Origin of the sequence: Streptomyces sp. NPDC046881, from assembly GCF_040645015.1 — a bacterium.
Taxonomy (GTDB): Bacteria; Actinomycetota; Actinomycetes; order Streptomycetales; family Streptomycetaceae; genus Streptomyces.
The window spans coordinates 56234-113534 of sequence record NZ_JBEYXJ010000013.1; the positions used below are offsets into that span (position 1 = coordinate 56234).

51 protein-coding genes and 1 pseudogene (2 of these 52 cut by a window edge) are annotated in these 57301 nt (G+C 72.6%); 32 read left to right on the forward strand and 20 right to left on the reverse strand.

What is annotated here, in order from left to right; all coding sequences use genetic code 11:
- A protein-coding gene (locus ABZ923_RS09475) for an enoyl-CoA hydratase/isomerase family protein (RefSeq protein ID WP_361468927.1) crosses the window boundary here: on the forward strand, positions 1-297 show its 3' portion. The gene continues 507 nt to the left of window position 1, outside the view; only the last 297 of its 804 coding nucleotides appear in the window; its start codon lies off the left edge, out of view; the stop codon is at positions 295-297.
- A gap of 315 nt (positions 298-612) precedes the next feature.
- Here the strand turns inward: ABZ923_RS09475 and ABZ923_RS09480 are convergent, their stop codons facing one another.
- Both ABZ923_RS09480 and ABZ923_RS09485 read right to left on the reverse strand, forming a co-directional pair.
- A complete protein-coding gene (locus ABZ923_RS09480) occupies positions 613-1368 on the reverse strand; it encodes an SDR family oxidoreductase (protein WP_361468930.1) in 756 nt (251 codons plus the stop codon).
- Positions 1369-1373: 5 nt separating this feature from the next.
- Positions 1374-3158, reverse strand: coding sequence for a glycoside hydrolase family 15 protein (locus tag ABZ923_RS09485; RefSeq protein ID WP_361468933.1), 1785 nt, complete (start codon positions 3156-3158; stop codon positions 1374-1376).
- Positions 3159-3412: 254 nt separating this feature from the next.
- Here ABZ923_RS09485 and ABZ923_RS09490 point away from each other — a divergent pair, with 254 nt between their 5' ends.
- A complete protein-coding gene (locus ABZ923_RS09490) occupies positions 3413-3850 on the forward strand; it encodes a hypothetical protein (RefSeq protein WP_361468935.1) in 438 nt (145 codons plus the stop codon).
- A 131-nt stretch (positions 3851-3981) separates the two neighbouring features.
- Here ABZ923_RS09490 and ABZ923_RS09495 read toward each other — a convergent pair whose 3' ends face one another.
- From ABZ923_RS09495 to ABZ923_RS09510, 4 genes are all read right to left on the reverse strand, one after another.
- Positions 3982-4779 carry an SURF1 family protein gene (locus ABZ923_RS09495; RefSeq protein ID WP_361468937.1) on the reverse strand — a complete coding sequence of 266 codons (798 nt, stop codon included), beginning with the start codon at positions 4777-4779 and terminating at the stop codon, positions 3982-3984.
- 49 nt (positions 4780-4828) lie between these two features.
- Entirely contained in the window at positions 4829-5062 is a 234-nt protein-coding gene (locus ABZ923_RS09500) for a hypothetical protein (protein WP_078894583.1), read from the reverse strand.
- 99 nt (positions 5063-5161) lie between these two features.
- A complete protein-coding gene (locus ABZ923_RS09505; protein WP_361468939.1) occupies positions 5162-6145 on the reverse strand; it encodes a DEDDh family exonuclease in 984 nt (327 codons plus the stop codon).
- A 61-nt stretch (positions 6146-6206) separates the two neighbouring features.
- Positions 6207-6473, reverse strand: a complete 267-nt coding sequence (locus ABZ923_RS09510; protein WP_361468941.1) for a hypothetical protein — start codon at positions 6471-6473, stop codon at positions 6207-6209.
- A gap of 53 nt (positions 6474-6526) precedes the next feature.
- Between ABZ923_RS09510 and ABZ923_RS09515 the strand changes: the two genes are divergently transcribed.
- The gene (locus ABZ923_RS09515) at positions 6527-7237 is read left to right on the forward strand and encodes a VIT family protein (protein ID WP_361468942.1); all 711 of its coding nucleotides are present in this window, start codon (positions 6527-6529) and stop codon (positions 7235-7237) included.
- A 7-nt stretch (positions 7238-7244) separates the two neighbouring features.
- On the opposite strand, the gene ABZ923_RS09520 is transcribed toward ABZ923_RS09515, so the two are convergent.
- On the reverse strand, positions 7245-10313 hold the full coding sequence (locus ABZ923_RS09520) for an NACHT domain-containing protein (protein WP_361468945.1): 3069 nt from the start codon (positions 10311-10313) through the stop codon (positions 7245-7247).
- Positions 10314-10502: 189 nt separating this feature from the next.
- Between ABZ923_RS09520 and ABZ923_RS09525 the strand changes: the two genes are divergently transcribed.
- Entirely contained in the window at positions 10503-11546 is a 1044-nt protein-coding gene (locus ABZ923_RS09525) for a zinc-dependent alcohol dehydrogenase family protein (RefSeq protein ID WP_361468948.1), read from the forward strand.
- An 87-nt stretch (positions 11547-11633) separates the two neighbouring features.
- On the opposite strand, the gene ABZ923_RS09530 is transcribed toward ABZ923_RS09525, so the two are convergent.
- Both ABZ923_RS09530 and ABZ923_RS09535 read right to left on the reverse strand, forming a co-directional pair.
- On the reverse strand, positions 11634-13010 hold the full coding sequence (locus ABZ923_RS09530; RefSeq protein ID WP_361468951.1) for a CoA transferase: 1377 nt from the start codon (positions 13008-13010) through the stop codon (positions 11634-11636).
- Positions 13011-13102: 92 nt separating this feature from the next.
- Positions 13103-14629 (reverse strand): S8 family serine peptidase, encoded by a 1527-nt coding sequence (locus tag ABZ923_RS09535; RefSeq protein ID WP_361468953.1) that lies wholly within the window; start codon positions 14627-14629, stop codon positions 13103-13105.
- Positions 14630-14914: 285 nt separating this feature from the next.
- On the opposite strand from ABZ923_RS09535, the gene ABZ923_RS09540 reads away from it, so the two are divergent.
- The 3 genes from ABZ923_RS09540 to moaA all read left to right on the forward strand — a co-directional run bounded on the left by ABZ923_RS09540 (position 14915) and on the right by moaA (position 18055).
- Entirely contained in the window at positions 14915-15271 is a 357-nt protein-coding gene (locus ABZ923_RS09540; protein WP_361468955.1) for a DUF485 domain-containing protein, read from the forward strand.
- The gene (locus ABZ923_RS09545) at positions 15268-16893 is read left to right on the forward strand and encodes a cation acetate symporter (RefSeq protein ID WP_361468958.1); all 1626 of its coding nucleotides are present in this window, start codon (positions 15268-15270) and stop codon (positions 16891-16893) included. The genes ABZ923_RS09540 and ABZ923_RS09545 overlap by 4 nt, the downstream gene beginning before the upstream one ends.
- A gap of 172 nt (positions 16894-17065) precedes the next feature.
- The gene (gene moaA, locus ABZ923_RS09550) at positions 17066-18055 is read left to right on the forward strand and encodes a GTP 3',8-cyclase MoaA (RefSeq protein WP_361468961.1); all 990 of its coding nucleotides are present in this window, start codon (positions 17066-17068) and stop codon (positions 18053-18055) included.
- 178 nt (positions 18056-18233) lie between these two features.
- Here moaA and ABZ923_RS09555 read toward each other — a convergent pair whose 3' ends face one another.
- Complete coding sequence (locus ABZ923_RS09555) at positions 18234-18647, reverse strand: MarR family transcriptional regulator (protein WP_361468963.1); 414 nt, start codon at positions 18645-18647, stop codon at positions 18234-18236.
- An 81-nt stretch (positions 18648-18728) separates the two neighbouring features.
- Here ABZ923_RS09555 and ABZ923_RS09560 point away from each other — a divergent pair, with 81 nt between their 5' ends.
- Genes ABZ923_RS09560 through ABZ923_RS09570 form a run of 3 tightly spaced genes read left to right on the forward strand, consistent with a single transcriptional unit; the run spans position 18729 to position 21746 of the window.
- Positions 18729-20171 (forward strand): MFS transporter, encoded by a 1443-nt coding sequence (locus ABZ923_RS09560; RefSeq protein ID WP_361468966.1) that lies wholly within the window; start codon positions 18729-18731, stop codon positions 20169-20171.
- Between the two features lie 13 nt (positions 20172-20184).
- Complete coding sequence (locus ABZ923_RS09565) at positions 20185-21543, forward strand: amidase (protein WP_361468968.1); 1359 nt, start codon at positions 20185-20187, stop codon at positions 21541-21543.
- Between the two features lie 38 nt (positions 21544-21581).
- On the forward strand, positions 21582-21746 hold the full coding sequence (locus ABZ923_RS09570) for a hypothetical protein (RefSeq protein ID WP_361468971.1): 165 nt from the start codon (positions 21582-21584) through the stop codon (positions 21744-21746).
- A gap of 90 nt (positions 21747-21836) precedes the next feature.
- Here ABZ923_RS09570 and ABZ923_RS09575 read toward each other — a convergent pair whose 3' ends face one another.
- Positions 21837-22268 (reverse strand): helix-turn-helix domain-containing protein, encoded by a 432-nt coding sequence (locus ABZ923_RS09575; RefSeq protein WP_361468972.1) that lies wholly within the window; start codon positions 22266-22268, stop codon positions 21837-21839.
- Between the two features lie 127 nt (positions 22269-22395).
- Here ABZ923_RS09575 and ABZ923_RS09580 point away from each other — a divergent pair, with 127 nt between their 5' ends.
- From ABZ923_RS09580 to ABZ923_RS09615, 8 genes are all read left to right on the forward strand, one after another.
- Positions 22396-22716, forward strand: coding sequence for a hypothetical protein (locus ABZ923_RS09580; RefSeq protein ID WP_361468975.1), 321 nt, complete (start codon positions 22396-22398; stop codon positions 22714-22716).
- 23 nt (positions 22717-22739) lie between these two features.
- On the forward strand, positions 22740-23951 hold the full coding sequence (locus ABZ923_RS09585; protein WP_361468977.1) for an acyl-CoA dehydrogenase family protein: 1212 nt from the start codon (positions 22740-22742) through the stop codon (positions 23949-23951).
- Positions 23948-24832, forward strand: coding sequence for a hypothetical protein (locus ABZ923_RS09590; protein ID WP_361468979.1), 885 nt, complete (start codon positions 23948-23950; stop codon positions 24830-24832). The genes ABZ923_RS09585 and ABZ923_RS09590 overlap by 4 nt, the downstream gene beginning before the upstream one ends.
- Positions 24829-25827, forward strand: a complete 999-nt coding sequence (locus tag ABZ923_RS09595) for a ThiF family adenylyltransferase (protein ID WP_361468982.1) — start codon at positions 24829-24831, stop codon at positions 25825-25827. The genes ABZ923_RS09590 and ABZ923_RS09595 overlap by 4 nt, the downstream gene beginning before the upstream one ends.
- Positions 25824-26867 (forward strand): TauD/TfdA family dioxygenase, encoded by a 1044-nt coding sequence (locus ABZ923_RS09600; RefSeq protein ID WP_361468984.1) that lies wholly within the window; start codon positions 25824-25826, stop codon positions 26865-26867. Before ABZ923_RS09595 ends, ABZ923_RS09600 begins: the two co-directional genes overlap by 4 nt.
- Positions 26868-26942: 75 nt before the next feature.
- Complete coding sequence (locus ABZ923_RS09605; protein ID WP_361468986.1) at positions 26943-27197, forward strand: phosphopantetheine-binding protein; 255 nt, start codon at positions 26943-26945, stop codon at positions 27195-27197.
- The gene (locus ABZ923_RS09610) at positions 27194-28411 is read left to right on the forward strand and encodes a beta-ketoacyl-[acyl-carrier-protein] synthase family protein (RefSeq protein ID WP_361468989.1); all 1218 of its coding nucleotides are present in this window, start codon (positions 27194-27196) and stop codon (positions 28409-28411) included. Before ABZ923_RS09605 ends, ABZ923_RS09610 begins: the two co-directional genes overlap by 4 nt.
- Before the next feature lie 258 nt (positions 28412-28669).
- Positions 28670-29662: a beta-ketoacyl-ACP synthase III gene (locus tag ABZ923_RS09615; protein WP_361468991.1), complete on the forward strand. Its 993-nt coding sequence runs from the start codon at positions 28670-28672 to the stop codon at positions 29660-29662.
- Positions 29663-29665: 3 nt separating this feature from the next.
- Here ABZ923_RS09615 and ABZ923_RS09620 read toward each other — a convergent pair whose 3' ends face one another.
- Positions 29666-29890, reverse strand: coding sequence for a hypothetical protein (locus ABZ923_RS09620; protein ID WP_361468993.1), 225 nt, complete (start codon positions 29888-29890; stop codon positions 29666-29668).
- Between the two features lie 228 nt (positions 29891-30118).
- Positions 30119-30571, reverse strand: coding sequence for a DUF3099 domain-containing protein (locus tag ABZ923_RS09625; protein ID WP_361468996.1), 453 nt, complete (start codon positions 30569-30571; stop codon positions 30119-30121).
- Positions 30572-30813: 242 nt separating this feature from the next.
- Here ABZ923_RS09625 and ABZ923_RS09630 point away from each other — a divergent pair, with 242 nt between their 5' ends.
- Positions 30814-31095, forward strand: a complete 282-nt coding sequence (locus ABZ923_RS09630; RefSeq protein WP_014671878.1) for a GlsB/YeaQ/YmgE family stress response membrane protein — start codon at positions 30814-30816, stop codon at positions 31093-31095.
- Positions 31096-31167: 72 nt separating this feature from the next.
- Here ABZ923_RS09630 and tyrS read toward each other — a convergent pair whose 3' ends face one another.
- The 3 genes from tyrS to ABZ923_RS09645 all read right to left on the reverse strand — a co-directional run bounded on the left by tyrS (position 31168) and on the right by ABZ923_RS09645 (position 35417).
- Positions 31168-32436 carry a tyrosine--tRNA ligase gene (tyrS, locus tag ABZ923_RS09635; RefSeq protein WP_361468999.1) on the reverse strand — a complete coding sequence of 423 codons (1269 nt, stop codon included), beginning with the start codon at positions 32434-32436 and terminating at the stop codon, positions 31168-31170.
- 66 nt (positions 32437-32502) lie between these two features.
- On the reverse strand, positions 32503-33897 hold the full coding sequence (locus ABZ923_RS09640; RefSeq protein WP_361469001.1) for a TldD/PmbA family protein: 1395 nt from the start codon (positions 33895-33897) through the stop codon (positions 32503-32505).
- Complete coding sequence (locus ABZ923_RS09645) at positions 33894-35417, reverse strand: TldD/PmbA family protein (RefSeq protein WP_361469002.1); 1524 nt, start codon at positions 35415-35417, stop codon at positions 33894-33896. Before ABZ923_RS09645 ends, ABZ923_RS09640 begins: the two co-directional genes overlap by 4 nt.
- 250 nt (positions 35418-35667) lie before the next feature.
- Between ABZ923_RS09645 and ABZ923_RS09650 the strand changes: the two genes are divergently transcribed.
- The 5 genes from ABZ923_RS09650 to ABZ923_RS09670 all read left to right on the forward strand — a co-directional run bounded on the left by ABZ923_RS09650 (position 35668) and on the right by ABZ923_RS09670 (position 45851).
- A complete protein-coding gene (locus tag ABZ923_RS09650; protein WP_361469005.1) occupies positions 35668-42186 on the forward strand; it encodes a hypothetical protein in 6519 nt (2172 codons plus the stop codon).
- Between the two features lie 5 nt (positions 42187-42191).
- A complete protein-coding gene (locus ABZ923_RS09655) occupies positions 42192-43667 on the forward strand; it encodes a hypothetical protein (protein ID WP_361469008.1) in 1476 nt (491 codons plus the stop codon).
- Positions 43668-43851: 184 nt separating this feature from the next.
- Positions 43852-44571 carry a 3-oxoacyl-[acyl-carrier-protein] reductase gene (gene fabG / locus ABZ923_RS09660; RefSeq protein ID WP_361469011.1) on the forward strand — a complete coding sequence of 240 codons (720 nt, stop codon included), beginning with the start codon at positions 43852-43854 and terminating at the stop codon, positions 44569-44571.
- 5 nt (positions 44572-44576) lie between these two features.
- A complete protein-coding gene (fabI, locus tag ABZ923_RS09665) occupies positions 44577-45344 on the forward strand; it encodes an enoyl-ACP reductase FabI (protein ID WP_361469014.1) in 768 nt (255 codons plus the stop codon).
- Positions 45345-45500: 156 nt separating this feature from the next.
- Entirely contained in the window at positions 45501-45851 is a 351-nt protein-coding gene (locus ABZ923_RS09670; protein ID WP_361469017.1) for a hypothetical protein, read from the forward strand.
- On the opposite strand, the gene ABZ923_RS09675 is transcribed toward ABZ923_RS09670, so the two are convergent.
- Positions 45829-46521 carry a FadR/GntR family transcriptional regulator gene (locus ABZ923_RS09675; RefSeq protein WP_361469019.1) on the reverse strand — a complete coding sequence of 231 codons (693 nt, stop codon included), beginning with the start codon at positions 46519-46521 and terminating at the stop codon, positions 45829-45831. The genes ABZ923_RS09670 and ABZ923_RS09675 overlap by 23 nt on opposite strands.
- Positions 46522-46591: 70 nt before the next feature.
- On the opposite strand from ABZ923_RS09675, the gene ABZ923_RS09680 reads away from it, so the two are divergent.
- The 4 genes from ABZ923_RS09680 (at position 46592) to ABZ923_RS09695 (ending at position 49158) form a co-directional block, all read left to right on the forward strand.
- A complete protein-coding gene (locus tag ABZ923_RS09680) occupies positions 46592-48004 on the forward strand; it encodes an MFS transporter (RefSeq protein ID WP_361469022.1) in 1413 nt (470 codons plus the stop codon).
- A 57-nt stretch (positions 48005-48061) separates the two neighbouring features.
- Positions 48062-48181 carry an SGM_5486 family transporter-associated protein gene (locus ABZ923_RS09685; RefSeq protein ID WP_279577607.1) on the forward strand — a complete coding sequence of 40 codons (120 nt, stop codon included), beginning with the start codon at positions 48062-48064 and terminating at the stop codon, positions 48179-48181.
- 173 nt (positions 48182-48354) lie between these two features.
- Entirely contained in the window at positions 48355-48561 is a 207-nt protein-coding gene (locus ABZ923_RS09690; protein WP_361469025.1) for a hypothetical protein, read from the forward strand.
- A gap of 78 nt (positions 48562-48639) precedes the next feature.
- Positions 48640-49158: a histidine phosphatase family protein gene (locus ABZ923_RS09695; RefSeq protein WP_361469028.1), complete on the forward strand. Its 519-nt coding sequence runs from the start codon at positions 48640-48642 to the stop codon at positions 49156-49158.
- A 97-nt stretch (positions 49159-49255) separates the two neighbouring features.
- On the opposite strand, the gene serB is transcribed toward ABZ923_RS09695, so the two are convergent.
- Positions 49256-50479 (reverse strand): phosphoserine phosphatase SerB, encoded by a 1224-nt coding sequence (gene serB / locus ABZ923_RS09700; protein WP_361469030.1) that lies wholly within the window; start codon positions 50477-50479, stop codon positions 49256-49258.
- A 363-nt stretch (positions 50480-50842) separates the two neighbouring features.
- Here serB and ABZ923_RS09705 point away from each other — a divergent pair, with 363 nt between their 5' ends.
- Positions 50843-53365 (forward strand): FHA domain-containing protein, encoded by a 2523-nt coding sequence (locus ABZ923_RS09705; RefSeq protein WP_361469033.1) that lies wholly within the window; start codon positions 50843-50845, stop codon positions 53363-53365.
- 98 nt (positions 53366-53463) lie between these two features.
- Here ABZ923_RS09705 and ABZ923_RS09710 read toward each other — a convergent pair whose 3' ends face one another.
- Positions 53464-54240, reverse strand: a complete 777-nt coding sequence (locus ABZ923_RS09710; protein ID WP_361469036.1) for a transglycosylase SLT domain-containing protein — start codon at positions 54238-54240, stop codon at positions 53464-53466.
- 300 nt (positions 54241-54540) lie between these two features.
- Positions 54541-55137, reverse strand: a pseudogene (locus ABZ923_RS09715) (S-adenosylmethionine:tRNA ribosyltransferase-isomerase); the annotation flags it as partial.
- 201 nt (positions 55138-55338) lie between these two features.
- On the opposite strand from ABZ923_RS09715, the gene ABZ923_RS09720 reads away from it, so the two are divergent.
- The 3 genes from ABZ923_RS09720 to ABZ923_RS09730 all read left to right on the forward strand — a co-directional run.
- Entirely contained in the window at positions 55339-56484 is a 1146-nt protein-coding gene (locus tag ABZ923_RS09720) for a GAF domain-containing sensor histidine kinase (RefSeq protein WP_361469039.1), read from the forward strand.
- Positions 56477-57118, forward strand: a complete 642-nt coding sequence (locus tag ABZ923_RS09725) for a response regulator transcription factor (protein ID WP_361469040.1) — start codon at positions 56477-56479, stop codon at positions 57116-57118. The genes ABZ923_RS09720 and ABZ923_RS09725 overlap by 8 nt, the downstream gene beginning before the upstream one ends.
- 168 nt (positions 57119-57286) lie before the next feature.
- Positions 57287-57301: the 5' portion of a chaplin gene (locus ABZ923_RS09730; RefSeq protein ID WP_361469042.1), read on the forward strand. Its footprint extends 231 nt past the window's final position; only the first 15 of its 246 coding nucleotides appear in the window; it begins with the start codon at positions 57287-57289; its stop codon lies off the right edge, out of view.

Genomic DNA, 57301 nt, shown 5'->3' on the forward strand with positions numbered 1-57301 from the left:
CCGCTGGTCGGGCTCGTCGGATACGCCCGCGCGCTGGAGATCTGCGCGACCGGGCGGTTCGTCGGGGCCGAGGAGGCGGTGTCGAGCGGGCTGGCCAACCTCGCGGTGCCCGCGGCCGAACTGGACGGGGCGGTCCGGGACTTGGCGGCGGCGTTGCTGGCCGCGCCGCGGGACGCGGTAGTGGAGACCAAGGCGCTGCTGCGTGGTGCCGTGGACCGCACGTACGACGAGCAGCGCGCGGCCGAGCGCGCCGCGCAGGCCCGGCGACTGCGGGACCTGGCCGGCCTCGGCGAATAGGCCGCCGGCAGCGGTGTGACCAGGACGCCGGCGCATCCGGCACGCCCTTTCGAAGGGCCGCACGCCTTTCCCGGGCCGTGCACGGCCGGGTGGGCCGCGCCGGTCGCCGGTCCCCCCGCGGACCCGACGGCACGGCGGCGCACTCGCGCCCGGGGGCGCTCCTCGCCGTGCCGCGGGTCCGGGGACGACGAGGGCTGCCTTCCCGGACGGCGGCCTCGTCCGGCCGACGGGAGAGGCTGGGCGAGGGGCGGTCCACACCGGGCGCGCGGAACCGTGCGGCCGGCTCTCCACGCGGCCGCACACGGAAGGCGGCCGTCAGAACCCGTGCCGGGTCCCGCCGTCCACCGGCACCATGACGCCGGTCACGTAGGAAGCCGCCGGGGACAGCAGGAACGCCGCCACCCGTCCGAACTCCTCGGGCGCCCCGTACCTCCGCAGCGGGATCCGGGACTCGTTCGCGGCACGGGTGGCCTCCGGGTCCGCGGAAAGCCCGTCCAGGTCGCGCATGCGGTCCGTGTCGATCCGCCCCGGCAGCAGCCCCACCACCCGGATCCCGCGCGGCCCCAGCTCGTCGGCGAGCGACTTGGCGAACCCGGCGAGTCCGGGCCGCAGCCCGTTGGAGATGGTCAGCCCGGGGATCGGCTCGTGCACCGACCCGGACAGCACGAACCCGATGGCACCGCCCTCGTCCAGCTCGGCCGCCGCCGCGCGGGCGAGCCGTACCGCGCCGAGGAACACCGTCTCGAACGCGGCGCGCCACTGCTCGTCGGTGTTGTCGGCGACGAACCCCGGCGGCGGCCCGCCCACGCTCACCAGCACCCCGTGGAAGCCGCCGAAGTGCTCACGCGCGGCGGCGATCAGCCGCTCGGGGGCCTCCGCGTCGGCGTTGTCCACGGCCACGCCCACCGCGCCCGGGCCCAGTTCCGCGGCGGCGTCGGCGACCTGCTTCTCGTCCCGCCCGGTGACGACCACCTTCGCCCCGTCGGCGAGGAGTTGCCGCGCGGCGGCGTTGCCCAGCCCGCGGGTGGCTCCGGTGACGACGTACACCCGGTCCTTCAGTCCAAGATCCATGGGTCCTATCCTGCCTCGTCGTCCCCGTACAGGGTCAGGGCGGTGTTCACCAGGCCGATGTGGCTGAACGCCTGCGGGAAGTTGCCCAGCTGACAGCCGTGGACGGGGTCGTACTCCTCGGCCAGCAGCCCCACGTCGTTGCACAGGCCCACCAGCCGGTCGAACAGTTCGCGCGCCTCCTTCGTCCGGCCGGTCAGATGCAGCGCGTCGGCCAGCCAGAACGAGCAGGCGAGGAAGGCGCCCTCGCCACCCGGCAGCCCGTCCACCACCGAGTCCTCGGTCTCGTAGCGGCGCAGGAAGCCGCCCTGGCCGAGGCCGTCGCGGATCGCGTCGACCGTGCCGACCACCCGCGGGTCCTCCGGCGGCAGGAACCCGACCCGCGGGATGAGCAGCAGCGCGGCGTCGAGTTCCCGGGAGCCGTAGTACTGGGTGAAGGTGTTCCGGTCCGGGTCGAAGCCCTTCTCGCACACCTCCCGGTGCACCTCGGCCCGGAGGGTGCGCCAGCCCTCCAGGTCGCCCGGCAGCTCCGGGTGCCGCTCCAGGGTCTGCACGGCCCGGTCGGCGGCCACCCACACCATCACCTTGGAGTGCACGAACTGGCGCCGGCCGCCGCGCACCTCCCACAGACCCTCGTCCGGCTGCCGCCACGCCGACTCCAGGAACGTCATCAGCGAGCGTTGCAGCGCCCACATGTGCGGCTTGCTGGGCAGTCCCGCGGCGCGGGCCAGCGACAGCGAGTCCATCACCTCGCCGTACACGTCGAGCTGGAGCTGGTCGACGGCGCCGTTGCCGGTGCGCACGGGGGAGGAGCCGGCGAAGCCGGGCAGCCAGGGCAGTTCGGTCTCCCCGAGCCGCCGCTCGCCCGCGACGCCGTACATGATCTGCAGGTCGGCCGGGTTGCCGGCGACCGCGCGCAGCAGCCAGTCGCGCCAGGCCTCGGCCTCCTCCTGGAAGCCCATGGAGAGCAGCGCGCCGAGCGTGAGGGTGGAGTCGCGCAGCCAGCAGTACCGGTAGTCCCAGTTGCGCACGCCGCCCGGCTTCTCGGGCAGCGAGGTGGTCGCCGCGGCGACGATCCCGCCGGTCGGTGCGTAGGTGAGCGCCTTGAGGGTGATCAGGGAGCGGACGACGGCGTCCCGGTAGGGACCGTCGTACGCGCACCGGCGGGCCCAGCGCCGCCAGTCGGTGACGCTGTGCTCCAGCGCCTCGTACGGGTCGATGAGCGGCGGGCGTTTCTCGTGCGAGGGGTGCCAGGTGAGCACGAACGCGATCCGCTCGCCCTCGGCGACGGTGAACTCCGCGTGGGTGCCGAAGTCCTCGCCCCAGGTGTGCACGGGCGGCTCGGAGCGCAGCCACGCGGAGTCCGGCCCGGCGACGGCCACCCGGTGGCCGTCCGAGCGGCGCACCCACGGCGTGATCGAGCCGTAGTCGAAGCGGAGGCGGAGCGTACTGCGCACGGTGACCCGGCCGCTGACGCCCTCCACGATCCGTACGACGTCGGGGGCGCGGTCGCGCTGCGGCATCAGGTCGGTGACGCGTACCGAGCCGTCGGCGGTCTCCCACTCGGTGTCCAGGACGAGGGTCTCCGGCCGGTAGGCCCGGCGGGTGCAGACGTCCGCGTCCGCGGGCGCGATCCGCCAGGAGCCGTGGTCCTCGTCGCCCAGCAGCCGGGCGAAGCAGGCCCCGGAGTCGAAGCGCGGCAGGCACAGCCAGTCGATCGAGCCGTCCCTGCCGACCAGGGCCGCGGTCTGCTCGTCTCCGATGAGGGCGTAGTCCTCGATGCGCGCGTCCACGGGATGCGGTTTCCCGGCGGGCCAGGGGGCCAATCAGGTGGTGCGCCGGGGGAGTGACGCCGGCGCGCGCAGCACCGCCTCGCGGCTCGCTGGCCTGGGGCTTCTTGTTCTTGCGGCACGCTCCGGTCGCACTCCCGCTCGCCCCCCTCTTCGACTGCACCCCGGCCCCACGGGTGGTTTACGCGTGATCTGCGGCTGTTCTGCGTACCCCTCCTCGCATGCCGGCTTCCGAGGACTTCCAAGGGAGGATGTTCATGACGTTCGGACTGATGCGCAGAGTAACGGCGGTGGCGGCTGTGTCGGCAGCCATGCTGGCCTTCACTGTCTCCACGGCGGACGCCTCTGCTCTCGACGGGCGCAGCGCGGCACGGTCATCGGCGCCTGCCGTGGTGCAAGCGGGCAGCTTCGACGGCAAGTGGATCATGGACCAGAGCAACGCCCCGCATGTGAGCCTCTTCCTGGGCGCTCCTGCCAGTGACGGCTCCTTCACCGGGTTCGCCTCCTGGGAAGGCAACAGCGGGGACATCGACGGCAGGCTCACCGGGGGCAACGTCGTCTTCTTCATTCACTGGAGCTTCGGACACACCGGCCGGTACGACGGACACCTGGGCTCGGACGGCAGGTGGTCCGGCGTGACCGTTGACATCAACGACCCGTCCAGCCAGGCCACCTGGGTCGCTCGCCGGGGTTAGACCGCCCGGCCCGTCACGGCGGAGTGACGCAGTGGTGCCCTTGTCCACGCGTTGCCTCTCCGCCGTGATGTGTCCCAGCAGTACCGTCCATCGTCCGGGCTTGAGGCCGGCGATCAGCAAACAACAGGCACTCAGACCGCGGCCGGTGCGCTCTCCTCCGGCTGCCGCTCGGCGGAGGCCTCCTCCCGGTCGCGGAGCTCCCGCCGGACCAGGAACCACCAGCCGACCGGGACGGCCGCCGCGAACAGCCACCACTGGATCATGTACGCGTAGTTCAGCGGTGCGTCCTCGCTGCCCGGGTCGGAGATCTGCTCCGGGGAGCCGCCCCTGGCCGCGGGCGCCGTCTGCTGGATGTAGCCGCCGAGCACCCGCGCGCCGAGCCGCCGCGCCTCGTCGGCGCTGTTGATCAGCATGATCTGCCGGTCGGGCAGGCCCGCGACGTTCTTGATGCCGCTCGCCGCGGTGGTCTCGTCGGCCATCAGCCGCCCGGTGACGGTGGTCCGGCCGGCCGGCGGGGCGGGGACCTTCGGGAAGGCGGTCTGCACGCCGTTCGCGGGGATCCAGCCGCGGTTGACGAGCAGCACCTTGCCGTCGTCGAGGAGGAAGGGGGTGAGGACGTGGAAGCCGACCTCGCCGTCGGAGTTCGTGCGGCGCCGGACCACGACCTCCCGGGCGGTGTCGAAGGTGCCCGTCGCGGTGACCGTGCGGTACTTCTCGGTGCGGGTCACGGTGTGCCCCGGGGAGGTCAGCCGCTCGACCGGGACCGGCTCGGCGTGCAGCGCGGCGGAGACCAGGTCGTTGCGGGCGGTGCGCTCCTCGTACCGGTGCTGCTGCCAGAAACCCAGCCGGATCATCGTCGGGATCAGCGCGATCGCGACGAGCGTGAGGATCACCCACTGGCGGGACAACAGGAAGCGGTAACGGTGCACCCCACGACGGTACCTCCGGGCCGTGGGGTGCAATCAGGCGGGTACCGGGTCACACCCGGTCGACGATGCCGGTCCTCCCCTCCTGGCGGGCGCAGTGCGCGCCGCAGTACCAGTGGCCCTCCACCTCCACGCCCTGCCCGATGATCTGCACCCGGCAGTGCTCGCAGATCGGGGCCATGCGGTGGATCGCACAGGAGAAGCAGTCGAAGACGTGCACCGCGCCCTGCGCGTGCACCTCGAAGGACATTCCGTAGTCATTGCCGCAAACTTCGCATGTCGCCATGGGCCACAGGGTGAGCCGTCGGCCGATCGCCCGGCGAGCGGGCGCCGGGTGAGTCGTGGGGCAACCACCCGTTCGTACGATCACTCGGCCCGGACCCGGCTACTCGTCGGCGGGCTCGACATCCCTCAGCAGCTGCCCGAACGCGGCCTCGTCCACGATCGGTGTGCCGTACTGCCGGGCCTTGACCGTCTTCGACGTGCCCGAGTCGGGGTCGTTGGTCACCAGCAGGCTGGTCAGCCGGGAGATGCTGCCGGCGACGTGCAGCCCGGCCTCGGTGGCGCGGTCCTCCAGCAGGTCCCGCTCGGTCGAGGTGTCACCGGAGAAGGCCACCCGCATGCCCTGTTTGAGGCGTTTGCCGTCTTCATAGCGGCCTGGGTTGGGATAGGGGCATGCGGGCCTTTTGCGGGACGGGCGCCAACTGCTCGCCCGGTAGGCGCCGTAACCACCCGACGACTGCCGGGGCACCGGCCGGTCCGACCACTCCGTCAGCGGCCGGCACTCCAGCAGCGGCAGCCGTACACCGCCCTGCGCCGCGGCCAGCAGACTCGGCCGGAACGCCTCCGCCAGCACACGCGCGTCGTCCAGCGCGTGGTGCGCCCGCTGCTGCACGACCCCGAAGTGCGCCGCCAGCGACTCCAGCTTGTGGTTGGGCAGCGGCAGCCCCAGCTCCTTCGACAGCGCGATGGTGCACAGCCGTTGCCGCACCGGCGCCTCGCGCCGCACGCGCGCGTACTCCCGCGCGATCATCTGCCAGTCGAAGACGGCGTTGTGCGCGACGAGCACCCGGCCGTCCAGACGGGTGGCGAACTCCTCGGCGATGTCCCCGAACAGCGGAGCGCCTTCGAGGACGTCACTCGTCAGACCGTGTATCCACACCGGCCCCGGATCCCGCTCCGGGTTGACCAGCGTGTACCAGTGGTCCTCGACCTCGCCGCGCGCGTCCAGCCGGTACACGGCCGCGGAGATGATCCGGTCGTCCCGGGCCAGGCCGGTGGTCTCCACGTCAACGACCGCGTATCCCTTCGGATACACGGCCGGCCACTGGGTGGGGGAGGACACTGCGGTCGCACGGTCTTCGAGCATGGTCATTGAGGATACGGGCCACGACTGACAGCGCGGCTCCTCAGGTCCCGGCCGTACGGCGTCACCCATGGGCCGCCACCAGGTCCCCGGCGGTCGGCGGCGCGTGTCCGCAGCCCCCGGCCGGGCCGGGCAGCCGGTGGAACCCGCCGGTCGCGCCCTCCGGCGCCACCCCGCCGTGCAGCAGCGCCGCGAACACCTGCCTCCTCGCCGCCGTTTCACCCGCACGGGTGCCGGCGTCCACCGCGTCCCCGGAGAAGCGCGCCGCCGCAGTCGCCCCCGCGGTCAGGACCGTGGGCGTACGGAGGTGCGGGCGCCGGTCGCCTTCCACGCGCTGGGCGTCGGTACGGCGGCCCCACGCGCCGGGGTGGGATCCTCCCTGCTGTGACGGAACCCACCCACGACGAGGCCCACGGCGGCGCCCTCGGCTCCCGGCTGAACTGGCTCCGCGCGGCCGTGCTCGGCGCGAACGACGGCATCGTCTCCACCGCGGGACTGGTCGTCGGCGTGGCCGGCGCGACCGGGAGCCGGGCCGCCCTGCTCACCGCCGGACTGGCCGGCCTGCTCGCCGGCTCGATGTCCATGGCGGCCGGCGAGTACGTCTCCGTCTCCACCCAGCGAGACTCCGAGATGGCCGCGCTGGCCGTGGAGAAACGGGAGCTGCGTGAGCAGCCCGAGGCCGAACTGCGGGAGCTGACCGACCTGCTGGAGGCGCGCGGCCTGTCCCGCGACGTGGCCCGCGAGGCCGCCGAACAGCTCACCGCGCGGGACGCGCTGAAGGCCCACGCGCGCGTGGAGCTGGGCATCGACCCGGACGAGCTGACCAACCCCTGGAACGCGGCCTGGGCGAGCTTCCTGTCGTTCACCGCGGGCGCGCTGCTGCCCCTGCTGGCCATCGTCCTGCCCCCGGCCGGCTGGCGCCTCCCGGTCACCGTCGTCTCGGTCCTGGCCGCCCTCGCCCTCACCGGCTGGTCCAGCGCCCGCCTCGGCGCGGCGGCCCCGAAACGGGCGGTACTGCGCAATGTGGCCGGCGGGGCGCTGGCGATGGGGGTGACGTACGCGGCGGGGAGCCTGCTGGGGGCGGCGGGGGTGTGACCGGCCGTCAGTCGATGACCAGGCGCTCGCGGGGGAACAGATGGGTGCCGAGGACGTTTTCGCAGTCGTGGAGCTGGATCTCCACGTCGTGCAGGGGGGCCAGCGTGGTCAGGTCCAGCGGGCCGCAGCGGGAGAAGGAGACGGACTTCAGGGCGGGGAGTTGCGCGAGTGCCTCGATGTGGTGCACCTGGGTGATCCTGCGGAGGTAGACAGAGGCCAGCGTCCGATGGGGCGTCAGGTCGCCGAGGTCGACCTCGTGGACGTCGAGGACTTGAAGCGATTGCAAGGGCGAGAAGGGCCCGGCGGAGAGGAAATCGCGCCACTGCCGGTCGTCGTGCACGCTCAGCCAGGTCAGTGAGGTGAGGGCCTCCAGTCCGGTCAGCCGCATGAGACAGGCGTGATCAAAGAAGCTCAGGCCCGTCAGTCGGGGGGCGAAGGGCAGTTCGTCCAGGCCTCTCTCCGCGGGGAGGAAGTTCAAGGACAGATGGTGGAGCTCGGGCAGGTCCGACAGCGGTGCCAGGGAGAACCCGTCCTCGAAGCCGTCCAGATAGATCCTGCTCAGGGGCAGGCCGGACAACGGACGCAGATCGGTGACCGACGGGCACCGGTTGAGGGACAGCTCACGCAACCGCGGCAGTCCCCTCAGGGGTGCGAGGTCGCTGACCACCCCGTTCAGGGAGAGCCCCAGGAACTCGAGGTTCTCGTTCTCCAGGGCCTCGGGAGGAAGACCGTGGTCGCCGATCAGGTTCAGCCTCGTGAGCCGGGGAAGCCGGGGCAGCAGCGCCAAGGCCTCGGCATCGCGTACGTTCAGGAGCTGTCCCGCGCCACCGTTCTCCTCGAGCACTGCTTCGAAGTACTCCCTGGTGTCGAAGGACCCCCAGCCGAAGTCGAGTTCCGCGACCACCCGTGGGCGCCGGTCCGCACGGAACCGCGAGATCACCCGCAGCGCCGCCTCGCCCCCGATCAACCGCGCGGTACGGACCACCGCAGCCGCCTCGCGCTCCGTCAGCCCCTCCGGCCCCGGCAACAGCTCCAGCACCAGTTCCCCGGCCCGGGCGAGCGCTTCGGCCTGCTTGGAGGTGTACGGCGGCATCAGCGCACCGGCCCGCTCCTCCACCTCCGCGCGCACCGCCGGATCCAGCTCCGGCGCGTGCTCCAGGCTCGCCGCCGCGAGCAGGACCAGCCGCTCCCGGTGCCGCGCCGTCCGGTCCGCGCGCCGCAGCAACTGCCGCAGCAGCCGGCCGCGTTCCTCCACGCGCGCGTGCCCCACCGCCATCCGTACGACGTCGTCCCACTGGTCGTCGTGCGCGTTGCGGACCAGCACGCCGAAGTCCCGGGCCTCGACGGCCGCCTTCGCGCCCAGGTAGTCCTGGAAGGTGCGGTGGACGAAGTCGACGGCACCCGGCACCGGTTCGCGCAGCAGTCCGCTGCGGTTCAGCAGATGGGTGAAGACCTGCTCGGCGTCCCCCTGCGCCCGCACCTGGGGCATCGCGGCCAGCCACTCGTCCAGCATCCCGACGACGTCCTGCCGGGCGGCCTCCGCCTGCCCGTTGCGGATCAGCCAGTAGGCCAGCCGCTGGAGCAGCGCCGTCTGCTCGTCCCGGGACAGTACGAGCCCCTCCACGGAGGTGATCTCCCGCTCGGTGTCCCGCCGTACCAGCAGCATGTCCAGGGCGGCGTCGTACAACTCCTTGCGGGCCCGCGGCAGATGCATGCGCCGGTCGCGGTTCAGGGCGCACAGCAGGGCGCACATCAGGGGGTTGGTGGCGAGCCGGCCCAGGTCACGGCGGGTGGTCACCGCCTCGTGCAGGCTCTCCTCGTACCGCGCCAGCAGGTCCCGCTCGCCGTCCGACGGGCACTCCCGCCGCGCCGCCTCGTGCCAGTGCCGGACGAACGCCCTGATGTCGTCCCGGTCCATCGGCAGCAGGGTGTGCGTGCTGAAGTCCTGTCCCGCCAGCCAGCCGTCCGGCACCGCCGAGGGGCGGGTCGTCACCACGTACCGCGCCTTCGGGAACGCTGTGATCAGCGACCGGAGCCAGTGCTCGGTACGGCCGCGCAGCCGCTGCGGCACCTCGTCCACCCCGTCCACCAGGACCAGCGCGCGGCCGGCGGCGAGCAGTTCCTCGGCCCACCCCTCCGGCGCCCGTAGCGGCACCCCGGCGGCCGGCAGGAACTCCTCCGGCATCGGCAGGCCGTCCGGTGTGTTGAAGGCCCTCAGCCGCAGCACGAACGGCACGCAGCGGTTCCAGTCCGCCAGCTCGGGGCCGAAACCCTGCCGGGCCGCGTTCAGCGCGAGCCACTGCAGCAGGGTCGACTTGCCGGACCCGGCCTGCCCCCGCAGCACGAGCCGGCGGCAGTCGGCCAGCGCCTGTTCCACCCGCACGGCCGGCGCCGCCGCACCGACCCCCTCGGCGTGCGGCTCGTACCGGTGCCGTCCGGTCACCCCGAGGGACAGGTACGCCGTCTCCAGCGGCCACTCGGCACGGCGCCGGCCGCCCAGGGTGACCCCGTAGAGCTCCAGCCGGGAGTGCGCCTCGGCAATGAAGTCCGCGTACCGCTGTTCGAACCCTAGGAAGCGCGCCTCGCCGGAGTCGTTCCGCTGCCGCAGCAGCGCCCCGGACCGGCGGGTCTGCTCCACCGCCGCCCGCGCCGGGAACGACGGTTCGGCGGTGAGTTGTTCGACGATGTGCGCGCAGCACAGGGCGAGCAGTTCGCCGTACAGATCACGTCCCCGTGGGGCGAGACCGGCCGGCGGACGCTCCAGCTCCGCCGCGAGCCGCCCGGGATCCAGGTCGGCGGCGAAGAGCCGGCCCGCGTCCAGCGGGCCCGCCGCCGCGAAGGTGTCCTGCACGGCGGTCATGGCCGCGAGCCGCTCGTGCTCCGGCAGCGTCGCGTACCGGGAGGAGATCCGTTCCGCCAACACCCGCGCCAGCTTCTCCGGGGCCGCAGGACCGGGCAGCGGCCGGACCCGGTCCGGCACCAGTCCCGCTCCCGGCTTCGCGGTGAACAGCGACTTCGCGGCCGACGACGCCACGGTCGTCGCCAGCCGGAGCAGCAGAGTCTCCAGTCCGTGCATCCCCCGGTCCTCCCCGTTTCCGCCTGCCGCATCGTAGGACCGGGCCCCGCGCCGGGCTACGGCACCTCGCCGCGCGCCCCGCGCGGGAGGCGACGTACCGTGAAGGGCGCCCCCACCCCGGGCGCACCCGCCCACACCCCCGGGCGCACCCCCGACCTCGCACGACCCCGCACGAGAAGGATCCCCGCCATGCGCGCCACCACCATCCACGCCCCGTACGACATGCGCGTGGAGGACGTGCCCGAGCCCGTGGTGCAGCTGCCCACCGACGCCGTCGTGCGGGTGCTGCGGGCCTGTATCTGCGGCAGCGACCTGTGGGCGTACCGGGGCGAGGCGGCCCGGCAGCCGGGGCAGCGGATCGGGCACGAGTTCCTGGGCGTCGTGGAGGAGACCGGCTCCGACGTGGGCACCGTCCACCGAGGCGACCTGGTCGTCGCGCCCTTCATGTGGTCCGACGGCGTCTGCGCCTACTGCCGCGAGGGCCTGACGACGTCCTGCGAGCACGGCGGCTTCTGGGGCTCCGTCGGCTACGACGGCGGGCAGGGCGAGGCCGTCCGCGTGCCGTTCGCCGACGGCACCCTGGTGCGGCTGCCCAAGGAGGCGGCCTCCGACGAGCGCCTGCTGTCCGCCCTGCTGACCCTGTCCGACGTCCTCGGCACCGGCCACCACGCCGCCCTCGGCGCGGGCGTCCGGCCCGGCGCCACGGTCGCGGTCGTCGGTGACGGCGCGGTCGGCCTGTGCGCCGTCCTGGCCGCCAAGCGGCTCGGCGCCGAGCGGATCATCGCGCTCGGCCGGCACGAGACCCGTACCGGCATCGCGCGCCGGTTCGGCGCCACCGACGTGGTCGCCGAACGCGGGGACGCGGCCGTCGAGGCGGTCCGCGAGCTGACCCGCGGACAGGGCGCCCACTGCGTCGTGGAGGCGGTCGGCACCGAGCAGTCCATGCGGACGGCCGTGAACGTCACCCGCGACGGCGGCGCCATCGGCTTCGTGGGCGTGCCCCACGGCAGCGGCACCGGCCTGGACCTCGGCGTGATGTTCGACCGGAACATCGCCCTGCGCGGCGGTGTCGCCCCGGTCCGCGCCTACATCCCCGACCTGCTGCCCGACGTGCTCGACGGCACGATCGACCCCTCGCCGGTGTTCGACATGACCGTCGACCTGGAGGGCGTGCCCGCCGGCTACAAGGCCATGGACGAACGCACCGCGCTCAAGGTGCTGGTGACCGCATGACCGCATGACCGCATGACCGCATGACCGACTGCACCGGCGGCGTCCACACCATGGACGGCGTCAAGGACTGAATCAACGTCGTCCACCTCACCGCCACTCGGCCGGGTCCGAACCCCAGGGCACCGGAGGCCCGGCCCAGGCGGTGGGACCGCCGGCGAAGGACACGGGCGGCCGGGCGTGCCGCAGCCGGCCCAGCGGGCTGTCCGTCCCGGCCAGCCAGGCGTCCGGGCCCGGGTACGGCGCGCCCTCGGCCGGGCCCGGCCGGATGCCGTCCGTGAGCCAGCGGGCGGTCCGGGCCAGCGCCAGCCTGACCAGCCGGCTCCCGCCCTCGTACGACTGCTCGGTCAGGGCCCGCAGCACGGCCGCCGCCAGCAGATAGCCGGTGCCGTGGTCGAGGGCCTGCGCGGGCAGCGCGCCGGGCCGCTCCGCCGTGCCCTCGGTCACCGCGATGCCGGTCGCGACCTGCACCAGGCTGTCGAAGCCGCGCCGCCCGCCCCACGGCCCGTAGCCGCCCCACGCCGACACCTGGGCCACCACCAGTCCGGGGTGCCGTTCGGCCAGCGCGTGCGGTGTGAGCCCGAACCGGTCCAGGGCGCCCGGCCGGTACCCGGTCACCACGACGTCGGCCCTGCTCAGCAGCTCCTCGAAGGTGTCCCGGCCGGCGGCCAGGTCGAGCACGGCGGACCGCTTGCCGAAACCGGTGTCGGCCTGCTGGTCGGGGAGTTCGGGCAGCCACGGCGCGTCCAGGCGCAGGACGTCCGCGCCCAGCAGGGCCAGGGTGCGGGTGGCGACCGGGCCCGCCAGCACCCGGGTCAGGTCCAGCACCCGCAGTCCGGCGGCGGGCAGCAGGGGAGCGGCGGCCGGGTCCAGGGGTGCCGGCGCGCGCGCGGGAGCCGCGTCCAGCCGTACGCGCTCCACCAGCGGCCGGGCGGCCACCTCGGCGGCCTGCGGGTGCGCCCGCCACTCCCCGGGGGAGCGCAGGGCCACCGCGAGACCGCCGGCGCCGTAGACGGCCTCCTCGGTCTCCCGGGCGGAGCGCTCGGCGAGCCGGCCGGCGACCGCCTCCGCCGAGGCGTCCGCCGGCAGGCCCAGCGCGCCGAGCAGCCGGGCCCGGTGGTGCGGGTAGTTGGCGTGGGTGCGCACCCAGCCGTCCGCCGTGCGCCAGAACCGCGACAGCGGGGCGAAGACGTCCGGTGTCCGGCCGTCGACCCGGAGGAGCCGCTCGCTGTGGAAGGCGGCGGCCACCGCCCCGTCGTCCACGGTGACCGCCGGTACCTCCGTGAGCCCGGCCCGCCGTGCCCCCAGCTCGGCGGCGGCCAGCGCGCACGCTCCGACACACGCGCGGGCCAGTTCGCGGACGGGCAGCCGCGCGTCGAGCACGTCCCGGCGGACGACCGCCGAGACGCGCCGCGCCAGACCGGGGTGCCCGCCGACGGCCTCCCAGGCATCATTGATTCCTGTCATGACTTCACTATGCAGTATTGATTGAATCAACCTATGGCTGTTCGGGGCGACGGAGGCTCAACCCCGTCCAACACTGCACGGAGCCCGGCTGCCTACTCGACCGCGCGCAGTGCATTGACCACGCCGAAGCCGTAGAAGCCGTTCACCCGCTTGCCGCCGACGCAGGTCGCGTCCACGACGCCGTCCCCGTTCCCGTCGTACGGCTCGGCCGGGCAGCCCGGGTTGTCCGCCTGCGCCTTCAGCAGCGCCCGCAACTGCGCCGGGGTGGCGTGCGGGTGGGCCGACTTGAGCAGCGCGGCCACCGCGGCCACGTGCGGCGAGGCCATCGAGGTGCCCTGCAGGAAGCCGTACTGGTTGTTCGGCATGGTGGACAGGATGCGCCCGTTCTTCGACGGCGTGTCCGGGATCTGGTACTTGTCGCCGCCCGGGCCCGCGACGTCGACGACGCCCCGGCCGTAGCTGGAGTAGTACGACTTGGTGCCCTTCACGCCCACGGCGCTCACGGTCACCACACCGGGCAGCTGGGTCGGCACGTCGAAGCACTCGTGCGGGTCGATCGTGCGGGTCTGCGCCGTCGAGTCGTCGGGGCTGGAGTCGTCCACGATCGCGTCGGCGTCCAGGTCGTGGTTGGAGTTGCCCGCCGAGGCGACGTTGAGCGTGCCCTTGCGCTGGGCGTACAGCTGGGCCCTGTTGACCGCGTCAACGATGGCACGTTGATCGGGGTCGTCCATGCAGTTGTACAGCCACGGGTCCACGTAGTAGCTGTTGTTGGTGATCTCGATGCCGTGGTCCGCGGCGAACACGAACGCGCACACCACGCTCTCCGGATAGAACAGCGAGGTCGAGTCCGGCTGCGACACCGTGATGCTCGCGACCTTCACGCCCGGCGCCACACCGGCCACGCCCGTGCCGTTGCGGGCGGCGGCTATCTCACCGGCCACATGGGTGCCGTGGTAGTGGTCGGCGTCCGCCGGCCGCCACGCGCCGTACGTCGTGTCCGCCTTGCCGCTCACGCAGCTCGCCGACTGGGACGCGGAGAAGTTCGGGGCGATGTCCGGGTGGGTGTCGTCGACGCCCGTGTCGATGACCCCGACCGTCACGTTCCGGCTGCCCGGGTTGATCCGCGCGGCCCGGTCGGCGCCGATCGCCCGCAGGTCCCACTGGTCCGCCTCCAGCGGCTCCTCGCCCGCGGCCGCGCTCGACGCGAGCCGCGCCTGCTCCGCCCGGGACAGCACCTGCGCCGACCCCTCGTCCGTCGTCCCCGCCGCGCTGAGCGGCGCGGTACGGGTGGCGCCCGCCGAGTCGACCCCGCGCACCGCACGCATCCGCGCGCCGAAGTCCGGGTTCGCGGAGTGGACGACGATGACGCCGATCCGGTCGTAGGTGGCCACGACCGTACCGCCGTTGCGCGCTATCTCCCGCCGCACGGACGCGATCGTGCCGTGGTCGCTACGGGTGTTGACCACGTAGGCGAGATTGGGGCCGTCCGCCGCCCGCGCCACCGTGCCGGCGGCGGGTGCCGCGGAGGCCGCCGACGGCAGGAAGCCGAGCGAGGCGGTCAGCGACAGCACGACCGGCACCGCGAGCGCGAGGCGGCGTCTGGAGCGCAGATGAGCCATGGGATCTCCACATCATCCGGATACGGAACCGCCCGGAACACGGGTCGTGTTCGGGCAGGTACATGACGGGTGGTGCAGGCCGAAGCTATCTGCCGCGCCCGATCTCCGAAAGAGCCCGACGGACTTGAACCGCTCCGCGCGCGGCGCCGTGACCGTGGACGGAGGGCCCGGCACCGCCGCCGCCCTCCGCCGGGATCACGCAACGGAGTCGACCGGCGACAAGCGGTAACGTGATCCCGATCCTGTGAGGCCAGACAGCGCATGTCCGTGACGCGAGGAGAGCCCGTGGCTACCGAGACACCGCCACCCGCGAAACCCCAAGCTTCCCTTCCCTCCACCGAGGAGTTCACCGAGGTGCAGCAGAGCGCGGAGTTCGGTGAACTGCGCCGCGCCCACCGCTCCTTCGCCTTCCCGCTGACCATCGCCTTCATCGCCTGGTACCTGCTGTACGTCCTGCTGTCGAACTACGCGGGCGGCTTCATGGGCACCAAGGTGGCCGGCAACGTCAACGTGGCCCTCGTCCTGGGCCTCGCCCAGTTCCTCACCACGTTCCTCATCGCCTGGTGGTACGCGCGGCGCGCCGCCGCCCGGCTCGACCCCAAGGCCGAGGCCATCAAGTCCCGGATGGAGGGCGGAGCATGAGCCCCGTTCAGCACACCCTGCTCGCCGCCGGCGAGGCCTCCGAGCACCGGACGCTGATCATCACCCTGTTCGCGGTGTTCGTCGCCGCGACCCTCGTCATCACCGTCTGGGCCGGCCGGCAGACCAAGGACGCCGCCGACTTCTACGCCGGCGGACGGCAGTTCACCGGCTTCCAGAACGGCCTCGCCGTCTCCGGCGACTACATGTCCGCCGCGTCCTTCCTCGGCATCGCCGGCGCCATCGCCCTGTTCGGCTACGACGGCTTCCTGTACTCCATCGGCTTCCTGGTCGCCTGGCTGGTCGCGCTGCTCCTGGTCGCCGAGCCGCTGCGCAACTCCGGCCGCTACACGATGGGCGACGTCCTCGCCTACCGGATGCGCCAGCGCCCCGTCCGTACGGCCGCGGGCACCTCCACGATCGTCGTGTCGATCTTCTACCTGCTGGCCCAGATGGCCGGTGCCGGCGTCCTCGTCTCCCTGCTCCTCGGCATCACCAGCGACAGCGGCAAGATCGGCATCGTCGCCCTGGTCGGCGTGCTGATGATCGTGTACGTCACCATCGGCGGCATGAAGGGCACCACCTGGGTCCAGATGGTCAAGGCGGTCCTGCTGATCGTCGGCGCCCTGCTGCTGACCTTCCTGGTGCTGCTCAAGTTCGACTTCGACATCTCGGACCTGCTCGGCAAGGCCGCCGACAACAGCGGCAAGGGCAGCGCCTTCCTGGAGCCCGGACTGAAGTACGGCGCCACCGGCACCACCAAGCTGGACTTCATCTCGCTCGGCATCGCCCTGGTCCTGGGCACCGCCGGCCTGCCGCACATCCTGATCCGCTTCTACACGGTCCCCACCGCCAAGGCCGCCCGGAAGTCCGTCATCTGGGCGATCGGACTGATCGGCGCCTTCTACCTGATGACCCTCGCCCTCGGCTTCGGCGCCGCCGCGCTGATCAAACCGGAGGAGATCATCACCTCCAACAAGGCGGGCAACACCGCCGCCCCCCTGCTGGCGCTCCACCTGGGCGGCGTCGACTCCGACTGGGGAGCCGTCCTGCTCGCCACCATCTCCGCGGTCGCCTTCGCCACCATCCTCGCGGTCGTCGCCGGACTGACCCTGGCCTCGTCGTCCTCGTTCGCGCACGACATCTACGCGAACGTCATCAAGAAGGGCCAGGCCACCGAGAAGCAGGAGATCGGCGCGGCCCGCTGGGCGACCGTCGGCATCGGCGCGGTCTCGATCGTCCTCGGCGCCCTGGCCCGCGACCTGAACGTGGCCGGCCTGGTCGCCCTCGCCTTCGCGGTCGCCGCCTCCGCCAACCTGCCGACCATCCTCTACAGCCTGTTCTGGAAGCGGTTCACCACCTCGGGCGCCCTGTGGTCGATCTACGGCGGCCTGGTCACCGCGGTCGGCCTGGTGCTGTTCTCCCCGGTGGTCTCCGGCAAGCCGACCTCGATGTTCCCCGGCGTCGACTTCCACTGGTTCCCGCTGGAGAACCCCGGCATCATCTCCATCCCGGTCGGATTCCTGCTCGGCGTCGTGGGCACCCTGCTGTCGAAGGAGACCCCGGACGCGGGCAAGTACGCGGAACTGGAGGTGCGGTCCCTGACCGGCACCGGAGCCCACTGACGGTTCCCACGGACGACCGCGTCGTGCGGGCCTGTACGGTCCTACGACGCGGTCGCGTCCCACCTCGTGGGATCGGTCGCTGTCGTTGTCACCGGTGTCACGTAGGCTCGCAGGTGTCGGGCGACCCACGCCCGGCCGAGAACCGGATGACCGGCAGCGGGAGGGGGCCCACGTGCTCATCGACACCTACGGCCGAGTGGCCACCGACCTGAGGGTCTCGCTCACCGACCGGTGCAACCTGCGCTGCACGTACTGCATGCCCGAGGAGGGCCTGCAGTGGCTGGCCAAGCCGGACCTGCTCACCGACGACGAGATCGTCCGGCTCATCGACATCGCGGTCCGCACCCTCGGCATCGAGGAGGTCCGCTTCACCGGCGGCGAGCCGCTGCTGCGCCCGGGCCTGGTCGGCATCGTCGAGCGCGTCGCGGCCCTCGCCCCGCGCCCGCAGATGTCCCTCACCACCAACGGCATCGGCCTCAGGCGCACCGCGACCGCCCTGAAGGCGGCGGGCCTGGACCGGGTCAACGTCTCCCTGGACACCCTCCGCCCGGACGTCTTCAAGACCCTCACCCGCCGCGACCGCCACAAGGACGTCCTGGAGGGCCTGGAGGCCGCCCGCGAGGCCGGGCTGAACCCCGTCAAGGTCAACTCGGTCCTGATGCCGGGCCTGAACGACGACGAGGCCCCGGACCTGCTCGCCTGGGCGGTGGAGCACGACTACGAGCTGCGCTTCATCGAGCAGATGCCCCTGGACGCCCAGCACGGCTGGAAGCGCGAGGGCATGGTCACCGCCGGCGACATCCTCGCCTCCCTGCGCACCCGCTTCGACCTCACCCCCGAGGGCGCGGACGAGCGCGGCTCGGCACCGGCGGAGCGCTGGCTGGTGGACGGCGGCCCGCACCGGGTCGGCGTGATCGCCTCCGTCACCCGGCCGTTCTGCGCCGCCTGCGACCGCACCCGCCTCACCGCCGACGGCCAGATACGCACCTGCCTGTTCGCCACCGAGGAGACCGACCTGCGCGCGGCCCTGCGCTCGGGCGCCCCGGACGAGGAGATCGCCCGGATCTGGAAGCTCGCGATGTGGGGCAAGAAGGCCGGCGCGGGCCTGGACGACCCCGCCTTCGTCCAGCCGGACCGCCCCATGTCGGCGATCGGCGGCTAGCACCGCTGTCCGTGCCGGACCGGGGCCGTGGCGGCTTGCGTGGACCCGTCGGCCGGCTCGACGTGTCAGGCCGGGCGTCCCGCGCCACCGCGGACAGGCGGAAACCGCCGACGGCCGCGGGGGATTGACCGTCGGCGGTGGCTCGGTGAGCGGGCGCCGGCCGCTGCGAGCAGGTGCGTCAGCCCGCCTGCGGGAGGGTGGGGCGCATCAGTGCCCGGGCGTCGGCGTCCCCGGCGGTCAGCCCGCTCAGGATGCCCTCCACCGTCTCGCTGGCCTCACGGAACAGCGCGCGCCCCGACGGCGTCAGCTGGACCAGTGAGCCGCGGCCGTCCCCGGGGGACGGTTTGCGTGCCGCATAGCCCGCGTCGACCATCTGGGTCAGCAGCCGGGAGACCTGGGGCTGGCTGCGCGAGGACCGGGAGCTGAGCTCTCCCGAGCGGATCCAGCCGCGCTCGTGCCACATCACGTCCATGACTTCGTAGGCGCTCACGCAGAGGTTGTGCCGGTCGGACAGAGCTCGTTCGACCGCCTGGTTCATGCGCGCGGTGACGCGTACACAGGACAGCCACTGGTCGCCAAGAGAGTTCACCACGCCCATGAGTGTAAGTTCACCGTCCCCCGCTTGTCTATTCATTCGCATACATGTACCTTCCTCGGCGGAAGGAGGCTCACGATGACTGAAACGATCTCCGAGGTGGAGACCGGACAGCACCAGCAGGCGCCCGCCCCCTGGACCCCGATGGCCGTGGTGGGCGTGGCCCAGTTGATGGTCATGCTCGACTCGACGGTGGTGAACGTGGCGCTGCCGTCCATCGGCGCCGACCTGCCGGCGGGCCCGTCGGCACTGCAGTGGACGATCAGCGCCTACGTGCTGATGTACGGCAGTCTTCTGTTGTTCGGCGGCCGTGTCGCCGACGTGCTCGGCCGCCGGCGCTCGTTCCTCACCGGGCTGACGCTCTTCACGGTCGCGTCGGTGCTGTGCGGACTGGCGGGCAACGAGGAACTCCTGGTGACGGGCCGGGCCGTGCAGGGACTGGGTGCCGCGTTGCTGTCGGCCGCCGCCCTCTCGATCGTCCTGGCCGTCTATCAGCTCCCGCAGCAGCGCAAGATCGCCCTCACCGTCTGGAGCGGACTCGGCGTGCTCGGCGCCACCATCGGTGTGGTGCTGGGCGGCCTCATCGTGACGGCGATCAGCTGGCGCTGGGCGTTCCTGATCAACATCCCGGTGGGTGCCGCCGCCTTCGCGGGCGCGTTGCGCGCCGTGCCGCCCCTGTCCGCGACGACCTCGCGCCCCCTGCGCATCCCCACCGCGGCCCTGGCCACCGCGGGCCTGGCGGGACTGTCGTACGGGCTGATCCGGCTCCAGGACGGCATGACCACCCCGGCCGCCTGGATCAGCATCGGTGTGGCCGCGGTGCTGCTCACCGTGCTGACCGTGGTGGAACTGTCCGAGAGCGACCCCCTGCTGCCGCTGCACCTGCTGCGCATCCCGACCTACTGGCTCGCCAGCATCGGTCTGCTGCTCGCCGCCGCAGTGATGATCAGCAGCTCCTACCTGGCCAGCATCTACTTCCAGAAGGCGCACGGCATGAGCGCGCTGGCCGCCGGTCTGTCGCTGCTGCCGATGGGCCTGGCCTCGCTCGTCGTCGCCCTCGTCGTGCCCAAGCTGGTCACCGCGCTCGGCCCCGGCGGCCTCTACGTCTCGGGTGTCGTCGCACAGCTGATCGGTGCGGGCGTGCTCGCGACCGGGACCTCCAGCGTGGCCGTGACCGTCCTCGCGCTGGCCGTCATCGGTGCCGGCCTGCCCAGCTGCTTCGTCCCGCTGTACGGGATCGGCAGCTCCCATGTGCGGCTGCAGGAGTCCGGCGTCGGTTCGGGACTGCTCAACACGTTCAACCAGACGGGGGCCGCCCTCGGCATCGCCGTCATCGGCACCGTCCTGACGACCACCATCCGCCACGAGACCGGTTCGGGTGCGTCCGTCGCCGACGCGACGACCACCGGCGTCGGCCACGGCTTCCTCGCCCTGTGCGTCTGCGCCGCCGTCGCCTTCGTCGTGGCGCTGGTCCTGCGGCACCTGACCCGTTCCGGCCGGCCGGCCGCCCAGCGGTCCTGAAAGGGGCGCGTGCGTGACCACCGTTACCGCATCCACGGACCTCCACGACCGCGTCGAGGAAGCCGTCGAACGCTCCCGCCGAGCGTCCGGCGCGGTCGACGGGAAGCTCGGCGTCTTCGTGACGCCGTTGCACGACGAAGCCCTGGAGGCCCACCGGAACCACCCCCGGCAGGGCCCGCTCACCGGGGTGACCCTGGGCGTGAAGGACGTCATCTTCGAGTCCTCCGCCCCCACCACCGCACAGAGCCGTGTCGCCCTGGCCGCCTGGCCCGAGGGCCAGCCCGAGGCCACGGTGATCTCCCGGCTCAAACGCGCCGGAGCGGTCGTCGTCGGCAAGACCGCCACGATGGAGTACGCCCTCGGCGTCCAGGACGGCACCGGCCCGGGGCCCGTCAGCCGCAACCCGTGGAACACGGACCGCTGGGCCGGCGGGTCGAGCTCCGGCTCGGGCAGTGGCGTGATGACCGGCTGCTTCGACGCCGCGATCGCCACCGACACCACGGGCAGCCTGCGCATCCCGGCCGCCTACACGGGCGCCACGGGCCTGAAGGCCACCCGCGGCCGGGTGCCCACCACGGGGATCTACCCGCTCGCCCCGTCGCTGGACACGGTGGGCCCGATCGCCGGCTCCGTCGACCTGTGCGCCCGCCTGCTGCAGGTCATGGCCGGCCCCGACCCGGACGGCGACCCGTTCGCCGCCACCGAGCCCGTCGGCGACTGGATCGCCGCGCTGGACGCGGACGTCGCCGGCCTGCACATCGGCGTGGACACACTGGAGGCGCACGCGGACGCCGGCGTCGATCCCGCCCAACCGGCCGTTTTCCAGCGCGCGTTGCACGCTCTGGACGACCTCGGGGTGCGCCGTTCGGCCGCCGAGGTGCCCGCCTACCCGCTGCTCAACGTGGTCGGCAACGTGCTCATGCTGGCGGAGGCCCACGAGATCCACCACGACAGCCTGGTCCGGGACTGGGCGCACTACGGCCGCGGAGCCCGCTGGGTGTTCGCGGCCGGCGAGTCCATCAGCTCCCGCGACTACCTGCGCGCCCAGCGGCTGCGGGACACCCTGGCCCGCCAAGTCCAAGCGCTCTTCGACCGGTTCGACGTACTCGTCACGCCCACGTGCCACCTCGGCGCGCCGGCGCTGGACCGGATGCACCCGCTGGACCCGTCGACCTATCTGGGGTCCATGCACACCACGGCATGGAGTGTCACGGGGCATCCCGTCGCGGTCGTACCGATCGGCTTCACCGAGGACGGCCTGCCCCTGTCGATGTCGATCGTGGGCCCCTACTGGCGCGAGGACCGGGTCATCGCCGTCGCGAGCGCCTTCCAACGCCTCACCGATCACCACCGCCGGCGCCCCGGGGTGTAGGCGGACGCCTGCGCCACGGGTGAGACAGGAGAGAGAAGATGACGATCAGTCAGCTGGAGCAGCTCACCGACGAGGACCGGGGCGCCGTGGCCGCGGCGGCCCAGGTGGTCGAGCAGCTCACCGCGGTGTTGCGGGAGGTTCCCTGCGAGGTCGCCCGGCCGGTTCGGGCGGGCCTGGCACCGCAGGGTGAAACCGGCCGGTAACCCTGTACCAAGGGGTCCGTTCAGGCGTCGCCGCCCGAACGGACCCCTGCGTCGTTCCGAGACTCGCTACTTATGCGTTTCCTTGATCATTTACTGTCTTTCCCCCGCTGAAAAGCGCGCCGTGGAAACGGTTCTCCGAGATGGGCGTTCAACCGTCCCGAGCGCCGGGAGTTCCAGGGAATTCCGGGTGTCGTACAAGCGTCTCGCCTCCTCGATCAGAGGTGTGTATTCCGCCGACCAATCCACCAGGGACTGCACCACCTGCAACAGGCTTTCCCCTAAGGGCGTGAGGTGATACGTCACACTCGGCGGCCGGTCGTCGGTGACCCGACGTTCTATCAATCCGTCCCGCTCCAGCCTGACCAGTGTCTCGGACAGGACCTTGGCGGAGACCCCGCGCAGTGCTGCGCGCAGATCGCTGAATCTCGTCACGCCGCGGCTTATGTGGCCGCATACCGGCATGGTCCATCGCTCGCCAATACGGCTGAACACAAGACGAGCAGGACATGTCTGCTTGTCCACTTTTCCCCCGTAGTGGGCAGTTACCTCGGCGTAATCATATGAGCCGGAGGTGAGTTCGTCACGGTGAAGTGCGCCACTGCCTTCGGGTACAACCGGTTCCCGTCAGACGCTCAATGAAGGGACCGGCATGACGACTTCTCCGCTCCAGGTGAAGAGTGCCCTCTCCGAGGCCGCCCGAGCCTCTTCCGCCTGGAACTCCGCAGGTGCCACCGTCCGTTTCGTCCTCTCGGACCCCGACGTCGACGTCGTACTCGATCCGCAGGGCCGGGAGACCGACGCGACACCCACCCACGTGCTGAAGATCAGCTGGTCCGACCTGCGGGACATAGCCGACGGCCGGCGCAGCTTCCTGCGTTCCCTGACGGGCCGGCGCTTCACCGCACACGGCCCCGTGATGCAGACCATCGCCTTCGGGCACGCCCTGGCGACGTTCCGGCTCGACCACTGAACGCCCCGAGACGAGGAAGAACCATGACGTTCACGCACTCTCCCGCCGACCACCCCCAGCTCCAGAGCCACGAAGCCGAAGCCCTGCGCACGGTGGCCGAGTTCGCGCGCGAGGTGGTCGCACCCGGCGCCGCCGAACGGGACGGCATCGAGAAGGGCCAGGTCGACTGGGCGACCGTCCGGGAGGGCCACTCCATCGGGCTGTTGCGGATGGCGCTCCCCCGGGAGATCGGCGGCCTCGGACTGAGCCAGCTCGCGCTGGCCATGGTCCTGGAGGAACTGGCCGCCGCCGACCCCGGCATGGCCCTGATCTTCGGCGCCACGGGACTCTTCCAGACTCCGCTGCTGGTGTGCGGCGACGCCCGGCTGCAGGAGAAGTACCTCTCGCCCTTCCTCGGCGACGAACCGGTGCTCGCCTGCAACGCGGTGGCCGAGGAGCGCAACGGCACCGACCTCGTACTGCCGCAACAGGCCCCCCACGCCCAGGACATGACGCGCGCACGCCGCTCCGGGAACGAGTACCTTCTCAACGGCACCAAGCGCTACATCACCAACGCCCCGGTCGCGACCTACGCCACCGTCATGGCCAACATCGAGGGCGACCCCGGCTCCACCGGCCTGACCTGCTTCGTCACCGAACTGGAGCAGGACGGCGTCCGGCGCGGCGAGATCCACGACAAGGTCGGCTACCGCACCGCCCCCGCCGGCGAGCTGGTCTTCGCCGACGCCCGCGTCCCCGAGGAGAACGTGATCGGCGACGAACGCGGCGGATGGGACCTCAACGTGGCGGTCGGCAACCTGACCCGCGTCAGCTGCGCCGCCGTCGCCACCGGCATCGCGCGGCACGCCCTGGAGCGGGCCGTCGCCTGGTGCCGGGAACGCAGGCAGGGCGGCCGGCTGCTGTACGAGCACCAGATGTCCGCCCGCAAACTCGCCGACATGGCGGCCCGGGTCTCCGCCTCACGGGCGCTCTACCTCGACGCCGCGGCCAAGGCGGACCAGGTGCTGCCGACGCCCGCCTACGAACCGGCGGTCGCCAAGCTGGTCGCCGACCGTGCCGCCATCGACAACGCCGACGCGGCCATGGCGCTGATCGGTGCCCAGGCCTTCCAGCGCGGCGACGGCATGGACCGCGTCCTGCGGGACGCCTACGGCCCCCGGATCTACGAGGGCACCCCCGAGGCACTGGCCCTCGTCATCACCGAGGAGCTGTTCGACGTTCCGGGGGTCCGGTGACTCTCACCTCGGCCCTCTGTGCGGACGACTACAAGGACCTGCTGCTGCGGGAGTACGCCGAACTGCGGCTGCCGGACGTGGAGGCCGCGGTGACCGGCGACCCCGTCTACCGGGCCGTCAGCCCCGAGGGCCTGCTCGTGCTGACCCTCAGGGGCGAGCAACTGCCGGAACGACTGCTGGACCTCGTCTACACCTTCCGCCTCGTGCAGTACCTGCAGCGCGGCTGGGTGGACGCGGCGGCGGTGGCGGCCCGGGAGCTGCGGTACGAGCCCCACGACGAACACGCCCGGCGGGACTTCCACACCCTCGTGCTGGAGCGGGACACCGGTCGCCTCAGGGGCTACGGAACGCTCGCCGTCTCCCGGGACCCCGACGGCACCCGCCTGGACGACCCCGCCCACCGCCCCTTCGTCGTCGAACGGGACTACGGCATCCGCCTGGCCGACCACCTCGCCCCGGGGACCCCCGCGTCCGCGGTCGGTGAGGGCAAGCGCCTGGTCCGCGACTGGGCCATGCCCCGGTCCCCGGCCGCGGCCTCGGTCCCCTGGTGGGTGTACCTGGCCTGGGCGCACGCCTGCCTCGGGGTGCTGGAGCAGCCGGGCGGGGCGATCGTCGGGGACGGCAAGAAGACCGGGGCGATCCACCAGCTCGGACTGCTCGGCTTCCGCACGCGGATCCTGGAGGACACCGTCCCGCTCCCGCCCGACCCGTCGGACCTCTTCGCGCCCCTGTGGGACCAGCGGGAGCGCTCGTACCCGTTCATCCTGACGGACGACGGCAGGCTGCGGCCCACCCTGGACTTCCTGACGTCGGTGCTCACGTCGGGGCGGACCGGATCGGTACGGGCCCGGCTCACCGCGCACCTGGAGGCAGCCGCATGACCACGCCGGACATCGACAGCCCGCAGCAGGCCCGGGAACTGGACGAGGACACGTTCTACGCGTGCCTGACCCAGCGCAACCGCGGGCTGATCCCCGCGGACCTGCAGGCCCGGATCCGCCGCACCCGCCTGCTGGTGGCCGGCTGCGGCTCCATCGGCGGGGCCACCGTCCGGCCCCTCGGGCGCACGGGATACCAGCACTTCGTCCTCGCGGACGTGGGCACGTACGAACTGAACAACCTCAACCGGCAGCACGCCACCGTCGACGACCTGGGCCGCAACAAGGCGGAGGTCGGTGCCCGCGCCCTGCGCGGCATCAACCCGCACGTCGACGTCGAGGTCGTCCCGGACGGTGTCACCCGGGCCAACGCAGAGAAACTGGTCGAGCAGGCCGACGTCATCGTCGACGGCGTGGACGTCACCACGCCGGCCGGACTGGCCGCCAAGGTGCGCCTGCACCAGGAGGCCTGCCGGCAGCGCAAACCGCTGGTGACCGGGTGGGACATGGCAGGCATGCTCGCCGCCCAGGTCTTCGACTACCGGGAGATCCGGCGGATCTTCGACGGAGAGCTGCTGCCGGGCGACGAGGAGCGCCTCGGCACCTGGGAGGTCGTCTTCCGCATCGCCCCGCGCGCACACATCCCGGCGGAGATGTACCGGGAACTGCGGTCCGGGCTGCACAGGCCGGACTACAGCGTGCCGCAACTGGCCGAGGCGGCCACCCAGTTCGGCTCGCTGGCCGTGCACATGGTGAACGTACTGGTGGCCGGGCGGAAGCTGCCCCGCACGGTCGCGGTGGACGTGCACCACATCGCGATGACCCCGGGGCGCCGCCTCGTCGACGACCTGGCCCGCCGGCTGGAACGGGTCCGGTTCCTGACGCGGCTGCCCGCCGAGCAGGCCTTCCACGGCTTCGCTCCCGCGCCGGTCTACCGGGCCGCACGCCGGCTGGCACGGGGAAGCACCAGCACACTCAGGGAGGGAAGAACAGCATGACGGAATTCCGCTACACGGACATACGTGCGGCGGGTATCGCTCTCGACGGTGAGGAGTCCCGGCAGATCGAACGGGAGGCGCTGCGGATCGCCCACGAGTACGCGGACTGCTCGCTGCACGACACGGACCTGCTGCACGCCGTGGAGATCGCGGCGTCGGTCCTGCCCCCGGCGGTCCGCAAGGCCCTGATCGCGTTCCGGGACGAAGGGAACCCCAGCGGATCCCTGCTGCTGTCGGGCCTTCCGGTGGGCACCCTGCCGCCCACCCCGGACGTGGTGGAGAAGGAACCGGCCTGGACCGAGGTGCCGGTGGCCACCCTGAGCCAGCTCATGGTCATGTCGGTGCTGGGACGCTCCTTCTCCTACAGCGACGAGAAGTCCGGGCACCTGGTCCAGGACGTCTGCCCGAAGCGCGGCGCCGAGGAACGCCAGGAGAACAGCGGCTCGGTCCTCCTGGAACTGCACACCGAGGACGGCTTCCACCCGAACCCGCCGCACTTCCTCAGCCTGATCTGCCTGCGCGAGGACCACGACCGGGTGGCGGCCACGGTCACCAGCGGCATCCTGGACATCCTGCCGCACCTGGATCCCGACACCGTGGCGGCACTGCGCCGGCCGGAGTTCCGCACCCGGTTCAGCACCTCCTTCGTACCCGACGAGTCGGTCGAGGTGCTGACCGACCCGATGCCGGTGCTCACCGGCCCCGCCGAGAGCCCCGAGCTGCGGGTCGACTTCCACGGCACGATCGCCCAGACGCCCCGCGCACGAGCCGCACTGGACCAGCTGGAACGCGCCATGCTCGGCACGCTCAAGGGCCTGGTGCTGCGCCCCGGCGACCTGATCGTCGTGGACAACCGGCACGCGGTCCACGGCCGCAGCGGCTTCGCCCCGCGCTACGACGGCGACGACCGGTGGCTGCGCCGGTCCTTCGCCCTCGCCGACCTGCGCCCCGTCAACGACCGGCTCACCGGGGGACGCAGCCACCGGCCGGTGGTCACGGCCGGCGACCCGCGGCTGTCCCCGACGGTCGCCTCCGTCTGAGCACCCGGATGCCGCGCATCCGGCACTCCGCAAGCCCCGCCAGCCCTGCTGGCCGTTTACGAAAGGACCCATCCCGTGAGCGAAGGAATGCAGGCGACCCTCACCCGGATCCTCGTGGAGGACCTGGAGGTCGACGCGGACCAGGCGACCGGCGACGTCACCCTGGCGGAGCTGGACCTGGACTCGCTGGCGATCGCCGAACTCATCGTGCGCATCAAGGAGGAGACCGGAGCCGACCTCGGTGACGAGGAGGCCAGCATGGGCTCCCTGACGGTCTCCGGCCTGGCCGACCTGGTGGTGGCGGCCCAGGGCGCCGAGCGGGCGGCATGAGCGCCTCCGCCGCGATCGTCGTCACCGGCACCGGCATGGTCACCCCGGCCGGTGTCGGCGTCGACGAGACCTGGAAGGCGGTCCGCGACGCCCGGACCCTCACCGGTCCCGCCTCCCGGCCCGCCGACCGCCCCGACCGCCACTGCCTGTCCGTGCCGGCCTTCGGCTCCGACGTCCTGCCCGGCAGGGGAACCGCGCACCTGGACCCGTTCATGCGCTATGCCCTCGTCGCCGTGGACGAGGCGATCGCCGAAGCCGGCCTGGACCCCGCAACCTGGGACGGCCGCCGGGTCGGTGTCGTCGTGGGATGCGGGCTGGGCGGCGTCGGCACCATGACCGCGGCCCAGACCCGGCTGGACGAGCAGGGGGCCGGCACCGTCTCCCCCTACCTGCACCCGCGGTCCCTGATGAACATGGCGGCCGGGACGCTCGCCATCCGCCACCACATCACCGGGCCGAGCCACACCGTGGTCGCGGCCTGCGCGTCCGGGGCGGTCGCCATCGGCGTGGCCCGTGATCTGATCCGCGCCGGGACGTGCGACACCGTCGTCGCCTGCGGGACCGACGCAGGGGTCGTACCGGTCGTCGCCGCCGGGTTCGCCGCGATGGGCGCCCTGGCGGACAGCTCCGCCGCCGACGCCTCACGTCCGTTCGCCGCCGACCGCTCCGGCTTCGTCCTCTCCGAGGGTGCCGCGGCAGTGGTGCTGGAGCGGGAGGACGCGGCGCGCCGCCGAGGGGCAGCCGACCTCGGCAGGATCCTCGGCTACGGCTTCACGACCGACGCCCACCATCCCGTGCAGCCGCATCCCGACGGTGCCGGGGCGGAGGCGGCACTGCGCATGGCGCTGGAGGACGCAGGGCTCGCCCCGGGGGACGTCGACCACGTCAACGCCCACGGCACGTCGACGCCGCACAACGACCGCATGGAGGCCCGGCTCATCACGAGGCTGTTCCCGCACGGCCCGTCCGTCACCGCCAACAAGGGTGTCCTCGGGCATTCCCTGGGCGCGGCCGGAGCCGTCGAAGCCGTGCTCACCCTGCGCACCCTGACCACCGGCGTCGTACCCCCGACCGCACACACTCCGGCGGTGGACCCGGAGCTGGAGGGCCTGGACCTGGTCCTCGGCAGCGAAAAGCACCAGCAGCCCCGGGTCGCCGTCAGCAACTCCCTCGGATTCGGCGGCGTCAACTGCGCCCTGGTGATGGGCGTCTGATCCGCCGCCGTCCCGCCCGGGCGACGAGCGACACGGCTCGGCCGGCCGGTCCCGGCCGGTGCGCCGTCCGGCACCGGCCGGCCGGGCGAACGCCGCTCGACCCCCGCCCGCATCCGCAGGGACGGCCCCGGAGCACCCCCATGAACCGACCCGCCCAGGCGGCCCAGGAGTTCGCCTTCATCACACTGCCCGAAATCATCGGCCTGATCTACGACCACGACCGCAGGCCCACCCCGTCGCCGACCCGTGAGGACATCGATGAGAACCCAGCCCACGAACGATCGCTGCGCCGTCGTCACCGGCCTCGGGACATGCCTGCCGGACCGGATCGTCACCAATGACGACCTCGCCCGGCACCTCGACACCTCCCACGCCTGGATCCACGAACGCACCGGCATCGCCCGCCGCCGCATCGCCGCCCCGGGCACCGCGACGTCCGACCTCGCCGCGGCCGCGGCCCGGGCCGCGCTGACGTCCGCGGAGCGCACCGCCTGCGACCTGGTCGTGGTGGCCACCACCACGCCCGACCAGGCGTGCCCCGCCACGGCGCCCCGCGTCGCCTCCGCCCTGGGGCTGACCGGGGCCGCCGCGTTCGACCTGGCCGCGGTGTGCTCCGGCTTCGTCTACGCGCTGTCCGTCGCCTCGTCCATGATCAGCGCGGGCACCTGCCGGAGCGCCCTGGTGGTCGGAGCGGAGCTCTACTCCACGATCGTCGACCCCGGCGACCGCAGCACGGCCATCATCTTCGGCGACGGCGCGGGCGCCGTGCACCTCGAACAGGGCAGCCGCTCCGATCCGGGGGCCGTACTCGACCACGACCTCGGCAGCGACGGCGACGGCCGGGATCTGATCGCCGTTCCGCGCGGCGAACGGTATCTGCGGATGCGGGGCCGCGAGGTGTACGTACAGGCCGTGCCCGCCATGACCGACTCGGCCCTGCGGGTCGCCAAGTCGGTCGGCTGGCAGGCCGGTGACATCGACGCGTTCGTCGGCCATCAGGCGAACATCCGCATCCTGAGGTCCGTCGCCAAGCGGCTGGGTCTGCCGGAGGACCGGGTGGTCGCCAACATCGAGGACGTGGGCAACACCGCCGCCGCCTCCATTCCGCTGGCCCTGGCCTGGGCGGCGGACCAGCACCGCATCAAGCGCGGCGACCGGCTGGTCCTCACCGCCTTCGGCGGCGGCCTGACCTGGGGCTCCTCCGCCCTCACCTGGTCGGGGACCCGCCCGGTGCACGGCTCGCTGCGGTAGCCGTCAGCCGCGGGCGTCCTCGGCCGCCTGCCACTGCGTCAACAGCACGACGTCCTTCAGGAACCCGCGCACCCCGAGGAACTGCGACAGATGCTCGCGGTGCTCCTCGCAGGCCAGCCACGTCTTGCGCCGCTCCGGCGTGTGGATCTTCGGGTTGTTCCACGCCAGCACCCACACGGCGGCGGCACGGCAGCCCTTGGCGGAGCAGATCGGGGTCTCGTCACTCACGGGTTTGATCTCGGGTTCGTCTCGTGAAGGGGCGTGAACACGGCGACGCCGGGCAGCCACGGGGGGAGCTGCCCGGCGTCGGTCCATCGCTCCGACGGGGGATGCGGAGCGCGTACGCAGTATGTCACGGCTACCCCATCGCCCGGCACTGGAACAGCAGGATTGATCTGAGGTTTTCTTGAGCTTGCCGAAGGGTCGCGTTCCGTTTCCGCCGGGCGCCCACCGTGCTCAGAGCGGGTCGGGGCGCTCACCACGGACTCCGGCCGCGGGGCTCGGCGGCACGTCCTCCGGCGCGGACTGCGGCCCGGGACGCGGTGCGGACTTCCGTTCGGACTCGCGCACGGACTCCCGCGCGGTGTCCCGTTCCTCCTCGGCCCCGGACGGCGCGATCATCGGCCGCATCGGCGTGGTGACGAACGTCGACGGAAGGGACGGCGGCCGCTCGCGGCCCGCGTTGGCGACCACCACGGCGATATAGGGGAGAACCGCACCGAGCACCAGCGCGACGATCGCGACGTACCGCTCGACGTTCCACAGCGACGCCGCGAGGATCACCGACACGGTACGGATCGACATCGAGATCACATACCGCCGCTGCCGGCCCCGGACGTCCTCGGCGAGTCCGGTCCGGGCACCGGTGATCCGGAACACCTGGACGTTCCCACCGTGCTGTTTCCGCATCACATTCCACCATCCGCCCGCATCGGACCCCCCGGCCCGCACCCTCGTCCACGCCCGGCGGGGAACCGGAGCGGGACATCTCCCACCGTACGCCGCGCCCCCGCCGGCCACGAGACCGGGTCACCCCTGCCTGCGACGACGCCCGCGGCCCTGCCGCGTACGGGGCAGTCCGACATGCGCCGTACGGCACGGCCGACCACACTTGCCGTAATGCTCACGTCGAGCCGTACGAGGAGGCAGCCATGGGCTGGTTGTGGGCGATCATCGTGGGATTCGTGCTGGGCCTCATCGCCAAGGCGATCATTCCGGGCAAGCAGCACAGCCCGCTGTGGCTGACCACCATCTGCGGCATGCTGGGCGCCATCGTGGGCAACGCGGTCGCCCGCGCGGTCGGCGTGGAGGCGACCCCCGGCATCGACTGGAGCCGGCACATCTTCCAGCTCGTGGCCGCGATCATCATCGTCGCGGCGGTGGACGCCCTGTACATGGCGACGCTGGGCAAGCGCAAGCAGCAGCGGGCCTGACCCCGCGGAGGCGCGGGACCCCGGCCGGCAGCCGCAACGCGGCCGCCGGCCCGCCCCACGCCCCTACGACGATCAGGCGCCCGTGACCTCCACGGCGGCCAGGTTCTTCTTCCCGCGCCGCAGCACCAGCCACCGCCCGTGAATCAGCTCCCCGGCGGAGGGCACGGCGTCCTCGCCCGCCACCTTCACGTTGTTCACGTACGCCCCGCCCTCCTTCACGGTCCGCCGCGCGGCGGACTTGCTGGCGACGAGCCCGACCTCGGCGAACAGGTCCACCACCGGAGCCAGCTCGGCGACCTGGACGTTCGGCACCTCGGCCAGCGCCGCCGCCAGCGTCCGCTCGTCCAGCTCCGCGAGCTCGCCCTGCCCGAACAGGGCACGGGACGCGGCGATCACGGCGGCCGTCTGGTCGGCGCCGTGCACCAGCGTCGTCAGCTCCTCGGCCAGCGCCCGCTGCGCCGCCCGGGCCTGCGGACGCTCCTGCGTCTGCCGCTCCAGCTCCTCGATCTCCTCACGGGACCGGAAGCTGAAGATGCGCAGGAACTTGGAGACGTCCCGGTCGTCCGCGTTGACCCAGAACTGGTAGAACGCGTACGGCGTGGTCATCTCGGGGTCGAGCCACACCGTGCCGGACTCGGTCTTGCCGAACTTGGTGCCGTCCGCCTTGGTGATCAGCGGGGTGCCCAGCGCGTGCACCACGGCGTCCGGCTCGACCCGGTGGATCAGGTCCGTGCCCGAGGTGAGGTTGCCCCACTGGTCGCTGCCGCCGGTCTGCAGCGTGCAGCCGTGCCGCCGGTACAGCTCCAGGAAGTCCATGCCCTGCAGGATCTGGTAGCTGAACTCGGTGTAGCTGATGCCCGCGTCGGAGTTGAGCCGCCGGGAGACGGCCTCCTTGGCGATCATCTTGTTGACCCGGAAGTGCTTGCCGATGTCCCGCAGGAACTCGATGGCCGACAGACCCTGGGTCCAGTCCAGGTTGTTGACCATCACCGCGGCGTTCGGCCCGTCGAAGTGGAGCAACGGCTCGATCTGGGCGCGCAGCCGCTCCACCCAGCCGGCGACGACCTCCGGCGCGTTCAGCGTGCGCTCGGCCGTGGGCTTCGGGTCGCCGATGAGGCCCGTGGCACCGCCGACCAGCGCCAGCGGACGGTTGCCCGCCTCCTGGATGCGGCGCATCGTGAGGATCTGCACCAGGTTGCCCAGGTGCAGGCTGGGCGCGGTCGGGTCGAAGCCGCAATAGAACGTGACGGGACCGTCCGCGAACGCCTTGCGCAGTGCGTCCTCGTCCGTGGAGAGGGCGATGAGCCCCCGCCACTTCAGCTCGTCGACGATGTCCGTCACGGTTCTCGTGTCTCCTTGGTGATCTTCGGGCAGCCGGGTGACACCCGACCACGAACGCCTACGAGGTTATACGCCCTGGCTGACAGAGCTCATGTTGAAATCGGGGATGCGCAGCGCGGGCATCGCGGCCCGGGTGAACCAGTCGCTCCACTCGCGCGGCAGCGTCTTCTCGGTCCGCCCGGCCTCGGTGGCCCGGCCCAGCAGGTTCACCGGCGACTCGTTGAACCGGAAGTTGTTCACCTGCCCGGTCACCTCGCCGTTCTCCACGAGATAGACGCCGTCCCGGGTCAGGCCCGTCAGCAGCAGCGTCGCCGGGTCCACCTCGCGGATGTACCACAGGCAGGTCAGCAGCAGTCCGCGCTCGGTGCCCGCGACCATCTCCGCCAGGGACCGGTCGTCCCCGCCGTCCAGGATCAGGTTGCCGAGGACCGGGGCGACCGGCAGCCCGGTCAGGCCCGCGCTGTGCCGGGTGGTGGTCAGGTGCTTGAGCACGCCCTGGTCGATCCACTCGGTGGCCTGGGTCGGCAGCCCGTTGTCGAACACCGACTGGTCGCCGCCGGAGGAGTGGGCGACGACGAAGGGCGGGCACTCCAGGCCCGGCTCGTTCGGGTCGCTGCGCAGGGTCAGCGGCAGCTCGCTCAGCCGCTCGCCGACCCGGGTGCCGCCGCCCGGCTTGGAGAACACCGTCCGCCCCTCGGCCGCGTCCCGGCCCGACGCCGACCACAGCTGGTAGATCAGCAGGTCCGCCACGGCGGTGGGCGGCAGCAGCGTCTCGTAGCGGCCCGCGGGCAGCTCCACGCGCCGCTCCGCCCAGCCGAGCCGTACGGCCAGCTCGGCGTCGAGCGCGCCCGGGTCGACGTCCTTGAAGTCCCGGGTGGAGCGGCCGGCCCACGCCGAGCGGGCGCGGTCCGGCGACTTGGCGTTCAGCTCCAGCGTGCCGGTGGGCTGGTCGTGCCGGAGGCGCAGCCCGGTGGACGTCCCCAGGTACGTCGACACCAGCTCGTGGTTGGCGAAGCCGTACAGCTCCCGGCCGCCCGCACGCGCGCGTGCGAACGCCTCGCCGAGGGCCGGGGCGAAGTCGGCGAACACGGCGGAGGACGTCTCGGCGGGCGCGTCGGTGAAGTCGGGGGACTCCGGCACCCCGCCGACCAGCGGCTGCGCGTCCTCGGCGGGCCCGGCGCCGCGCGCGGCGGCCTCGGCGGCCCGCACCAGCGGCTCCAGCTCGTCCGCGGTGACCGCGGACCGGGACACCACACCGGAGGCGGTGCCCTCCCGGCCGTCCACGGTCGCGATCACCGTGAGCGTACGGCCCCGGGTCACGCCGTTGGTGGTGAGCGCGTTGCCCGCCCAGCGCAGGTTGGCGGTGGAGTGCTCGTCGGCGATGACGACGCAGCCGTCGGCGCGGGACAGCGCGAGCGCCTGCTCGACGATCTCGTGCGGCTTCGTGGTGCGGGCGCTCATCGGCCGGCCTCCTGGGTGGTGTTGAGGATGTTGACGCCCTTGAAGAGGGCGGACGGGCACCCGTGCGACACGGCGGCCACCTGGCCCGGCTGGGCCTTGCCGCAGTTGAAGGCACCGCCGAGGACGTACGTCTGCGGTCCGCCCACGGCGGCCATGGAGCCCCAGAAGTCCGTGGTCGTGGCCTGGTAGGCGACGTCCTTCAGCTGCCCGGTGATCCGCCCGTTCTCGATCCTGAAGAAGCGCTGGCCGGTGAACTGGAAGTTGTACCGCTGCATGTCGATCGACCAGGACCGGTCGCCGACGACGTAGATGCCCCGGTCGACGCCCCCGATCAGGTCCTCGGTGGACAGCCCGGCCGGGTCCGGTCGCAGGGACACGTTGGCCATGCGCTGCACCGGCACGTGCGCCGGCGAGTCGGCGTACGCGCACCCGTTGGACCGCTCGAACCCGGTCAGCCGGGCGATCCGCCGGTCCAGCTGGTAGCCGACCAGCGTGCCGTCCTTCACCAGGTCCCAGGACTGCCCCTCGACGCCCTCGTCGTCGTACCCGATGGTGGCGAGGCCGTGCTCGGCGGTGCGGTCGCCGGTGACGTTCATCAGCTCGGAGCCGTACCGCAGCTTGCCCAGCTGGTCGAAGGTGGCGAAGGAGGTGCCGGCGTAGGCCGCCTCGTAGCCGAGGGCGCGGTCCAGCTCGGTGGCGTGGCCGATGGACTCGTGGATGGTCAGCCACAGGTTGGACGGGTCGATCACCAGGTCGTACAGGCCCGGCTCCACGCTCGGCGCCCGCATCTTCTCGGCGAGCAGCTCCGGGATCCGCTCCAGCTCGCCGTCCCAGTCCCAGCCCGTCCCGGTCAGGTACTCCCAGCCGCGGCCCACCGGCGGGGCGAGGGTGCGCATCGAGTCGAACTCACCGCTGGACTCGTCGACCGACACCGCCGTCAGCTGCGGATGCAGCCGCACCCGCTGCTGGGTCGTCACGGTCCCGGCCGTATCGGCGTAGAACTTGTTCTCGTGGACGGTGAGCAGCGAGGCGTCCACGTGGTCGACGCCGTTCGCGGCCAGCAGCCGGTTGCTCCACTCCGCGAGCAGCGCGGACTTCTCCTCGTCCGGCACCGAGAACGGGTCGGTCTCGTACGACGACACCCACGTCCGGTCGGCGTGCACCGGCTCGTCGGCCAGCTCCACCCTCTCGTCGGACCCCGCGGCCCTGATCACCTGCGCGGACAGCTTGGCCATCGCCACCGCCTGCGAGGCGACCCGGGCGGCGGCGTCCATGGTCAGATCCACCCCGGAGGCGAAGCCCCACGTACCGCCGTGCACGACCCGGACCGCGTACCCGAGGTCGGTGGTGTCCGACGATCCGGCGGGCTTGGCGTCCCGCAGCCGCCAGGAAGCGCTGCGCACCCGCTCGAACCGGAAGTCCGCGTGCTCGGCGCCCAGCGCACGCGCGCGTGCGAGCGCGGCGTCGGCGAGGGCGCGCAGAGGTAGTGCCAGGAACGACTGATCGATGTCATGGGGCACGGGTGGGCATCCCTTCGGCTGTCGCCTGCGAAGAACTTCCCAGGCAGTGAATCATGTCCCCACCGCGGCGAGTCCCGGGCGAATCCCGCACGGCAGACACGTTGTTCGCGGAGTTTTCCGGTATCGCGGTCTCGTTGTCAGTGGCAGGTGTCAGTATCTCCCCATGCAAGGTTGGGGGCGGGAGTTCCGTTCGTGGCTGCTGTCGCTCGACGAGCGCGGCATGCGGGGGTTGTTGACACACCATCAGTGCTTGCGGCGCAGGCAGTGCGTGCACCTGCGGCGCGTCAAGGAGGGCGGCAAGGACGCCCAGGCGGCCTCGCGGCGAGAGGCCCAGTCCGTGCGCGTGTGGCTGACCACGGCGAGCGAGCCGATGCTGCACGGGGTCGCGGCCTGCGGTGTCGCGTGGGCCTCTCGCGCGCTCGTCGGCACCTACGGCTTCGCGCGGGAGGTTGTGGCGCACCCCTCCGCGTCGGACCTGGTCACCATGCTCGAGGTGCTGGAGCCGGGACCGGCCCGCTGCGCGCTGTACGGGCTGCTGGCCCCGGAAGCCCTGGGCCGCCTGCCCGCGGCGGAGGTGGCCGCGGCCCACCTGGCCCGCTGCGTGGCCGCGGCCGATCGCGAACCTCCGCCGGACGCCCGGCGGATCGGCCCGGCGCTGACGCGGGAGGCCGGGACGACGGACCGGCGGGCGGTGCGGGAGGAGCGGGGGACACGGGTGGGGTACGACGGTGCGGAGGTGGCGGCGGTGGGCGGTGGCCGGAAGGACGAGGGCCCTGAGGGGGAGTCGGCCGGCGTGTCCCCGGACGGCCTCTCCGCGGAGCCCGGGACCGACGCCGTCCGCCGGGCCGTGGCCGGTCTGCGCTCGGCCGGCGCGGCACTGGCGGGCGCCCTCGGCGAGGCCGCGGCCGCGGTGCGGGACGGCAGGACGCCCGCGGCGCCGGAGCGGACGGAAGCCCTCCTCGCCGACTGGCTCCGTGAACGCGCGCGGGTGGCGGGGACGCTGTCCGCACAGGAGGGGCACTGGCCCTCCGAGGCCGGGTACGCCGACCTGGAGACGGAACTCGACCGGCTCGACCGGCTCCGGCAGGAACGGGCGGAGGCACGGGCCCAGCTCCAGAAACTGCGCCGGCGCGCCGACCAGTACGAGCGGCTGATCGCCGACGCGGACGAGGAGGCGGAGGCGGAGGGCCTGCGGATGGCCCTCGACGGCATCCGCGACCGGATGACGGCGCTGGCGTCCGTCCTGGGCGGCGACGACCTGCCGACCGCCGCCGGATCGGCTTCCGCCGGCGGCACGGCTTCGGCCAGCGGCACGGCTTCCGACGGACCGGCCTCCACTGACGGCGCGGCTTCCGCCGGCGGCGCAGCTTCCGCCGGCCCGGGCTCGGCCGACGGACTGGTTTCCGCCGACGGCACGGCTTCCGCCGGACCGGCTTCCACTGACGGATCGGCGTGCGCCGGCGGCCCGGCTTTCGCCGGTCCAGCCTCGACCGACGGACGGGCTTCCGCCGACGGATCGGCGTCCGCCGACGGCACGGTCTCCGTCGTCGGTCCGGCCTCCGCTGACGGCAGGGCCTTCACCGGCAGCGCGGCTTCCGACGGCCCGGCTTCCGCCGGTGGTTCGGTCTCCGTCGTCGGCCCCGCCTCGGCTGACGGCAGGGCCTCCACCGGCAGCGCGGCTTCCGACGGATCGGCCTCGGCCGACGGCACGGTGCCCACCGTCGGCCCGGCCTCCGCCGACGAACCGGCCTCCGCCGACGGCTTCGCTGTCGACAGCACCGTGTCCGACAGGGCCTCCGCCGACGGCACGGCCTCCACCGGCAGCACGGCTTCCGACGGGGCCGCCGCCGCGGAGCGGGGCCCGGCGGAGCCGGCGGCGCGGCAGGTGGCGGAACCGCAGAGGGCGCCGGCGACCGCCGTGCCGCCGACCCCCGCCCAGCCGGTGCCCGAGGCCGCCTCGCAGCACCAGGACCTCGCGGAGGCCCTCCAGCCGGAGCCGGGGCCGGAGCCCTCGGAGCCGGTGGCGGCGACGGGACCGGAGCGGGAGCCGGTGCCCCAGCCGGAACCACCGCGCGCACCACAGCCGCAGCCGGAACCGGTGCCCCAGCCCGAACCGGTGCAGCAGCCCCAGCCGCTGCCCGAACCGGTGCCGCAACCGCAGCCGGCGGCCAAGCCGGCCCCCGTGGCTCACCCCGCGCCGGAGCCTGCCGCAGCCGTCGCGCGCACTTCCCCGTCCACGTCAGGGCAGCCCGGCACCGCACCCACGTCCGCCGTCGCGCGCACCTCCCCGTCCGCGTCCGGGCAGCCCGGCACCGCACCCACGCCCGCCGCCGCCCACGGCGGTCCGGCCCCGGATCCGGCCGCCGACACCACCTCACCCTGGACGGACCTGGACGAGCCGTCCCCCGTGGCCCGGCTGGTCACCCGGGGAGACCTGCCGCAGGCCTACTGGATGACGGCGGTGTCGGACGACGAGCCGCACCGCGCCAAGGCGCTCTCCTTCCTCGCGTCCGCCTTCGCCTGCACCGACGTGGACGGGGCCACCCAGGTGCAGATGGCGCACGACATCACCGCCCTGCACCTGGTGGAGGACCGGGACGCGCACCTCGTGGCGCTGGCCGCCGCGATCCGCTCCGGCCTCACGGCCGGCTGGCCGCACGCCGTCGTGAGCGACTTCATCATGCCCTCGGGCCTTTCCCAGCCGTGGCAGCACCTGCTGATGGCACTGAAGGAGGCGGTACGGGAGTGCCATGTCTTCGTGCCGGGAGCGGACGAGGAACCGGCCGAGCCGGAACACCACCTCACCGTCGACGACCTGGAGGAATCGGCGCGCGTCCTGCTGGAGGACCTCCCGCGCCGGAAGATCAAGTACCAGCGTGCGTCCCGTGTCCTGCAGTACCTGACCGGTCCCTCGGGACAACTGCACCAGGCACTGCGCGCGGTACTGGACTGGATCTCCGGCTCCGGCGACGCCGCCACGCTCAGGACGTTCAGCGAGAACCTCGGGCGCGGTGAGTACGTCGACCGGCTCATCGAGGACGCCGACAGCCGCTTCCGCACCCCGAAGCAGGCCCGGGAACCCATCCACTCCGGCGCGCTGCGCCAACTGCACGCCACGATCCGGTCGGTGGGGGAGCTGTCGGCGAAGGCCGCCGCGATGGCCGCCGCCGCGCAGGCCAGGGAGGCCGCCTCGGGCTCCAAGGCACCCCAGTGGGAGACCGCCCTGGCGGACCTGACGGCCTACGAGGAGCCGCCGGGCGTCGGTGGCGCCGCGCTCGGCCTGCTGCGCAGGTGGCTGTCCGCCGAGCCCGTCGGCCACTCGGCGACGACGGTCGACGCGGACGGCGCGATCGTCCCCTCGGACGACTGCCTGCTGTTCCTGCCGGAGCTGCCCCGGGACGCCGACGGCCGCCCCGACCTCGACGACCCCCGCACGGCTGCCGTCCTGGCCGGCCTGCTGTCCCCGGCGTCCGCCGAGTCGGCGCTGGAGCAGTACGTGGCCCGCGGCGACCTGCACCTGGCCCGCGCCCTGGTGCGCGTGGTCGGCGACGCCCCCGCCGCGGACGCCGCGGCGCAGGCCGAGTGGCTGGAGGACGCGGTACGGCGGTGCCGCGAGGCGGAGAAGGACTGGCGGCGCCGGATCGCCGAGCACCACCGCCTGGCCGCCTCGCACCTGGCCCAGATCAGGACGCTCAACCTGATGCCCTCCGACACGGAGCGCGAGTTCACCGGCCGCCTGCAGGAGTTCGCGGACGGTGACGAGGCCGGCCGCTACCGGTACGCGCTGGAGGCGTTGCGGAACCTGGTCGCCGAGCTGACGGACAAGGTCGCGGAGTCGACCGAGCGGCTGCGGCAGCGGCTCGACTCCCTCAGGCTCGACCCGGAGCGCCCGCTCTCCGAGTCCGACCACGACCGCATCCTGCGCCTGATCGACGAGGGCGACACGGTCACCGCGCAGGAGTTCCTCGCACTCGTGGAGAGCGGCGCGCGCCTGCCGGACCGCCCGGACGACGAGGGGGCCGAGCTCCGCGAGTTCCTGGCCGGCCTGACCGGTCCCGGAGCCCCCTCGCCCGGCGGGGACGGCATCCCCGCCGGATGGTGGGTCGACCGCTACGGCTCCGGGGCGAAGGTCACAGCCAACGCCGAGCAGGGCATCGCGTCCTGGAAGGCGCTGTGCACCAAGAGGGGCCGCAACAGCGACTGGAGCCAGCACGTGCCGCGCGTGCTGCGGCTGCTCGGTCTGAAGCAGCTGGGGCACTTCCAGGCCGAGCCGATCGGGCAGGGGATGCGCCGCTTCAAGGGGCGCGCGAGCGTCATCGAGGCGCCGGGGTACGTGGCCGCGCTGGGATCGCGCGCCACCTCGTACACCGTGCTGCTCATCTGGGAGGAACAGCGCGCCGACGGCCCCCTCGCCCACCTCGAGGACTCCGACGTCGACGCCAACATCGTCCTCTACCTGCACCCGCTCGGCCTGGAGGGCCGGCGGTCCCTCGCCGAGGCCGCGCGCCGCAAGGCCCAGCAGGCGCTCGTCGTCGACCCGGCCGTGGCCGGCTGGATGGCCGCCCGGGCGCCCGGCGCCTTCCGCGCGCTGCAACGCGTGACGCTGCCCTGGACGTCGTACGACCCCTACACCCCGTTCGTCGCCGGGGCCGTGCCTCCGGAGGTCTTCTACGGCCGTGACCAGGAACTCCGGGAGGTGATGAACCCCGACGGCGGCCTCTTCCTCTACGGCGGCCGGCAGCTGGGCAAGTCCGCGCTGCTGCGCAGGGTGGCGGAACTGTTCCCGCGCCGCTCCGACGCCAACGTCGCCGTCTACCTGGACCTCGTCAAGGCCGAGATCGGTCAGGCGGAGTCCCCTGAGCGCATCTGGAAACTGCTCGCCGACGACCTGAAGCGGCAGCGGGTCATCGACTCCAAGAAGGTGTCCGACCAGGCACAGCCCGAACACGTGGCCAACGCCATACGCGGCTGGCTGGACGCCGACGACTCCCGCCGGATGCTGATCCTCGCCGACGAGGCGGACGCGTTCCTCACCGCCGACTCGCGCCGGCTGTTCCGGTCCGGGGGCGAGTCCACCTTCCAGAACGTCAAGCGGTTCCAGCAGCTCATGGAGCAGACGGACCGGCGGCTCAAGGTGGTGTTCGCCGGCCTGCACCAGGTGCAGCGCTTCGGTGAGCTGTCCAACGTCTCCACCGCGCACGGCGGTCCCGACGTGCTGGTGGGGCCGCTGAACCCGACCGCCGCCGTACGGCTGGTCACCGAACCCATGGCGGCCCTGGGCTTCGTCTTCGAGCGGCCGGAACTCGTCTGGCGGATCCTCGCCATCACCAACTACCAGGCGAACCTGGTGCAGATCTTCTGCAGCGAGCTCGTCCGCACCCTCCAGGGCCGTTCCCAGCGCGGGCAGGTCCGGCCGACGCCGATCACCGAGGCGGACGTCCAGGAGGTCGCGGCCTCGGAGACCGTGCGGACGCGGCTGGCCGAGCGGCTGCGCTTCACCATCAACCTGGAGGACCGCTACCGCGTCCTGACCCTCGTCATAGCCCTGCGCAGCCTCGAGGACGGCTACCGCGGCGACTACTCCGCCGAACAGCTGTTGCAGTGGGCGCGCGAGGCCTGGGAGGTGGGGTTCCAGGAACTCGGCGTCAAGCAGGTGCAGATCTACCTCAGGGAGATGGTCGGCCTGGGCCTGCTGGTGCAGCTCGGCGACCGGTCCCGGTTCGCCGTCCGCAGCCCCAACGTCGTCAACATGCTGGGCACGCGCGACGAGCTCCTCCTGGAGCTGCGGGAGACCGAGTTCAGCCAGCCCTACGAGTACGACCCGCGCGCGGCGCGCCGTCTCCTCGGCCGCTACATGGGCAGCGATCCGCACCGCTACGTGACCCGGTACAGCCCCCTCACCGAGGGCCAGCTGCACGAGGCGGCACAGCCGGGCGTCACCGTGATCGGCACGACCAGGCTGCACCGCCCGGAGCTGATGATCACGGCCACCGAGCGCTTCGCCGAGGCGCGGGGTGTGGAGGTGCGCAGGGTGGGCGCCCAGGACGACCTGCGCGCCCACCTCACCGACGCCTCCAGGCTGCGCAGGAACTACGTCCTCGCGCTCGATCTGCGCGGCATCGACGCGGACGCGCTGCTGGCCGCCGTACGCCTGTGCGTGGAGCACGCGGGGCCGGCCGCGGACGCCCTCGTGCAGCAGGCCGAGGGCCGCAAGCGGTCCAACCACCGCTCGGTGTTCGTCGTGGCCGACGCGCTGACCGTCGGGGCGGTGCAGGAACCCCAGGGGGCGGAGCCGCTGCCCGTCCGGTTCCTGCGGCCGGAGCGCTGGTCGGTGGAGAGCCTGCGGGCCTGGCCCGAGTGCCCCTTCGTGTCCAAGGCCGACCGCACCCGGCTGATCCGGACCACGGGCGGCTGGGCCACCTGGGTCGAGCCCGCCATCGCCGAGGTCACCGTCAACGGCGCGACGCTCGACAGCGCGCTGGAGAAGATCGGGCGGGCCATCCGGCGGCCGGACAACCTCGACCGGCACTGCGAGGCCGCCGGTCTGGACATGCGCGACCTGCACCTGCTGGGCCTGTGGAACGGCTACGTCAGCGAGGGCCAGGGCGTCCCCATCGACCAGGTCGCCCTGGCCGTGGAGCTGCCCGAGCCGGAGACCGAGACCTGGCTCGCCCGGCTGGACCGGCTCGGCCTCATCGACGCCGTACCGGACGGCATCGCGGTCGACCCGGTGACGTTCCGCGCGGTACGCGCGCGTACGGGGGAGTGAGGGCGGTGGATCTCACGGGGGACGAACTGGCCGCGCTCCCCGGGGTACGCGGTCAGATCGAGCGCATCACCGAGGATCTGGCCGCCGGCCGCAACTGCGTGTGGCTGCTGCCGGACCACCTGGTCGTGGCCGGGTACGCCGAAGAACTGCACCGCGCGGTGCTGGCTCGCTCGCCCGAACACGTCCAGGTGCCCGAGCCCGGTACCGTGCGGGCCGAGCCGGTGCCCGCGGAACCCCTTCCGCACCCGCTCGTCACCGCGGACGTCCCGCTGCTCGACGGGTTCGACGACGGCTTCGACATCGGCTGGGACCTGCCGGGGCCCCGCCGGGAACCGCTGCCCGCCCCCACCGGCGGCGGACCGTCGGAGCTGATGACCCGGCTCGCCAAGGGGCTCTCCGTCGCCCCGGAGCGCGCGGTCGACGAGCTGACCGCCCCCGGCGCGCACTGGCGGCCCGTCATCGGCATACGGGCGTGGCTGGAGCCCGACGTCCGGCAGGGGGCCGCGGGCGAGCGCGGGCACGACGTCGCCCGCCTGGTGCGCGCCCTGGACGCCGCCGTCAAGGACGTCGGGCTGCTTCCGCAGCAGCGTCCCCGGGTGATGGTCACCGGCCGGCTGCGGGACCTGCCGCCGCAGCTGCCCGACGAGCTGGAGCTGGAACTGGCCACGACCTCGGTGCACTGGTGGTGGGGCACCGTGGGCCGGCTGGACAGCGCCACGCTCCTGGACGGACTGCGCGGCACCGACCGCCACCGGACCGCCACCGGCGGCACCCTCCTGCGGACCCGCGTCCTGCGGGCGCTGCGCGCCGAGGTGGTCGGTGAGCTGTGCGGGGCGGACCTGGCCCTCGCGGCGGAGCTGTTCGACTGCTGGGACGGCAGCGACCGTTCCCTCGACGAGTGCCTGCGCGCGTGCCTGGCGGCCCGGGCCCCCGAGCGGGGCGCCGACTGCCCGCCGGTGCGCAGCGGGGCGGCCCTGCAGCACAAGCCGCCGTCGGCACTGCGCGAGGCCTGGGCGCGCGGAGTCGTGCAGGCCTGGGAGGGCAGAACCCGGCTGCACCCCGCCCTCTGGCACGCCGACGGTGGCGAGGGACGCCCGGACCAGCTCAGCGTCCTGGTCGGCCAGGCGCAGGCCCGGGTCCTCATGCCGTGGCTGGAGGAGGCGCGCCGGCGGCTCGCGGAGCTGGCGCTGTCGTACGCGAACCGGCCGGTCCGGGAGCTGGTGGAGCTCTACGTGCGCAATCGGCTCATGGACCACACCACCCGCCCGGAGCGCACCTTCCTGTCCGCGGAGGCGTCCGAACTGGAGCGGGCCTGTCTGCGGGGGCACGTCTCGCTGCCGATGGACGAGCGGCTCCTGCTGGCGGCCGTGGTCAGGGCGCGCAACACGCTCTCCCACCGCAAGGTGCTGGAGGACGACCACCTCGACGACCTGTGTGCGAAGCTGACCGCCGCCGATCTCCGCTGGGGACGCGACACCTAGCCGGCGGGTGGCGAGAACGCGCCGGCGAGGGGCCGGACTGTAGGAATCCCACAGGGTCTCCCGTGAGCCACTGTCGGTGCCCGCTTGTCCCCGCGCATGGTGGTACCGATAGGTTTTCGATGAAGCCGCCTGTCATCCAGGAGTTCGGGCGGGATGTGTAGGACGCTATCGAAAGGGTGATCCGTTGAGCCGCTCGGTTCTCGTCACCGGAGGCAACCGGGGCATCGGCCTCGCCATCGCCCGCGCATTCGCCGACGCCGGCGACCAGGTCGCGATCACGTACCGCTCGGGTGAGCCGCCGGCCGCCCTGACGGAACTGGGCTGCCTGGCCGTCAAGTGCGACATCACCGACCCGGAGCAGGTGGAGCAGGCCTACAAGGAGATCGAGGACCAGCACGGTCCGGTCGAGGTCCTGGTCGCCAACGCGGGCGTCACCAAGGACCAGCTCCTGATGCGCATGTCCGAGGAGGACTTCACCTCGGTCATCGACACCAACCTCACCGGCACCTTCCGGGTCGTCAAGCGTGCCAACCGCGGCATGCTGCGCGCCAAGAAGGGCCGGGTCGTCCTGATCTCGTCCGTGGTCGGGCTGCTCGGCTCGGCGGGGCAGGCGAACTACGCCGCCTCCAAGGCGGCCCTGGTCGGCTTCGCGCGGTCCCTCGCCCGGGAGCTGGGCTCGCGCAACATCACCTTCAACGTCGTCGCGCCCGGCTTCGTCGACACCGACATGACGAAGGTGCTGAGCGACGAACAGCGCCAGAACATCGTCTCGCAGGTGCCGCTCGGCCGTTACGCGCAGCCCGAGGAGATCGCCGCGACGGTGCGGTTCCTCGCCTCGGACGACGCCTCGTACATCACTGGAGCCGTCATCCCGGTTGACGGCGGACTGGGAATGGGTCACTGATCACCATGAGCGGAATCCTCGAGGGCAAGCGCATCCTCGTCACCGGTGTGCTGATGGAGTCCTCCATCGCCTTCCACGTCGCCAAGCTCGCCCAGGAGCAGGGCGCCGAGATCATCCTGACCGCGTTCCCGCGGCCCACGCTGACCGAGCGCATCGCCAAGAAGCTGCCGAAGCCGACCAAGGTCATCGAGCTGGACGTGACGAACGAGGAGCACCTCGCGCGCCTGGCCGACGTCGTCGGCGAGGAGCTGGGCGGCCTGGACGGCATCGTCCACTCCATCGGTTTCGCCCCGCAGGACGCCCTCGGCGGCAACTTCCTGAACACGCCGTTCGAGTCGGTGGCCACCGCCATGCACGTCTCGGCGTTCTCCCTGAAGTCGCTGACCATGGCGTGCCTGCCGCTGATGCAGAACGGCGGCTCGGTCGTCGGCCTCACCTTCGACGCCCAGTACGCCTGGCCGCAGTACGACTGGATGGGCCCGGCCAAGGCCGCCCTGGAGGCGACCAACCGCTACATGGCGCGCGACCTGGGCAAGCAGAACATCCGCTGCAACCTCATCTCGGCGGGCCCGATCGGCTCCATGGCCGCCAAGTCCATCCCGGGCTTCGGCGAGCTGGCCTCCGTCTGGGACAGCCGTTCCCCGCTGGAGTGGGACCTGAAGGACCCGGAGCCGGCCGGCCGCGGTGTCGTCGCCCTGCTGAGCGACTGGTTCCCGAAGACCACGGGCGAGATCATCCACGTCGACGGCGGCCTGCACGCCATCGGCGCCTGACCTCCGGACCGTACCGACGCCCCGTTTCCCGCCCGCGCGGGGAGCGGGGCGTCACCCGTTCGGCTCACCGGCCGGGCCGCCGCCGCACCGACGGCGCACCCTGGATTACGCCGTCCCCCGCACGTCCCTCCGCAGCCCGGCCGAGGAGGTCCCCTTGTGCGCCTGTCCCGCAGCCTGGCCCCGGTGACCGTGGCCCTCGCCGTCGTCCTCTCGCTGCCGTACGACGCGCTGTCCCACGCGCGCGTGAGTGACGGCAAGCCGCCCGCGCCGAGCCGGTTCGGCGCCTCCTGCCGTACCACCGTGCGGGGCTCCCGCGTGGTGGTCTACTGCCACAACCCCTATGTCGACACCGACCGGGTGCGGCTGCACATCGAGTGCGACCGCTGGTGGGACATCGACACGGACAGCGCCCCGGTGGACGCCGGGCCCGCCATGACCGTACGGCTGACCGGCCGGTGCTGGAAGGAGGTCCGCTCGGTCTGGATCAGCCACCAGAAGGCGCGGTGAACCGGCTCGGATCGCACAGGAACGGATAGCTCGCGGCCTCCACCGCCGCCGCCTGCGTGTCGCCCGCGCGGATCGCGTCGACCAGGCGGGTGTGGTCCATGTGGGTCTCGGGCGTCAGCTCCGCCCCGACGTCCGCGCGCAGCCAGTCCCGCAGCACCTCGCCGAGGTCGGCGTACATCGCGGTCATCACGTCGTTGTGGGAGGCGGCGACCACGGCCAGATGGAAGGTGGCGTCGGCCGTCACGAAGGCCTCCGCGTCGCCGGTCTCCCAGGCCTCCTCGCGCCGCGCCAGCAGCGTGTCCAGCTGCCTGAGGTCCTTCTCGGTGCGCCGTTCCGCGGCGAGCTTCGCCGCGGCCGACTCCAGCGTGGACCGCAGCTCCGCGATGTGCCGCGGGTCGGCGCCGGCGAAGCGCCGGTGCATCACGCCGGCCAGCTCGCTGGTGGCCACGACGTACGTGCCCGAGCCCTGGCGGATGTCCAGCAGGCCGTTGTGCGCGAGTGCGCGGACGGCCTCGCGGACGGTGTTGCGCGCGACCCCGAGCTGCTCGACCAGCTCCGGCTCGGTCGGGATGCGCGAGCCGACGGGCCACTCGCCCGAGGTGATCTGGGTACGCAGTGCGGCGATGACCTGTTCGGACAGCGCCGACCGGCGCGGGTGGCTCAAGGGCATGGCACACCTTCGCACGACAGCCCGGGGCGTGGGACCCGAGGGCGTGGACGACCAATCATCCCATGATTCTATGATGGGTCCCATGGCTAGTGAGGAAACCCGGACAGTGCCCACCCGTACGGCGATGTCGTCGGCCGAGCGCGGTACGGCCGGCAGGCCGCGCCCCCGGGAGGCGAAACCCGGCGCGGACCGCACGCGCGCGTGGGCGACCCGGCTGGTCGTCGCCGGCATCGTGCTCTCCGCGCTGAACCTCCGCCCGGCCATCACCAGCCTCGGCGCCCTCCTGGAGGAGGTCCGTGACGGGCTCGGCATGAGCGGCAGCGTGGCCGGCCTGCTCACCTCCGTGCCCCCGCTGTGCTTCGCCGTCTTCGGCGTCACCGCGCCCCGGCTGGCCCGCCGCTTCGGCCCGGCCGCCGTGGTGTGCGCCGGCATGGCCGCCATCGCCGCCGGCCTGCTCATCCGGCCCTACCTCGGCAGCACGGCCGGATTCCTGGCCGCCAGCGCGCTCGCCCTGATGGGCATCGCCGTCAGCAACGTCCTGATGCCGGTCATCGTCAAGCGCTGGTTCCCGGACCGGGTCGGCTCCATGACCGGCCTGTACTCGATGGCCCTCGCCCTCGGCACCTCCGTCGCCGCCGCGGTGACCGTCCCCCTGACCGACGCCCTGGGCGGCGGCTGGCGGGGCGGCCTCGCCGTGTGGGCGGCGCTAGCCGCCGCGGCCGTGCTGCCCTGGCTGCCGCTCGTCCGCGACCGCGGCACCGCCCGGCCGCAGGAACCCGTGCGCGGGTCGGCCGTGCCGCAGGAACCGGTACGCGGGTCGGCCGTGCCGCAGGAACCGGTGCGCGGGTCGGCCGTGCCGCAGGAACCGGTGCGCGGGTCGGCCCGGCAGCAGGCACCGCTGCGCATCACCCGCAGCCGCACCGCCTGGGCGCTCGCCGCCTTCTTCGGCCTCCAGGCCACCGCCGCCTACGTCACCATGGGCTGGATGCCGCAGATCTTCCGGGACGCCGGAGTCCCCGCAGGCACCGCGGGCGTGCTGCTCGCCGTCACCATGGTGATGGGCGTGCCGCTGGCCTTCGTCATCCCGCGGGTCGCCACCCGGCTGCCCCACCAGGGGCCGATCGTGCTCGTCCTGGGCGCCTGCGGCCTCGCCGGGTACGCCGGGCTGTACCTTGCCCCGGCCGGCGGCGCCTGGGCCTGGGCGGTGCTGCTCGGCGTCTCCAACTGCGCGTTCCCGCTCGCGCTGACCATGGTCGGCATGCGGGCCCGCAGCGGGCCGGGCGTGGCCCAGCTGTCCGCGTTCGCGCAGAGCACCGGCTATCTGATCTCCATTCCCGGCCCGCTGCTGGTCGGTGTGCTCTACCAGCAGAGCGGCGGCTGGGGGCTGCCGATCGCCCTCATGGCGGCCCTGATGGTGCCGCAGACGGCGGTGGGCTTCCTGGCGGGCCGCGACCGCACGGTGGAGGACGAGGCGACACGCTGACCCCCGCCCGGGTGCCCCGGCGCCGCCGTGCGGGACCCGTGGTGCGAGACTGGGCGCATGCAGCCTGTGCTCGACCCGAACCCGCAGAACGGCCAGAAGAAGATGCTGCTCGTCTTCGGTGCGTTCCTCGCCATCTTCGTGATCATCGCCGTCGTGGCGACCCTCGCGTCCCCGTGACGGCGGCGTCCCGCCGCGCCGATGGTGGGGCTGGCCCCCCCATCCCCTAGGGGGAAAGGCTCAGGGTCGACTGGGTGGAAGCCCGGATGGGCCGGCGGCCCCCGATTCCGTAGCTTCGAGAGGAGACCGCACCCGGCGGTCCCGGATCCGCTCGAAGTCCCACGGAGGCGATCATGCCGACCCGTATCCACTCCCGGCCCCACCCGGCCACCACGGGCGGCGTCGACATCAGGCTGCCCTGGTGGGCGCTCGCCCTGCCCGCCCTCGCGTTCCTCGCGCTGCTCGCCCTCGTACTGGACCCGGCCGAGGCCCACGCGGCGAGCGGCGACCCGGCGATCGCGCGCCTCCTGGAGCGCGCCCAGCTGCTCCTCGCGCGCTGAAGGCAAGCCCCCTCGCGCGGTGAATCCGCATGTCAACTCCCTGCGCCGGGTGGCCTGTTTCATGCGAAGCTGGGTCCCATGAGCGTCGCAGAACCCCGCAGGATCGTCCTCTTCCGGCATGCGAAAGCCGACTGGCCCCAGGTCCCCGACCACGAGCGCCCGCTCGCCGAGCGGGGCCGCACGGACGCCGCAGTCGCCGGACGCAAGCTGGCCGACACCGGCATCACCTTCGACCTGGCCCTGTGCTCCACGGCGACCCGCACCCGCGAGACCTGGAAGCTCGCCGTCCACGAGCTGGCCCACCGGCCGAAAACCGTCTACGAGGAGCGGATCTACGAGGCCTCGCCCGGCGAGCTGATCGCCGTGCTCAACGAGCTCCCGGACGAGGCGCACCAGGTGATCCTGATCGGCCACAACCCCGGCGTGCACGGCCTGGCCGACATCCTGGCCGGCTCGGCCGAGGACGACGCCCGCGAACGGATGAACCGCCGCGGCTTCCCCGCCGCCGCCTTCGCGCTGCTGACCTTCGACGGCCCCTGGAAGAGCCTGGAGCCCGCCGTGGCCAGGCTCACGGACTACTGGGCCCCCTCCGACTGACCCGCCGCCCGGGCGGAACGCCGACGACGGCAGGGCCCGGCACCGCACAGGGTGCCGGGCCCTCCCGGTGACCGGACGCGCGCGGGCCGGGGCCCGCTCAGTCCTCGTCGTGCATGTCGGCGGCCTCGACCTCTTCCCGGGTGATGCCGAGCAGGTAGAGCACCGTGTCGAGGAAGGGGAAGTTCACCGCCGTGTGGGCGGCCTCGCGCACCACCGGCTTGGCGTTGAAGGCCACGCCCAGCCCGGCCGCGTTCAGCATGTCCAGGTCGTTGGCGCCGTCGCCGATCGCCACCGTCTGTGACAGCGGCACCCCGGCCTCCGCGGCGAACCGGCGCAGCAGCCGCGCCTTGCCCGCGCGGTCCACGATCTCGCCGGTGACCCGGCCGGTCAGCTTGCCGTCGACGATCTCCAGGGTGTTGGCCTGCGCGAAGTCCAGGCCCAGCCGCTCCTTCAGATCGTCGGTGACCTGGGTGAAGCCGCCGGAGACCACGCCCACTTGGTAGCCGAGGCGCTTCAGGGTGCGGATCAGCGTGCGCGCGCCCGGGGTCAGCCGGACCTCCTTGCGCACCTTCTCCACCACCGACGCGTCCAGGCCCTTCAGCAGCGCCACGCGCGCGTGCAGCGACTGCTCGAAGTCCAGCTCCCCGCGCATCGCCGCCGCCGTCACCTCGGCGACCCGGTCCTCGCAGCCGGCGTGCGCGGCGAACAGCTCGATGACCTCGTCCTGGATCAGGGTCGAGTCCACGTCCATGACCACCAGCCGCTGGGCCCGCCGGTGCAGGCCCGCCGCGACCACCGCGATGTCGACACCCAGTGCCGCCGCGTCGGACACCAGGGCCGTGCGCAGCGGCTCGGTCTCCACCCCGGAGACGGCGAACTCCACCGCGGTCACCGGGTACTTGGCGAGCCGGAAGATACGGTCGATGTTGCCGCCCACCTTGGCGATCCGCGCGGCGACGGCCGCCGTCGACTCGGCGGTGAGCGGGTGGCCGAGCACGGTCACCAGCGAGCGTCCGAGCCCGCGCGGACGGTTGTCGCCGCGCCCGGAGAGGATCTCCGCCTGCATCTTCTGCGACTCGGCCCAGCTGTGCACGGTGGCCCTGAGGTCACCCTCCAGGCCGGCCGGCGGCTGGGTGATCAGCGCGCACAGCACCAGGCGGCCCCGGGTGACGACCTGCTCGATGTCGACCACGTCGACGAGGTAGGCGGCAAGCGTGTCGAAGAGGCCGGCCGTGATGCCCGGCCTGTCCTTGCCGAAGATCTTGACGAGGAGGGTGGGGACCTCGGAGGTCTGCGAAGCGGAGGTCTGCGAAGCGCTCATGGTGTCACCACCGTATCCGGCACCCAGTGCCTCCCGCTGCCGAGGTCCGCCTGACGGACACGGAACCCTGGGTGTCGTTCCGGTGTCAGGGATCTTTCCACCGGAAACCGACACCGCCCGCGGGAGCGGCACCGACCCGGCTCCACCACGAGGGTCCCACGGGTTGCCCCGGACGGCAGGTCCAGGGGACGCCTCCGCGCGGCGCGGCGCCGCCGAGGGCGAGTTGGAGCACCCGACGGAAGCTCTCGGCAAGGGCCGGGTTTCGGTCAGGGGGCCGAGCCTGAAATAGTTCCCCACGATGTTCGACATCCCTAGACTCCCCGCGACGGGGGTAATTCGGGGGACAACTCAGTGGGGCATGGAGTGCCGGAACTCGTACTCGAAACAAACGGACGTACCTGGACGCTTGATCCGTCCAGGGCATACATCCTCGGACGCGATCCGCAGGGGGACATCGTCTTCGACGACGCCAGGGTCTCCTGGCGGCACGCCACGATCAGCTTCAACGGGCGCAGTTGGGTCATCGAGGACCACGGCAGCACCAACGGCACGTACGTGCAGGGGCAGCGGATCCAGCACATGGAGCTGGGCGCCGGCTCGGCGCTGCACCTCGGCAACGCGACCGACGGACCGCGGCTGAACCTGTCCGCGGCCGCCGCACCGGTCGGCGGCCCGGCGCAGCAGCCGCAGGCGGCGGCGCCGTACGCGGCCCAGGGCGCGGGCGCGCCCGGCTGGGCCCAGCAGAGCCCGCAGGCGCCCCAGCCGGACTGGCAGCAGCAGCCCGCGTTCCCGCAGCAGGCCGCCGCGGCCGAGCCGTACGCGCAGCCGCCCGGTGGCGGCGCGGGGGCGCCGCCGGTCCACGGGGACCGCAGCCCGACCACGTTCCACGAGTTCGCGCTCGGCCGCGTGATGCGCATCGGACGTGCCCTGGAGAACGACCTGGTCGTCTCCGACCTGCAGGTCTCCCGCAACCACGCCGAGTTCCACGCCACGCCCGACGGCCGCTTCGAGATCCGCGACCTCGGCTCGCACAACGGCACGTACGTCAACGGCCAGCCGATCGCCAAGGGCGGCTCGGCGCTGCTCGGCCCGAGCGACATCGTCGGCGTCGGCCACTCCACGTTCCGGATCGTCGGCGACCGGCTCGAGGAGTTCGTCGACACCGGTGAGGTCTCCTTCTCGGCCCGCCATCTGACCGTCACGGTCGACGGCGGCAAGCAGATCCTGAGGGACGTCTCCTTCGGCGTACCGGAGAAGTCGCTGGTCGCCGTGATCGGACCCTCGGGTTCCGGCAAGTCCACCCTGCTCAAGGCGCTCACCGGCTACCGGCCCGCCAACCAGGGCGAGGTCCTGTACGACAACCGGAACCTGTACAAGCAGTTCGCCGAGCTGCGTCAGCGCATCGGTCTGGTCCCGCAGGACGACATCCTGCACAAGGAGCTGACCGTCAAGAAGGCCCTGAAGTACGCGGCGAAGCTGCGCTTCCCGGCCGACACCACGGCGGCCGAGCGCGACGCCCGCATCGACGAGGTGCTGCGCGAGCTGAAGCTCGACATCCACAAGGACAAGAAGGTCACCTCGCTCTCCGGCGGTCAGCGCAAGCGCGTGTCGGTGGCCCTGGAGCTGCTCACCAAGCCGTCGCTGATCTTCCTGGACGAGCCGACCTCCGGTCTCGACCCGGGCATGGACCGCGACGTCATGCAGCTGCTGCGCGGCCTCGCCGACGACGGCCGCACCGTCCTCGTCGTCACCCACTCGGTGGCCGAGCTGGCGCTGTGCGACAAGCTGCTGGTGATGGCGCCGGGCGGCGCGGTCGCCTACTTCGGCCCGCCGGAGGAGGCGCTGAACTTCTTCGGCTACGACAGCTGGGCCGACGTCTTCTCCGCCTTCGAGAACTACCGCGACTACGACTGGGCGGGCCGCTGGAAGGGCTCGCAGCACTACCAGATGTACGCCGCGGACGTCGACTCGGTCGCCCCGCAGGCGGTCCAGATGCCGCCGATGCAGGCGATCAGGCCGCCCAAGCCGCAGGGCTGGTTCTCCCAGTTCGTCACCCTGGTGCGGCGCTATGTGTCGGTCATCGCCTCGGACCGCGGCTTCCTGGCCCTGATGGTGCTCCTGCCGGCCGTGATCGGCTCGGTCAGTCTGCTGATCCACCCGGACCGCGGCCTGCTGCCCAACGGACCCAACCCGCAGACCGGCCAGATCGTGCCCAACGGCACCGCCACCACCGTGCTGCTGATCCTGGCCGTGGGCGCCTGCTTCGCCGGTGCCGCCAACTCCGTCCGCGAGCTGATCAAGGAACGGGTGATCTACGAGCGGGAGCGCGCCACCGGCCTGTCCCGGTCGGCGTACCTGATGTCGAAGGTGGTCGTGCTCGGCGTGATCACCGGGTTCCAGGGGCTGCTGGTCGGCGTCATCGGCTTCGGCCGGCGTGAGATCCCGGACAAGGGCCTCGTCCTCGGGCACGCCACCCTGCTGGAGCTGTCCCTGCCGATCATGGGGCTCGGCTTCGCCGCGATGATGTTCGGCCTGATCATCTCCTCGCTGGTGAAGACCGCCGAGAAGACCATGCCGCTGCTGGTCATGTTCGCGATCATCCAGGTCGTCTTCACCGGCTGCCTGTTCGCCCTGCACGGCACGGTCGGCGTCAACGAGTTCTCGTACCTGATGCCGTCCCGCTGGGCGGTCGCCGCGGCCGGCACCACGCTGGACTTCAACCGGATCAGCCCGCCGGAGACCGCCGGCGACAACGACCCGCTGTGGAACCACACGGTGGGCGCCTGGGCCGGGGACATGATCGCGCTGATCGCGCTCGGCGTGCTCTGCGGCTTCTTCGTGGCGCGCTTCCTGCGCCGCCACGAGCCGGAGGTCATGCGCAAGTAGCCGCGCCCGGTCCGCACCGGCAACGACGCCGAAGGGCGGCGCCCCGAGATGGGGTGCCGCCCTTCGGCGTTACGTCGCAGAGGTCCCGCGCCAGGGCCTCAGTACGCGCTGTTGACGTTGTCGATGGAGCCGTACCGGTGAGCCGCGTAGTTGGCGGCGGCGGTGATGTTCGCGACCGGGTCGTAGATGTTCCAGGACGTGCCCGCGACGTGGTAGGTCTGGAAGGTGGGCGGGATGACCTGCAGCAGGCCCTTGGACGGGATGCCGTTGATGGCGTTGATGTCCCAGTTGTTGATGGCCATGGGGTTGCCGGAGGACTCCCGCATGATGTTGCGGTGCAGGCCGCTGTAGCTGCCCGGGATGCCCTTGGACTTCATGATGTCCAGGGCCTGGCGGATCCAGCCGTCGAGGTTGTTGGAGTACGTCTTCGCGGCGACCGTCTCCATCTGCGGGCGCTCCGCGGAGCGGGTGACGGCGGCCTTGGCGGCGTGCTGCTGCGCGGCCTGCTTGGCGGCGGCGTCGGCGGCGGCCTTCTTCACGGCGGCCTCCACGGCAGCCTTGGCGGCGGCCTTCTTCGCGGCGGCGGCGTCGGCGGCCTTCTTCTGCGCCGCGAAGGTGTCGACCTTGACGTTGCCGGCGGCGAGCTGGTCCGTGATCGCACCCTTGACGTTGTGCAGGACGGTGCCGGAGGCGACCTGGGTGGTGGCGACCTGGGCGGTGGTGGCCGGGGCGCCGGTGGTCACGGTCTCGGCGCTGCTCGGGGCGGCCGACAGGGCCACGGCGGCGGTGCCGAGGACGGCGACACCGGCGACGGCGATCTTGTGCTGCTTGGTCAGCGCACGACTATGAGATCGGTTGAGGAAGTTCTTGGGCATGGCTGATGGACCTCTTCGGATAGCGCGGAGGTCGCTCGTGCGTCCGCCGGGGGAATCGGCTCCTCCCGCACGAACGCCGCGGGGCCGAAACCCGCGGCGCCGAGCGACGAGAGCAATTCTTAGCGGGCGCAAAATGCCCAGGCAAAGGTGTGACGTACGATGCCGGATAGTGGATCAGGGAAGGGCAAAACGGGACAGACAGGGCCGTCTGTCCCGTTCATTAGGGGCGGTTTATCTCCTATGCCCTTTCGTACGTGATGCAGGCCCTATGCGCGGCGTCACACGACGCGCCGGGTCATCTCACCGCCAGTTGCCACCGCAACGCTCTGCGTGAGGACTCTCCTCCGGGAGGATGAGAGGGACGTCGCCGAACTCGTGCCCCAGGCAGAGCCCGCGCAGCCCCTCCTCGTACGCCAGGCCCACCGCCGCCCGCCCGGCCGTCGTCCCGACCGCGATGACCCGCCCGGCCTCCCCGCGCAGGCCCGCGCGCCCCGTCCCTGCCGGCCCGCACCGCGTCGATCAGCCGCGCCGACGCCTCCGGCGCCGCGAACCGCTCCGGATACGACGGCTCGTGCGCCTCGCCGGGGAGACCCCGTGTGCAGCGTCACCGCGCGAACCGCACCCCTGGCTCGCCGGCTCCGTCACCAACCGCGCGGTGAGGGGCCGGGCCGCGTCTGGCACACCGACAGCGGCTGGTCCCGCTCTGTACAGGAGTAGCGCTTGGGCCGCCCGTGCTCCCGCAGCACCTCCCGCACGTCCCGCCCCGCCGGCCCGCGCCCACCGCAGCCGCTCCGCGCCCAGCGGCTCCGCCGGCCCCCGCCCGGCAACGCCACCTCTGTGCCCGCGGGCGAGCCCGCACGCGCGCGTAGTGCCGCGCCCGGCCGGCTCCCGATCCCGGCCGCGCCCCGGCCAGCGCCCGCCCCAGCAGGCCGCACGGCATCGGGTCCCTTCGGCGTACATCTCGTGCCCAGGTCCCTTCGGCGTACCCCCGCGCCCCGGCCCCGGCGGCCTACGTCACCCGCCCTAGGTCCAGCGGACCGGAGCCCGGCCCCCACAGGGCCGATCCGCGCTGTCGCACCCCGCCGGTACCGTGAGGACATGAGTCAAGGCCCCCGGTCCGGCCTCGCCGCGGTGAGTTCCGCGCTGCTGGCCATGAGCAGGCACCTGGAGGTGCGCGACGTCCTCAAGACGATCGTCGCCTCCGCCCGCGACCTGCTCGACGCGCAGTACGCCGCCCTCGGTGTCCCCGACGACCACGGCGGCTTCGCCCAGTTCGTCGTGGACGGCGTCAGCGAGGACCAGTGGCGCGCCATCGGCCCGCTCCCGCGCCAGCACGGCATCCTCGCCGCGATGCTGCGCGAGGCGAAGGTCGAGCGCCTCGCCGACGTGCGCAAGGACCCCCGCTTCGAGGGCTGGCCGGGCGCCCACCCCGACATGGCCGACTTCCTGGGCCTGCCGATCAAGGACGGCGAGGAGGTCATCGGGGCGCTCTTCCTCGCGAACAAGCGCTGCGCCAAGCAGGAGGGAAGCTGCGGCTTCACCGAGGACGACGAGGAACTGCTCTCCATCCTCGCCCAGCACGCCGCGATCGCCCTCACCAACGCCCGCCTCTACGAGCGCAGCCGCGAACTGACCATCGCCGAGGAACGCTCCCGCCTCGCCCACGAACTGCACGACGCGGTCAGCCAGAAGCTGTTCTCCCTGCGCCTGACCGCCCAGGCGGCGGCCGCGCTCGTCGACCGCGACCCCGCCCGCGCCAAGGGGGAGCTGCACCAGGTCGCCTCCCTCGCCGCCGAGGCCGCCGACGAGCTGCGCGCCGCCGTCGTGGAGCTACGGCCCGCCGCACTGGACGAGGACGGCCTCATCGCCACCCTGCGCACCCAGACCCAGGTCCTCGACCGCGCCCACACCGCGCGCGTGACCTTCACCAGCAACGGCTTCCGCGCCCTGCCCGCCGCCCAGGAGGAGGCCCTGCTCCGGGTCGCCCAGGAGGCCCTGCACAACGCCCTGCGCCACTCCGGCGCCGACCGGGTCGACGTGAGCATCGGGCGGCGCGGCTGCGGAGCCGTGCTGCGCGTCGCCGACGACGGCAGCGGCTTCGACCCCACGGCCGTCCGCCGCGCCGGACGCCACCTCGGCCTGGTCTCGATGCGGGACCGGGCGAGCGGGGTCGGCGGCACACTGACCGTGGAATCGGCGCCCGGCAAGGGCACCACGATCGAGATGGAGGTCCCCGGTGGGTGAACCGATCAGGGTCCTGCTGGTCGACGACCACCAGGTCGTCCGCCGGGGCCTGCGCACCTTCCTGGAGGTGCAGGACGACATCGTGGTCGTCGGCGAGGCCGCCGACGGCGCCGAGGGCGTCGCCCGCGCCGAGGAGCTGCGCCCCGACATCGTCCTCATGGACGTGAAGATGCCGGGCATGGACGGCATCGACGCCCTGCGCAGGCTGCGTGAACTCGACAACCCCGCGCGCGTGCTGATCGTCACCAGCTTCACCGAGCAGCGCACGGTCGTCCCGGCCCTGCGCGCGGGTGCCGCCGGCTACGTCTACAAGGACGTGGACCCCGACGCCCTGGCCGGCGCCATCCGCTCCGTGCACGCCGGGCACATCCTGCTCCAGCCGGAGGTCGCCGACGCCCTACTCTCCCAGGAGGAGGCCACCACGGGCCAGGGCAGAGGGAGTTCGCTCACCGAGCGGGAGCGCGAGGTGCTCGGCCTGATCGCGGACGGCCGCTCCAACCGGGAGATAGCCCGCGCCCTCGTGCTGTCCGAGAAGACCGTCAAGACGCACGTCTCCAACATCCTGATGAAACTCGACCTCGCCGACCGCACCCAGGCCGCGCTGTGGGCCGTACGCCACGGCGTGACCGGCTGAAACGCCCTGACCAATGCCTCACCCACGGCAACCCGAAGGGTCACGGTCCGGACCGACATTCATACTCTCGTGGGAATGTCACCCGGATGGCACACCCTCCGGCGATCCCGGCCGTTCTCCATGCGTGCCGCGGTGATCACCGCGGGGAACGTCCAGGAGGGGTTGACAGTGAAGAACCTGAAG

What these genes read in the sequence shown, in the direction of transcription:
- ABZ923_RS09680 (WP_361469022.1), top strand. Translation starts at nt 46,592, where the DNA reads ATGATGGGTCCCATGGCTAGTGAGGAAACCCGGACAGTGCCCACCCGT.
- ABZ923_RS09595 (WP_361468982.1), top strand. Translation starts at nt 24,829, where the DNA reads ATGACCACGCCGGACATCGACAGCCCGCAGCAGGCCCGGGAACTGGAC.
- ABZ923_RS09520 (WP_361468945.1), bottom strand. Translation starts at nt 10,313, where the DNA reads ATGCACGGACTGGAGACTCTGCTGCTCCGGCTGGCGACGACCGTGGCG.
- ABZ923_RS09490 (WP_361468935.1), top strand. Translation starts at nt 3,413, where the DNA reads ATGACGTTCGGACTGATGCGCAGAGTAACGGCGGTGGCGGCTGTGTCG.
- ABZ923_RS09675 (WP_361469019.1), bottom strand. Translation starts at nt 46,521, where the DNA reads ATGCCCTTGAGCCACCCGCGCCGGTCGGCGCTGTCCGAACAGGTCATC.
- ABZ923_RS09640 (WP_361469001.1), bottom strand. Translation starts at nt 33,897, where the DNA reads ATGAGCGCCCGCACCACGAAGCCGCACGAGATCGTCGAGCAGGCGCTC.
- ABZ923_RS09530 (WP_361468951.1), bottom strand. Translation starts at nt 13,010, where the DNA reads ATGACAGGAATCAATGATGCCTGGGAGGCCGTCGGCGGGCACCCCGGT.
- ABZ923_RS09585 (WP_361468977.1), top strand. Translation starts at nt 22,740, where the DNA reads ATGACGTTCACGCACTCTCCCGCCGACCACCCCCAGCTCCAGAGCCAC.
- serB (WP_361469030.1), bottom strand. Translation starts at nt 50,479, where the DNA reads ATGAGCGCTTCGCAGACCTCCGCTTCGCAGACCTCCGAGGTCCCCACC.
- ABZ923_RS09695 (WP_361469028.1), top strand. Translation starts at nt 48,640, where the DNA reads ATGAGCGTCGCAGAACCCCGCAGGATCGTCCTCTTCCGGCATGCGAAA.
- ABZ923_RS09570 (WP_361468971.1), top strand. Translation starts at nt 21,582, where the DNA reads ATGACGATCAGTCAGCTGGAGCAGCTCACCGACGAGGACCGGGGCGCC.
- ABZ923_RS09720 (WP_361469039.1), top strand. Translation starts at nt 55,339, where the DNA reads ATGAGTCAAGGCCCCCGGTCCGGCCTCGCCGCGGTGAGTTCCGCGCTG.
- fabI (WP_361469014.1), top strand. Translation starts at nt 44,577, where the DNA reads ATGAGCGGAATCCTCGAGGGCAAGCGCATCCTCGTCACCGGTGTGCTG.
- ABZ923_RS09535 (WP_361468953.1), bottom strand. Translation starts at nt 14,629, where the DNA reads ATGGCTCATCTGCGCTCCAGACGCCGCCTCGCGCTCGCGGTGCCGGTC.
- ABZ923_RS09500 (WP_078894583.1), bottom strand. Translation starts at nt 5,062, where the DNA reads ATGGCGACATGCGAAGTTTGCGGCAATGACTACGGAATGTCCTTCGAG.
- ABZ923_RS09690 (WP_361469025.1), top strand. Translation starts at nt 48,355, where the DNA reads ATGCCGACCCGTATCCACTCCCGGCCCCACCCGGCCACCACGGGCGGC.
- ABZ923_RS09545 (WP_361468958.1), top strand. Translation starts at nt 15,268, where the DNA reads ATGAGCCCCGTTCAGCACACCCTGCTCGCCGCCGGCGAGGCCTCCGAG.
- ABZ923_RS09685 (WP_279577607.1), top strand. Translation starts at nt 48,062, where the DNA reads ATGCAGCCTGTGCTCGACCCGAACCCGCAGAACGGCCAGAAGAAGATG.
- ABZ923_RS09610 (WP_361468989.1), top strand. Translation starts at nt 27,194, where the DNA reads ATGAGCGCCTCCGCCGCGATCGTCGTCACCGGCACCGGCATGGTCACC.
- ABZ923_RS09560 (WP_361468966.1), top strand. Translation starts at nt 18,729, where the DNA reads ATGACTGAAACGATCTCCGAGGTGGAGACCGGACAGCACCAGCAGGCG.
- ABZ923_RS09630 (WP_014671878.1), top strand. Translation starts at nt 30,814, where the DNA reads ATGGGCTGGTTGTGGGCGATCATCGTGGGATTCGTGCTGGGCCTCATC.
- ABZ923_RS09580 (WP_361468975.1), top strand. Translation starts at nt 22,396, where the DNA reads ATGACGACTTCTCCGCTCCAGGTGAAGAGTGCCCTCTCCGAGGCCGCC.
- ABZ923_RS09480 (WP_361468930.1), bottom strand. Translation starts at nt 1,368, where the DNA reads ATGGATCTTGGACTGAAGGACCGGGTGTACGTCGTCACCGGAGCCACC.
- ABZ923_RS09525 (WP_361468948.1), top strand. Translation starts at nt 10,503, where the DNA reads ATGCGCGCCACCACCATCCACGCCCCGTACGACATGCGCGTGGAGGAC.
- ABZ923_RS09625 (WP_361468996.1), bottom strand. Translation starts at nt 30,571, where the DNA reads ATGCGGAAACAGCACGGTGGGAACGTCCAGGTGTTCCGGATCACCGGT.
- ABZ923_RS09615 (WP_361468991.1), top strand. Translation starts at nt 28,670, where the DNA reads ATGAGAACCCAGCCCACGAACGATCGCTGCGCCGTCGTCACCGGCCTC.
- ABZ923_RS09600 (WP_361468984.1), top strand. Translation starts at nt 25,824, where the DNA reads ATGACGGAATTCCGCTACACGGACATACGTGCGGCGGGTATCGCTCTC.
- ABZ923_RS09505 (WP_361468939.1), bottom strand. Translation starts at nt 6,145, where the DNA reads ATGCTCGAAGACCGTGCGACCGCAGTGTCCTCCCCCACCCAGTGGCCG.
- ABZ923_RS09710 (WP_361469036.1), bottom strand. Translation starts at nt 54,240, where the DNA reads ATGCCCAAGAACTTCCTCAACCGATCTCATAGTCGTGCGCTGACCAAG.